The 56,453-nt window shown below is 57.7% G+C and carries 54 protein-coding genes and 1 other annotated feature (1 of these 55 cut by a window edge); of the genes, 24 read left to right on the top strand and 30 right to left on the bottom strand.

Annotated features, from left to right (window positions below):
• From mutS to OCV64_RS05885, 3 genes are all read right to left on the bottom strand, one after another.
• Positions 1–1,544 carry the 5' portion of a DNA mismatch repair protein MutS gene (gene mutS, locus OCV64_RS05875; protein WP_262669542.1) on the bottom strand. Its footprint begins 1,063 nt before the window's first position, so only the first 1,544 of its 2,607 coding nucleotides appear in the window; the start codon lies at positions 1,542–1,544; its stop codon lies off the left edge, out of view.
• A 25-nt stretch (positions 1,545–1,569) separates the two neighbouring features.
• Positions 1,570–2,985 carry a tRNA (N6-isopentenyl adenosine(37)-C2)-methylthiotransferase MiaB gene (gene miaB, locus OCV64_RS05880; protein WP_262669543.1) on the bottom strand — a complete coding sequence of 472 codons (1,416 nt, stop codon included), beginning with the start codon at positions 2,983–2,985 and terminating at the stop codon, positions 1,570–1,572.
• Positions 2,986–3,358: 373 nt separating this feature from the next.
• On the bottom strand, positions 3,359–4,006 hold the full coding sequence (locus OCV64_RS05885) for a GNAT family N-acetyltransferase (RefSeq protein ID WP_186852938.1): 648 nt from the start codon (positions 4,004–4,006) through the stop codon (positions 3,359–3,361).
• Positions 4,007–4,262: 256 nt separating this feature from the next.
• On the opposite strand from OCV64_RS05885, the gene OCV64_RS05890 reads away from it, so the two are divergent.
• From OCV64_RS05890 to argB, 5 genes are all read left to right on the top strand, one after another.
• Entirely contained in the window at positions 4,263–4,718 is a 456-nt protein-coding gene (locus OCV64_RS05890; protein ID WP_186852939.1) for a hypothetical protein, read from the top strand.
• A 212-nt stretch (positions 4,719–4,930) separates the two neighbouring features.
• Complete coding sequence (locus OCV64_RS05895) at positions 4,931–5,998, top strand: alanine racemase (RefSeq protein ID WP_147572491.1); 1,068 nt, start codon at positions 4,931–4,933, stop codon at positions 5,996–5,998.
• A 60-nt stretch (positions 5,999–6,058) separates the two neighbouring features.
• Entirely contained in the window at positions 6,059–7,279 is a 1,221-nt protein-coding gene (locus tag OCV64_RS05900; RefSeq protein ID WP_262669544.1) for a carboxylate--amine ligase, read from the top strand.
• Positions 7,280–7,338: 59 nt separating this feature from the next.
• Entirely contained in the window at positions 7,339–8,055 is a 717-nt protein-coding gene (gene cuyB, locus OCV64_RS05905) for a cysteate racemase (protein WP_147572493.1), read from the top strand.
• Between the two features lie 108 nt (positions 8,056–8,163).
• A complete protein-coding gene (argB, locus tag OCV64_RS05910) occupies positions 8,164–10,527 on the top strand; it encodes an acetylglutamate kinase (RefSeq protein WP_262669545.1) in 2,364 nt (787 codons plus the stop codon).
• 14 nt (positions 10,528–10,541) lie between these two features.
• Here the strand turns inward: argB and OCV64_RS05915 are convergent, their stop codons facing one another.
• On the bottom strand, positions 10,542–10,712 hold the full coding sequence (locus OCV64_RS05915) for a ribbon-helix-helix domain-containing protein (protein ID WP_186852942.1): 171 nt from the start codon (positions 10,710–10,712) through the stop codon (positions 10,542–10,544).
• A gap of 133 nt (positions 10,713–10,845) precedes the next feature.
• Here OCV64_RS05915 and OCV64_RS05920 point away from each other — a divergent pair, with 133 nt between their 5' ends.
• The gene (locus OCV64_RS05920) at positions 10,846–10,998 is read left to right on the top strand and encodes a hypothetical protein (RefSeq protein ID WP_186852943.1); all 153 of its coding nucleotides are present in this window, start codon (positions 10,846–10,848) and stop codon (positions 10,996–10,998) included.
• A gap of 77 nt (positions 10,999–11,075) precedes the next feature.
• On the opposite strand, the gene OCV64_RS05925 is transcribed toward OCV64_RS05920, so the two are convergent.
• Entirely contained in the window at positions 11,076–12,104 is a 1,029-nt protein-coding gene (locus tag OCV64_RS05925) for a glycosyltransferase family 2 protein (RefSeq protein ID WP_186852944.1), read from the bottom strand.
• A gap of 95 nt (positions 12,105–12,199) precedes the next feature.
• Positions 12,200–13,363 carry a UDP-galactopyranose mutase gene (gene glf / locus OCV64_RS05930; RefSeq protein ID WP_186852945.1) on the bottom strand — a complete coding sequence of 388 codons (1,164 nt, stop codon included), beginning with the start codon at positions 13,361–13,363 and terminating at the stop codon, positions 12,200–12,202.
• A 180-nt stretch (positions 13,364–13,543) separates the two neighbouring features.
• Positions 13,544–13,799: a binding site (T-box leader), on the top strand.
• A gap of 316 nt (positions 13,800–14,115) precedes the next feature.
• On the opposite strand from glf, the gene ileS reads away from it, so the two are divergent.
• The 3 genes from ileS to OCV64_RS05945 all read left to right on the top strand — a co-directional run bounded on the left by ileS (position 14,116) and on the right by OCV64_RS05945 (position 19,129).
• The gene (gene ileS, locus OCV64_RS05935) at positions 14,116–16,893 is read left to right on the top strand and encodes an isoleucine--tRNA ligase (protein WP_262669546.1); all 2,778 of its coding nucleotides are present in this window, start codon (positions 14,116–14,118) and stop codon (positions 16,891–16,893) included.
• A gap of 342 nt (positions 16,894–17,235) precedes the next feature.
• Positions 17,236–18,600, top strand: coding sequence for a Na+/H+ antiporter NhaC family protein (locus tag OCV64_RS05940; RefSeq protein ID WP_262669547.1), 1,365 nt, complete (start codon positions 17,236–17,238; stop codon positions 18,598–18,600).
• Positions 18,601–18,616: 16 nt separating this feature from the next.
• The gene (locus tag OCV64_RS05945; protein ID WP_147572501.1) at positions 18,617–19,129 is read left to right on the top strand and encodes a macro domain-containing protein; all 513 of its coding nucleotides are present in this window, start codon (positions 18,617–18,619) and stop codon (positions 19,127–19,129) included.
• Between the two features lie 45 nt (positions 19,130–19,174).
• Here the strand turns inward: OCV64_RS05945 and OCV64_RS05950 are convergent, their stop codons facing one another.
• Positions 19,175–19,327 (bottom strand): ribbon-helix-helix protein, CopG family, encoded by a 153-nt coding sequence (locus OCV64_RS05950; RefSeq protein WP_262669548.1) that lies wholly within the window; start codon positions 19,325–19,327, stop codon positions 19,175–19,177.
• Between the two features lie 377 nt (positions 19,328–19,704).
• Here OCV64_RS05950 and rpsO point away from each other — a divergent pair, with 377 nt between their 5' ends.
• The 3 genes from rpsO to OCV64_RS05965 all read left to right on the top strand — a co-directional run bounded on the left by rpsO (position 19,705) and on the right by OCV64_RS05965 (position 24,469).
• Complete coding sequence (gene rpsO / locus OCV64_RS05955) at positions 19,705–19,971, top strand: 30S ribosomal protein S15 (protein WP_008982127.1); 267 nt, start codon at positions 19,705–19,707, stop codon at positions 19,969–19,971.
• Positions 19,972–20,236: 265 nt separating this feature from the next.
• On the top strand, positions 20,237–22,387 hold the full coding sequence (locus OCV64_RS05960) for a polyribonucleotide nucleotidyltransferase (protein WP_147572503.1): 2,151 nt from the start codon (positions 20,237–20,239) through the stop codon (positions 22,385–22,387).
• A gap of 207 nt (positions 22,388–22,594) precedes the next feature.
• Positions 22,595–24,469 carry an LTA synthase family protein gene (locus tag OCV64_RS05965; RefSeq protein WP_262669549.1) on the top strand — a complete coding sequence of 625 codons (1,875 nt, stop codon included), beginning with the start codon at positions 22,595–22,597 and terminating at the stop codon, positions 24,467–24,469.
• A 39-nt stretch (positions 24,470–24,508) separates the two neighbouring features.
• Here the strand turns inward: OCV64_RS05965 and OCV64_RS05970 are convergent, their stop codons facing one another.
• The 3 genes from OCV64_RS05970 to OCV64_RS05980 form a co-directional block, all read right to left on the bottom strand.
• Complete coding sequence (locus tag OCV64_RS05970; protein WP_186852950.1) at positions 24,509–25,705, bottom strand: vWA domain-containing protein; 1,197 nt, start codon at positions 25,703–25,705, stop codon at positions 24,509–24,511.
• A 3-nt stretch (positions 25,706–25,708) separates the two neighbouring features.
• The gene (locus tag OCV64_RS05975; RefSeq protein WP_147572506.1) at positions 25,709–26,518 is read right to left on the bottom strand and encodes an AAA family ATPase; all 810 of its coding nucleotides are present in this window, start codon (positions 26,516–26,518) and stop codon (positions 25,709–25,711) included.
• A gap of 191 nt (positions 26,519–26,709) precedes the next feature.
• Positions 26,710–26,928 (bottom strand): hypothetical protein, encoded by a 219-nt coding sequence (locus OCV64_RS05980; protein ID WP_262669550.1) that lies wholly within the window; start codon positions 26,926–26,928, stop codon positions 26,710–26,712.
• Between the two features lie 53 nt (positions 26,929–26,981).
• Between OCV64_RS05980 and OCV64_RS05985 the strand changes: the two genes are divergently transcribed.
• Genes OCV64_RS05985 through OCV64_RS05995 form a run of 3 tightly spaced genes read left to right on the top strand, consistent with a single transcriptional unit; the run spans position 26,982 to position 27,730 of the window.
• On the top strand, positions 26,982–27,296 hold the full coding sequence (locus tag OCV64_RS05985) for a DUF6442 family protein (RefSeq protein ID WP_186852952.1): 315 nt from the start codon (positions 26,982–26,984) through the stop codon (positions 27,294–27,296).
• Positions 27,297–27,300: 4 nt separating this feature from the next.
• On the top strand, positions 27,301–27,510 hold the full coding sequence (locus OCV64_RS05990) for a helix-turn-helix transcriptional regulator (protein ID WP_147572509.1): 210 nt from the start codon (positions 27,301–27,303) through the stop codon (positions 27,508–27,510).
• Positions 27,511–27,535: 25 nt separating this feature from the next.
• On the top strand, positions 27,536–27,730 hold the full coding sequence (locus tag OCV64_RS05995) for a hypothetical protein (RefSeq protein ID WP_262669551.1): 195 nt from the start codon (positions 27,536–27,538) through the stop codon (positions 27,728–27,730).
• A gap of 65 nt (positions 27,731–27,795) precedes the next feature.
• Here OCV64_RS05995 and rnhA read toward each other — a convergent pair whose 3' ends face one another.
• The 11 genes from rnhA to dnaA all read right to left on the bottom strand — a co-directional run bounded on the left by rnhA (position 27,796) and on the right by dnaA (position 38,881).
• Positions 27,796–28,233, bottom strand: coding sequence for a ribonuclease HI (gene rnhA, locus OCV64_RS06000; protein WP_147572511.1), 438 nt, complete (start codon positions 28,231–28,233; stop codon positions 27,796–27,798).
• A 37-nt stretch (positions 28,234–28,270) separates the two neighbouring features.
• Positions 28,271–28,654: an SHOCT domain-containing protein gene (locus OCV64_RS06005; RefSeq protein ID WP_147572512.1), complete on the bottom strand. Its 384-nt coding sequence runs from the start codon at positions 28,652–28,654 to the stop codon at positions 28,271–28,273.
• A 112-nt stretch (positions 28,655–28,766) separates the two neighbouring features.
• Positions 28,767–31,277: a DNA gyrase subunit A gene (gene gyrA, locus OCV64_RS06010; protein WP_262669552.1), complete on the bottom strand. Its 2,511-nt coding sequence runs from the start codon at positions 31,275–31,277 to the stop codon at positions 28,767–28,769.
• A gap of 26 nt (positions 31,278–31,303) precedes the next feature.
• Entirely contained in the window at positions 31,304–31,489 is a 186-nt protein-coding gene (locus tag OCV64_RS06015; RefSeq protein ID WP_147572514.1) for a hypothetical protein, read from the bottom strand.
• A 98-nt stretch (positions 31,490–31,587) separates the two neighbouring features.
• Positions 31,588–33,543: a DNA topoisomerase (ATP-hydrolyzing) subunit B gene (gene gyrB, locus OCV64_RS06020; RefSeq protein WP_147572515.1), complete on the bottom strand. Its 1,956-nt coding sequence runs from the start codon at positions 33,541–33,543 to the stop codon at positions 31,588–31,590.
• Positions 33,544–33,646: 103 nt separating this feature from the next.
• Positions 33,647–33,910 (bottom strand): extracellular matrix regulator RemB, encoded by a 264-nt coding sequence (gene remB / locus OCV64_RS06025; protein WP_147572516.1) that lies wholly within the window; start codon positions 33,908–33,910, stop codon positions 33,647–33,649.
• A 10-nt stretch (positions 33,911–33,920) separates the two neighbouring features.
• Positions 33,921–34,265, bottom strand: a complete 345-nt coding sequence (locus tag OCV64_RS06030; protein ID WP_262669553.1) for a hypothetical protein — start codon at positions 34,263–34,265, stop codon at positions 33,921–33,923.
• A gap of 151 nt (positions 34,266–34,416) precedes the next feature.
• Positions 34,417–35,529: a DNA replication/repair protein RecF gene (gene recF / locus OCV64_RS06035; RefSeq protein ID WP_147572518.1), complete on the bottom strand. Its 1,113-nt coding sequence runs from the start codon at positions 35,527–35,529 to the stop codon at positions 34,417–34,419.
• On the bottom strand, positions 35,526–35,741 hold the full coding sequence (locus OCV64_RS06040) for an RNA-binding S4 domain-containing protein (RefSeq protein WP_147572519.1): 216 nt from the start codon (positions 35,739–35,741) through the stop codon (positions 35,526–35,528). Before OCV64_RS06040 ends, recF begins: the two co-directional genes overlap by 4 nt.
• A gap of 437 nt (positions 35,742–36,178) precedes the next feature.
• Entirely contained in the window at positions 36,179–37,285 is a 1,107-nt protein-coding gene (dnaN, locus tag OCV64_RS06045) for a DNA polymerase III subunit beta (protein ID WP_147572521.1), read from the bottom strand.
• Between the two features lie 276 nt (positions 37,286–37,561).
• The gene (gene dnaA / locus OCV64_RS06050) at positions 37,562–38,881 is read right to left on the bottom strand and encodes a chromosomal replication initiator protein DnaA (RefSeq protein ID WP_147572522.1); all 1,320 of its coding nucleotides are present in this window, start codon (positions 38,879–38,881) and stop codon (positions 37,562–37,564) included.
• Between the two features lie 465 nt (positions 38,882–39,346).
• Here dnaA and rpmH point away from each other — a divergent pair, with 465 nt between their 5' ends.
• The 9 genes from rpmH to OCV64_RS06095 all read left to right on the top strand — a co-directional run bounded on the left by rpmH (position 39,347) and on the right by OCV64_RS06095 (position 47,512).
• Positions 39,347–39,481, top strand: a complete 135-nt coding sequence (gene rpmH / locus OCV64_RS06055; protein ID WP_040649988.1) for a 50S ribosomal protein L34 — start codon at positions 39,347–39,349, stop codon at positions 39,479–39,481.
• Between the two features lie 197 nt (positions 39,482–39,678).
• Positions 39,679–40,041, top strand: coding sequence for a ribonuclease P protein component (gene rnpA, locus OCV64_RS06060; RefSeq protein WP_186853222.1), 363 nt, complete (start codon positions 39,679–39,681; stop codon positions 40,039–40,041).
• A complete protein-coding gene (gene yidD / locus OCV64_RS06065; RefSeq protein WP_147572524.1) occupies positions 40,038–40,256 on the top strand; it encodes a membrane protein insertion efficiency factor YidD in 219 nt (72 codons plus the stop codon). The genes rnpA and yidD overlap by 4 nt, the downstream gene beginning before the upstream one ends.
• 45 nt (positions 40,257–40,301) lie before the next feature.
• A complete protein-coding gene (locus tag OCV64_RS06070; RefSeq protein WP_262669554.1) occupies positions 40,302–41,786 on the top strand; it encodes a YidC/Oxa1 family membrane protein insertase in 1,485 nt (494 codons plus the stop codon).
• 2 nt (positions 41,787–41,788) lie between these two features.
• Positions 41,789–42,775: an RNA-binding cell elongation regulator Jag/EloR gene (gene jag, locus OCV64_RS06075; RefSeq protein WP_186853221.1), complete on the top strand. Its 987-nt coding sequence runs from the start codon at positions 41,789–41,791 to the stop codon at positions 42,773–42,775.
• 62 nt (positions 42,776–42,837) lie between these two features.
• Complete coding sequence (locus OCV64_RS06080) at positions 42,838–44,157, top strand: aminotransferase class I/II-fold pyridoxal phosphate-dependent enzyme (RefSeq protein ID WP_186853220.1); 1,320 nt, start codon at positions 42,838–42,840, stop codon at positions 44,155–44,157.
• 30 nt (positions 44,158–44,187) lie between these two features.
• On the top strand, positions 44,188–45,123 hold the full coding sequence (locus OCV64_RS06085) for a DNA polymerase III subunit delta (protein ID WP_262669555.1): 936 nt from the start codon (positions 44,188–44,190) through the stop codon (positions 45,121–45,123).
• An 83-nt stretch (positions 45,124–45,206) separates the two neighbouring features.
• Positions 45,207–46,469 carry a PSP1 domain-containing protein gene (locus tag OCV64_RS16080; RefSeq protein ID WP_147572529.1) on the top strand — a complete coding sequence of 421 codons (1,263 nt, stop codon included), beginning with the start codon at positions 45,207–45,209 and terminating at the stop codon, positions 46,467–46,469.
• Between the two features lie 98 nt (positions 46,470–46,567).
• Positions 46,568–47,512 (top strand): AEC family transporter, encoded by a 945-nt coding sequence (locus OCV64_RS06095; protein ID WP_147572531.1) that lies wholly within the window; start codon positions 46,568–46,570, stop codon positions 47,510–47,512.
• A 151-nt stretch (positions 47,513–47,663) separates the two neighbouring features.
• Here the strand turns inward: OCV64_RS06095 and OCV64_RS06100 are convergent, their stop codons facing one another.
• The 9 genes from OCV64_RS06100 to OCV64_RS06140 form a co-directional block, all read right to left on the bottom strand.
• The gene (locus tag OCV64_RS06100; RefSeq protein ID WP_262669556.1) at positions 47,664–48,842 is read right to left on the bottom strand and encodes a glycoside hydrolase family 3 protein; all 1,179 of its coding nucleotides are present in this window, start codon (positions 48,840–48,842) and stop codon (positions 47,664–47,666) included.
• A gap of 10 nt (positions 48,843–48,852) precedes the next feature.
• Positions 48,853–49,713 (bottom strand): fumarylacetoacetate hydrolase family protein, encoded by an 861-nt coding sequence (locus tag OCV64_RS06105; protein ID WP_262669557.1) that lies wholly within the window; start codon positions 49,711–49,713, stop codon positions 48,853–48,855.
• Between the two features lie 146 nt (positions 49,714–49,859).
• Positions 49,860–50,234: a desulfoferrodoxin family protein gene (locus tag OCV64_RS06110; RefSeq protein WP_262669558.1), complete on the bottom strand. Its 375-nt coding sequence runs from the start codon at positions 50,232–50,234 to the stop codon at positions 49,860–49,862.
• A 228-nt stretch (positions 50,235–50,462) separates the two neighbouring features.
• Positions 50,463–52,262 carry an aspartate--tRNA ligase gene (gene aspS / locus OCV64_RS06115; RefSeq protein WP_262669559.1) on the bottom strand — a complete coding sequence of 600 codons (1,800 nt, stop codon included), beginning with the start codon at positions 52,260–52,262 and terminating at the stop codon, positions 50,463–50,465.
• A gap of 54 nt (positions 52,263–52,316) precedes the next feature.
• Positions 52,317–52,808, bottom strand: a complete 492-nt coding sequence (locus tag OCV64_RS06120) for a hypothetical protein (protein ID WP_147572541.1) — start codon at positions 52,806–52,808, stop codon at positions 52,317–52,319.
• A gap of 49 nt (positions 52,809–52,857) precedes the next feature.
• Positions 52,858–53,286 carry a hypothetical protein gene (locus OCV64_RS06125; protein WP_262669560.1) on the bottom strand — a complete coding sequence of 143 codons (429 nt, stop codon included), beginning with the start codon at positions 53,284–53,286 and terminating at the stop codon, positions 52,858–52,860.
• Positions 53,287–53,337: 51 nt separating this feature from the next.
• Entirely contained in the window at positions 53,338–54,705 is a 1,368-nt protein-coding gene (hisS, locus tag OCV64_RS06130; RefSeq protein WP_262669561.1) for a histidine--tRNA ligase, read from the bottom strand.
• Positions 54,706–55,038: 333 nt separating this feature from the next.
• Positions 55,039–55,455 carry a methylglyoxal synthase gene (locus OCV64_RS06135; protein WP_147572547.1) on the bottom strand — a complete coding sequence of 139 codons (417 nt, stop codon included), beginning with the start codon at positions 55,453–55,455 and terminating at the stop codon, positions 55,039–55,041.
• Positions 55,456–55,628: 173 nt separating this feature from the next.
• Positions 55,629–56,363, bottom strand: coding sequence for a nucleotide-binding protein (locus OCV64_RS06140; RefSeq protein WP_147572549.1), 735 nt, complete (start codon positions 56,361–56,363; stop codon positions 55,629–55,631).
• Positions 56,364–56,453: the final 90 nt, after the last annotated feature.

Consider the following 56,453-nt stretch of genomic DNA (forward strand, 5'->3'; position numbering starts at 1 on the left):
AGCTCCTGGGAGATGTACCGCTCGGCGTTCACCGTAGTCTGCTTCCGGGCCCACTCAGGGGGCACCAGGTCGATCTGGGACTTGGCCACCTCGATGTAATAGCCAAAGACCTTGTTGCTCTTGATCTTCATGTTCTTGATGCCCGTCTGCTCCTTGGTCCGGGCCTCCAGCTGGGCCAGCAGCTCGGCGGAGTGCTCCAGCAGGTTGCGCTGCTCGTCCACCTCCGGATCATAGCCATCCCGGATAAAGCCGCCCTCCCGGACGGAGAAGGGGGGCTCGTCCACCAGGGCCCGGTCCAGCAGGTCCCGGACCTCGGGCAGGTCGTCCAGCTCCTCCCGGAGGGACTGGAGCAGGGCGGAGGGACAGTGGCCCAGCAGTTCCCGAATACGGGGCAGTCGGGCCAGGCCGCCCGACAGGGCCACCAGGTCCCTCCCGCCGGCGGAGCCATAGACCACCCGGCCGATGAGCCGCTCCAGGTCGGTGACTTCCCGCAGGGTGAGGGCCAGCTCCTCCCGGGTGATGATGTCCTCCACCAGGTCGGACACGGCCTGCTGCCGCCGGCCGATCTGGACTGGGGAGAGGAGGGGCCGCTCCATCCAGCCCCGGAGCAGGCGGCCGCCCATAGCGGTCTTTGTCTTGTCCAGCACCCACAGCAGGGAGCCCTTCTTGTCCTTGGACCGGAGGGTGGAGGTGAGCTCCAGGGTCTGCCGGGCGGTCAGGTCCAGCTCCATGAACTGCTCGGCGGTGTAGTAGGTAAAGTTGGCGATGTGGGACAGGTCTGTCTTCTGGGTCTCGTAGAGATAGGTCAGCAGGCCGCCGGCGGCCTGGACCGCCCCCTCGTCCCCCCGAGGCAGGGTGTCCAGCCCGGCCTTAAACTGCTTTTCCACCAGGGGACGGGCGGCGTCCAGGCGGAACCTGGCCTCCCCACCGTTCTCACAGGGGCAGTCCAGCCGCTCCCGCAGGAAGGGGACCAGGCCGTCAAGCTGAAACGCCCCGTCGGACAGCACCGCCTCGGCGGGGTGAAATCTACCCAGCTCGTTCTCCAGGTGGTCCAGGGCCTCCGCTCCGGCGGGGAAAGAGGTGGCGTACACCTCGCCGGTGGAGATGTCGCACAGGCACAGGCCAAAGGCGGCCGAGTCGGCGTAGACGGCGCAGATGTAGTTGTTTTTCCCCTCCTCCAGCATGGAGGAGGCGATGACGGTGCCCGGAGTGATAACCCGGATGATCTCTCGGTCTACCAGGCCCTTGGCCAGAGCCGGGTCCTCGGTCTGCTCGCAGATGGCCACCTTGTAGCCCTTGGCGATGAGCCGGGCGATATAGCTGTCACAGGAGTGATAGGGGACCCCGCACATGGGGGTGCGCTCCTCCGGGGGCTTGTTCCGGTCCCGGGTGGTCAGCGTCAGGTCCAGCTCCTTGGACACCAGCTTGGCGTCCTCGTTGAACATCTCGTAGAAGTCGCCCAGCCGGAAAAACAGGATGGAGTCCGGGTTCTGGGCCTTGATATCCAGGTATTGCTGCATCATGGGGGTGGTTTCTGCCGGCATAGGGGGCACCTACTTTCTTCTCTCTCTACTCAATCAGCTCCCCAAACAGGGACCACTTGTTGGCGTCGGTGATCTTCACATCCCGGAACTGGCCCAGGGCGGATCTGCCGCCCACCACTCGGACCAGGCGGTTTCCGGGGGTGCGGGCGGTAAGGTCGTACCGCTCGTCGTCGGACAGTCCGTCCAGCAGACAGCGCACGGTCCTGCCGACATAGGCCCGGTGCTTCTCCTCGGAGATGGCGTCCTGAAGGGCGGTCAGCCGGTTGAAGTTGACCAGCTTCTCCTCCCGGGGCATGGGATCGTCCATGTTGGCCGCCGGGGTCCCCACCCGGGGGGAAAAAATGAAGGTGAACAGGGCGTCAAAGCGGACCTCCTCCAGCACCTTCAAGGTGTCCTCAAACTCCTCGGTGGTCTCCCCAGGGAAGCCCACGATGATGTCGGAGGTCAGTACGATATCGGGAATCAGGGACTTTAGGTCCCGAATCTTTTCTAAATACTGCTCTCTGGTATGCCTCCGGTTCATCACCTTCAGCACCCGGTCATTTCCCGCCTGGAAGGGCAGGTGGAGGACGGGGGCCACCTTCTCACACCGAGCCATGGTTTCAAACAGCTTGTGGGTGGCGTCCTTGGGGTGAGAGGTCATGAAGCGGATGAGAAACTCCCCAGGGATAGCGTTGACCCGCTCCAGCAGGTCGGCGAAATCCATCGGTTCCTCCAAATCCTTGCCGTAGGAGTTCACATTCTGACCCAGCAGGGTGATGTCCTTATAGCCCTCCCGCGCCAGCTCCTCCACCTCCCGTAGGATATCCTCCGGCCTCCGGGACCGCTCCCGCCCCCTGACATATGGCACAATACAGTAGGAGCAGAAGTTGTTGCACCCGTACATGATGGACACCCATGCCTTCACCTTATCCTGGCGGACTACCGGAATGCCCTCAGCGATGGAACCCGCCTCGTCGGCGTTGGAGAAGATGCGGCCCCGCTGGGTCAGCAGGGTGTATATCATCTCTGGAAACTTCCACAGTGCGTGGGGGCCAAAGACCAGGTCCACATGGCGGTAGGACTGGCGTATCTTTTCAGCCACATGAGGCTCCTGCATCATACAGCCGCACAGGCAGATCAGCTGCTCCGGGTGGCGGCGCTTCACATGGACCAGCGCGCCCACGTTGCCCAGCACCCGCTGCTCGGCGTGTTCCCGGATGGCGCAGGTGTTGATGACGATGATCCGGGCCCGCTCCTCGTCGTCCGTAAAGCCGAAGCCCATCTTTTTCAGATAGCCCCGAATGCGCTCGCTGTCCGCCTCGTTCTGCTGGCAGCCATAGGTGTCCACAAAGGCCAGAGGCCGCTCCGGCCACTGGGCGGTGACGGCGGCGACCTGTTCGCAGTACCAAAGCTGGCGCTCTACGTCGCCCTGGGGGATGATCGTAGTGGTCTTTTCCATGTTGTTCCTCCCGATACAGGGGTATTTGCCGCCCTGTTTCGGGCGCACATACTGAATCATTATATTATAGCATTTATTGAGCGGAAACACAAGAAGGAGGGGGCGCCGATCTGGCGCCCCCTCTCAGGCCTTTCGACAAAGTCAACAGGCCCTCTCCAAAACGCAAACATTTCTTTCGAAGACCTGCAGCCTGCTGCGTCGCACTCGCTGTGCTCGCACACTTGCAGGCTGAGAAGTGTTTTTTCCAGGCGCATATCCTCGGAAAAACAAATTTCATTCTGTCGTCTGCGGACGATGGAACTCCGCGAGGCTCTTACACAAAATTTGGGGTATTTCTACTTTTTCGACGAGCTGCCTGCTTTTTTATATCGGTCTATTCCGGCAGCATCGCGCTGCTTAGGATATAGAACTCCTCTTGGCAGGGCAGTTCCTTTTTCTCCAGGGGCTCCAGGGTGTCGTCATAGGCCAGGGCCTCCTCCTCGCTAAACTCAAAGACGGGACTCTGGCGGTACACCCACTTCCTGCCGTCCAGGGAGCCGGGGACCAGCTCCTTTACCAGCATGGCCGCCGGGAAGGAGCCGTTCTCCAGGCAGACGTTGTACCTCTTGCAGCTCTTAAAGCCCCGGCTCACATAGTTGCCCGGTGCGCCGAAGATTACAATGGTGTCGTAGCCCATCTCCACCGCCTTTTGGAAGGATGCCTCCATCAGCCTCTTTCCGTACCCCATGCGCTGATACTCCGGCAAAACGCATACCGGACCAAAGGTGAGGATCTCCCGCTCCTTCCCACGCTCGTCCACCAAGTGGGCTCTGGTGTACATGATCGCTCCGATGACCTGTCCCTCCAGCTCCAGCACTAGGTCCAGCTCCTGAATAAAGTCCGGGTGGGAGCGCATGATGTGGACTAGGTAGTGCTCCGCGGCTCCGGGAATATACAAGTTATAAAAGGCCCGCCTGACGATCTCCTCTACCCTGGGCCGGTCGTCCTCTGTTTCCCTCCGGATAATAATGTCTTTTCTCATAGATGTTCCTCCGATCCTGCGGGCCGCTGTCTGGCCGTGCCCGTATTGTTTAGTTTACCACGCTTTCTTCCCCCGTACAACAGAGGTCCGCTTCCTTTTTCTCCATAGGGATGTCCCGGTGAGATCCATTATCCCTTTTTCCTTTTGAATGCATGGAGTCTAACTCCATCGATTTTACCAAGCATTGATACAAACAAAACAATGTGATAAATTAAACCAAAAGGACAGATTGGAATATTTTAAGGGGGCATCTCCAATGAGTGTATGTACATTTATCGCTTCAGACTATCCTTTGACTGAAATAGAACCTTCACAGGATTACCCATTGGATATACATATTGATGATGGCACAGTACATGATGGCGGCGCGGATGATAACTATTGCCTGTACACCTTTACAGATGTTGAGGACTATACCGAAAAGAGAAACGCTGTCTATCTGGAATGGAATTATACCGATGGCAGAGCCAAGCAAATAATTGCATATATAAAAAACGCGCTGCAAAATACTGATTCTATAGAGCTCTGGCATGTGTGGCTGATGGACTGCTATGAATTTGAGGACAGCCCTGTAGTTCACAGAAGAACAATATCCATTTCTGATCTTACCACAAAACATATCAAGGACATTGATAGTGCAGATATTTGGAATACCCCGGATAAAATGCATCCAAATAGGCCTTCCTTTTATTGCATGGAAATAAAGCGATAATAACAAGGAAATTCCGGCTTATGTATCAGTTATCAACTGAGAATATGCCTCTCTTCGTCATTTCGACGAACGAATTGTTAGGTAAGCCTAAATCGGTCCAAAGGGGAAAGGGGAGGCGCCATCTATCCGTTGCCTTTTATTTCAAATAGTGGTAAAATGAAGCGTTAATATGGGTAAGATATATCCTGGAGAGATAGAGGGGAGCCATCCATATGCGTAAATTAGTCATCGAAAAGTCGGCGGTCAAAAACAACCTGGCGGTGATCAAGGAGCGGGCCGCCGGGGCGGTGATCTATGGCGTGCTGTCTGGGGACGGAGGGGGCGCCGGCATCGCGGCCCTGGCCCAGCTTCTCCGGGACGAGGGTATCGGCCACTTTGCGGTGTCTGAAGTGTCCGAGGCCCAGGCGCTGCGCGAGGCCGGCTTTGTGGACGAGGAAATCCTGATGCTCCGTTCCACCACTGACCGGGAGGAGCTGGAGCGGCTGGTGGACCTAAACGCGGTGTGCACCATCTCTTCGGTGGACACCGGGATGGCTCTGAACGCGCTGGCGGAGAACCGCTCCACCGTGGTGGAGGCCCACATTCAGGTGGACACCGGGATGGGCTTTGGAGGCTTTCTGGTGGGGGAGCCGGAGAAGATCCTGCTGGCCTATCGCTCTCTCCCCAATGTGGCTCTATCTGGCATCTATACTCAGCTCCACGCCGCCCAGCCCAACGACCCGGAGGCCAAGCAGCAGCTGGAGCAGTTCCACCAGGTGCTGGACACGATCCATGCCGCCGGCTTTGAGACCGGAGTGGTCCATGCCGCCGGCTCCTTCTCTCTGCTCCACGACGACAGCGCCCGGCTGGACGGCGTGCGGGCCGGCTCCGCTATTTTGGGGCGGTGCCGACGGACCCGGGACGACGGATTGCGAACCGTTGGCTATGGGGAAGCCCCTCTGGCCGAGGTCCGCTGGCTGCCCAGGGGCCACACCATCGGGGCGGACAAGCCCCTTGTGCTGAAAAAGCCTACCCGAGTGGCCGTCCTACCCGTGGGCTATCAGAACGGCTTTGGCGTGGAGCGCCCCCGGCAGTCCGGCCTGACCGCCCTGCTGGCCCAGTGGCGCCGGAGCCGGAGACGCACCGTCCGCGTCGGAGAGCAGCGCGCCCGGGTGCTGGGCCCCGTGGGCGCCAGCGAGACTATTCTGGATGTAACCAACATGAAATGCGCCTATGGGGATTTAGCGGTCTTTGAGATGGACCCTCTGTTTGCCAGGGGCTTTGTCATTGAGTACCGCTGACCTGCCTTTTGGCACGCCCCCTCTTTACCCTTTACTCTTGAGAAAAAGGAGTCCTATCAAGTGTCCGATCCTTTACAATTTCAGCCCCTCCTCTTTGGCGGGGACATCAACGTGTACTCCGTGGCCAGGGCCTTTCATGAGGCCTATGGGGTAAGGAGCGTGGCCTATGGCAAATATCCCTCCTTCCCCTGCCACGGCTCCGCCATCCTCGACTACCGGGTGTGCCCCGACAACGAGAGCGAGGCGGCCTTCCGCCGGAACACAGAGGCGGTAGCCAGGGAGTTTCCGGACAAAAAAGTCCTCCTGCTGGGCTGCGGGGACAGCTATGTCCAGCTGGCCGCCCACTGTAAGGACAGCCTGCCGGCCAACGTCATCGCCCCCTACATTGACGGAGACCTGCTGGACACCCTCATCAACAAGGAAAAGTTTTACGCCCTGTGCGACCAGCATGGCATCGATCACCCGGCCACCTTTATCTACGACAAGTCCATGGGCCACGACTTTCAGCTCCCCTGGGGTCCGCCCTACATTGCCAAGCCCGCTGACAGCGTGGCCTACTGGGCCTGTGGGGACCACTCCTTGGCCAAGGTCTACATCTGTCAGAGCTGGGAGGAGCTGCTGGCCGCTCTGGACCATGTATACGCCGCCGGCTACCAGGACCACATGGTCCTTCAGGAGTTCATCCCCGGAGATGACAGCTATATGCGGGTGCTGACCAGCTACTCCGACCGGAACGGCCGGGTGACCACCATGTGCCTGGGCCATGTGCTGCTGGAGGAACACTCCCCCCACGGCATCGGAAACCACGCCGTCATCCTGACTGAGTGCGACGAGGCCCTAGAGCTGAAAATCAAAACTCTCCTGGAGGCCCTTCACTTCACCGGCTTCTCCAACTTTGACATCAAGTACGACAGCCGGGACGGGAAGTACAAGGCCTTTGAGATCAACTGCCGCCAGGGGCGGAGCAACTACTACGTCACCGGGGCGGGCCACAACATCGCCAAGATGGTCGTCCAGGACCGTGTGGAGGGGAAGGACCTGCCCTTTGAGATGACCCGCAACCGCTCCCTGTGGCGCATGGTTCCCCGGAAGGTGGCCTTCAAATTCACCCCAAAGCAGTACCACCAGGAGATGCGGGCCCTCATTAAAGCCGGGGCGGACAGCCACTCCCTGGTTTACGACAAGGATGGCTCTCTCAAGCGGCGGCTCCGGGTGATGAAAAACCACCTGGGGAATATCAAGCGGTTCGACCAGTATAACAAGATACCCGCGGAGGATTGACCGGCACAGGACCTGCGGCTCCTCTTTTTTGCTGTTCTTCTTCCCACCATGGTGATTTTATGGAATATCGTTTAGGCGTTCTGGGGGGAATGGGCCCCCAGGCAACCAATACCTTTTATCAATTTGTCATCGACCGGACGGAGGCCTCCTGTGACCAGGAGCACGTCAACGCCCTGATCCTCTCGGACAGCCAGATGCCCGACCGCACCGAGGCTATTTTAGGCAGCGAGGGGGAACGGGAGGCTGTTTTTCAACGGCTGTTGGCCGACGCGCGCCTGCTGGAGGGAGCGGGCTGTACCGTCATCGCCGTCCCCTGCAACACCTCGCACTTCTTTTTGGACAGGGTGCAGGAGCAGGTAGGGGTGCCCATCCTCCACATGATACGGGAAACCGCCCGTCTGCTGGCCTCCCAGGGGTTAAAGCGCCCTGGCATCCTCGCTACGGATGGTACAATTCAGTCCGGATTATACCAAAAGGAATTTGAGGCTGTGGGGATTCAGGCGACAGTACCCACGCCGCCGGCCCAGAAGCTGGTCATGTCCCTGATCTACGACGATGTGAAGTCCGGTCGGGACGGGGACCCCCAGAAGTTCGCCGCCATCCACCGGGACCTGGAGGAACAGGGCTGCGACTGCGGCGTGCTGGCCTGCACCGAGCTGTCCGTCTTTGCCGACAGGCACCACCTGCCTCCCTTCTACACAGACGCCATGGCCGTCCTGGCCGAGCGGTCGGTCCAGGCCTGCCGCAAGCCCCTGCGGCACATCTTCATCAAATAGCGTGAAGCATAGAGATTTTGTGTCCGGCCCTGCCGGACGCCTTAAAATCGGTTTGCCTGGGACAAACACAATATCTTCCCTCTCAACCCTGAAATCGAGGTGTTCATCATGGCGCACATTCTGAAGGACTACATCGCCCTGCTGGATCGCTCCGGCCTCTTAGCCGCCCCCATTCCCAGGGAAATAGACCAGACCGCCCCGGTGGCTCTGGTGTCTTACGACTCCCGAGAGGTGGTCCCCGGTACCCTGTTTCTTTGCAAGGGAGCCCACTTTAAGCCGGAATTTCTGGAAATGGCCCAGGAGAGAGGGGCGCTGGCCTATGTGAGCCAAGTCCCCTATCCCCAGTGTGACCTGCCCTGCCTTCAAGTCCATGATATGCGCTCGGCCATCGCTCCCCTGGCCGACCTGTTCTACGGTCACCCCTCCGGAAAGCTGAAGGTCATCGGCCTGACGGGCACCAAGGGGAAGTCCTCTACCGCCTACTATTTGAAATATATCCTGGATGAGTATATGGCCGAGCGGGAGAAGCCGGAGAGCGGCATCATCTCCTCCATTGACACCTATGACGGGGTGGAGCGGTTCGAGTCCCACCTCACCACACCCGAACCGCTGGAGCTCCAACGCCACTTTGCCCACGGGGTGGAAGCGGGGATGGAGTATCTCACCATGGAGGTATCCAGCCAGGCCCTGAAATACCACCGGACTCTGTGTACCGAGTTCGCCGCCGCCTGCTTTCTCAACATCGGCCTTGACCACATCTCACCCATTGAGCACCCGGACTTTGAGGACTACTTCTCCTCCAAGCTGAAAATTTTTTCCCAAGGGGCTGTCAACTGCGTCAACCTGGACTGCGACTACGCCGACCGGGTGCTAGAGGCGGCCCGGGCGGCAGGCAGGCCCTTGTTCACCTTTTCTCAGAAGGATCAGGAGGCGGATGTCTACGCCTCCCAGGTCCGCAAGCGGGGGAACGACATTCTGTTCCGGGTCCGCACCAGGCGCTATCTGCGGGAATTTCGGCTGACCATGCCCGGCCTGTTCAACGTGGAGAACGCGCTGGCCGCCATCGCCGTGTGCGAGGCGCTGAACATCCCGGAGCGGTGTGTCTATGTGGGGCTGATGAAGGCCCGGGTCCCCGGCCGGATGGAGATTTACTCTAATGCTGATGAAACGGTCACCGCCATCGTAGACTATGCCCACAACCGAATGAGCTTCGAAACGCTGTTCCGCTCTGTCCAGGCGGAATATCCCGGCCGGCGGATCGTCACTGTCTTTGGCTGTCCGGGGAAAAAGGCCCTGGACCGGCGGAAGGACCTGGGGGAGATTTCGGGCAAATACTCCGATCTGGTGGTCCTCACCGAGGAGGACAGCGGAGAGGAGGACACCCTGGACATCTGCCGGGAGATCGCCTCCTATGTGGCCGGACAGAACTGCGAGTGGTCCATTGAGCCCAACCGGGGGGAGGCTATCCGCCAGGCTGTCCTGGGCTGTCATGTCCCCTCCGTCCTGCTCATCACTGGAAAGGGGGCGGAGACCCGCCAGAAGCGGGGGAATGAGTATGTGGACACCCCCTCTGACGTGGATTATGTCCAGGCTTTCCTGCGGGAGTACGATGTCCAGCATGGTCTGGACGGCATGGAAAAGGTACGCAATCTGCTGTCCATCCTGCCCATTCTGAATCGGCATGAGGGGAAGACCGTAGTGGTCAAGTACGGTGGCTCCGCCATTGGGGCGGAGGCCGCCCTGGACACCACCCTCCAAGATGTGGCCGCCCTTCGGATGGTGGGTATGCGGGTGGTGCTGGTCCACGGGGGCGGAAAGCACATTACTGCCCTGCTGGACAAGCTGCAGGTGCCCACCCGCTTTGAGAACGGCTACCGGGTCACTGACGAGGCCGCCCTGGAGGCGGCGGAGATGGCCCTGTCCGCCCAGGTGAACAAGGCCATCGTCCGGGACCTGGCCCGGTTAGAGGTCTCCGGTGTGGGCATTTCGGGCAAGGACGGCGGGCTCATCACCGCCGTGGTCAAGGACCCGGCTCTGGGGCGGGTGGGAAGCATCACCCGTGTAGACCCCAGAGTGCTGACCACCCTGCTGGATGGGGATTTTGTGCCCGTGGTCTCTCCCATCGCCCTGGGAGAAGACGGCGACGGCCTGAACTGCAACGCTGACGACGCCGCCCGGGCGGTGGCCGAGGCTCTGGGGGCGGAGAGCCTGGTTTTTCTCACCGACGTGGGGGGCATCCTGATCGACAGCCACAACAGCAAGACCGCCGTGGACCACATGGACGTCAAGCGGGCGGAGGAGCTCATCGACACGGGCCTCATCGCCGGGGGCATGGTGCCCAAGGTGCGGGGCTGCGTCCACGCCATTCGGGCCGGAGTGGGCCAGGTGTCCATTTTGGACGGCCGGGTGGAGCACTCCCTGCTGCTCCATATGCTGGGCCAGCGGGCCTCTGGAACGACGATCACAGGATAAACAAAAAGGATGGCCTACTCGGCCATCCTTTTTTCATATTTTTTCAACAAGTCCTCCACAGCCTCGTCAATCAGGCGGGATTTGGGGACCCTTGTCTTTTTAGACAGCTTGTCAAAGGGCTCTACCAGCTCATTGGCAAGGGATGTGATGAGTTTTTTTCGATTGACCAATACTGCTTCTCCCATAATCGCATCACCTATGTACTATATAGTTACTATCTACTGTCATTAGGGTAACAGTAATTTTTTTCACCGTCAAGTAGTGTCCATATATTGACTTCATGGTAACTATATGGTATCGTTTGCTTGAGGTGATACTATGGAACAATCATACAAAACTGTATCCGTCCGAATGTCCCAGGAGCTCTACACCGCCCTGAAGGATCTGGCGGACCGGGACTGCCGCTCTGTCCCCAGCTACATCCGAAAGCTCCTGCGGGAACACATCCGCCGGCTTCCACCAGAGGAGTGAGGCGGGGCGCGGGGGAGAGGACTGCCCCATATTGCCGGCGGGGCCGCCCATGACAGCCATGGGCGGCCCCGCGCTCTTTAATTGAACTTATAAATCTTCCGGGCCAGCCGGTAGAGCCCCACCGACAGCCGCCGCCCCTGGTAGCCGGGGAAGGCGGTAAAGGCGGAGACCGCCCGGTACTTCATCTTGTGGTACACCGCGCTGTCCACCGTCCGCAGGTACTCCCACAACTGGGTCCGCTTACCCAGTGCTTCGGGGGAATTGTCGATAATCAGGAAAATGGAGGAAATAGCCATCATCATGGCCAGGTAGTTGAACATATAGCGGCCCAGCTTCTTGTGCTGGGCGCTGACCTGGCGCAGATCGTGAGAGCCGATCATGTGATAGGTGACCCGCAGCTGCTGGTCCACCCGTGTGACCATCACCTTCTCGTTGACCGACTGGTCCGCCCGACCGATAAAGTAGCGGTACAGGTCCACATCCATGTAGTACATATTCTTCACCGCCGGCAGGGGCTGATAGACAAAGATATTGTCCACATAGAAGGTGTGTTTGGGCAGCTCCAGCCCGCAGTCCCGCAGCAGCTGGGTGCGGTAGATGACGCTGTGCATCAGCAGATACTGGGAGGGACGGAACCGCCCGATCTGCTCCCAGCCAAAGACCCGGCCCACGGGAAATACGTTCCGGTAGTTCACTACCTTTTGGGTGTTGTCCTCCACATGCTCATAGACATAGTTGGCGATCATCATATCGATGGGCTTTTCGTCCCGCTGGAACTGCCGCAGCTTGTCCAGCACCTTTTTCAGCGCGTCCACGTCCACCCAGTCGTCCGAGTCCACTACTTTATAGTAGACGCCCTGGGCGTTTCGGATGCCCTGGTTGACTCCCTCTCCATGACCGCCGTTCTCCTGGTGGATGGCCCGGACAATACCGGGATACCGCTCCTGGTAACGGTCACAGATGGCCGGGGTCTCATCCTTGGTGGAGCCGTCGTCCACCAGGATGATCTCAATATCGTCCCCTCCCTGGAGCAGTGTGTCCACACAGTGCTCCATATAGGCCGCCGAGTTATAGCAGGGGACCGCGAAAGTAATGAGCTTTTCCATGTCTTTCTCTCCCATTGTACGTGGATTTCCTCAGCAGGAACCAAGTTCCCGCCGCGCTTTTAGCCTCTCAGTCGCCCCGCCGGGCTCCGAATTGGCTAGAGTTTTTCTGCCAGCTCCAGTGCTTTCCCGGCAATCGCGTCCATGTTATAGTATTTGTATTCGGCCAGACGGCCCAGCAGATGGAGGTTGGAGAACCGGTCCGCCTCCGCCCTGTATTTCGCGTATAGGGCGTTGTTCTCCGGGTTGATGATCGCATAATAGGGGATCTCGCCCCTCTCCCCGGTATACGCCTTGGAATATTCCTTTACAATCGTAGTCACGCCGGGCGCCGCCTGGCCGGTCAGGTGTTTGAACTCAGTGATGCGGGTAAAGTCCTCGTCCACTGTGTAATTGACTGTGCCGTACCCCTGGAAGTCGTCCTGCTCCAGCGTTTCGAAGGCAAAATCCAGCGTGCGGTAGGGGAGGGGGCCGAACCGGAAGCCAAACAGCTCGTCCGCCTGGCCGGTGTAGATAACCTGGCCGTCAAAGGGGGCGCCGTCTACCTTCAGTGTGTTACCGGACAGGTCCAACCGACCCAAGGCGTCCGTCCCCAGCTCCACGGTGATGCTGGGATGGTCCAGCATCCTTTCAAACATGGGGGTATAGCCCTCCAAAGGCATCCCCTGGTATGTATCCTGAAAATAGCGGTCGTCCCTGGACAGGAACACGGGCACCCGTGCGGTGGTATTTGGGTCAATGTCCTCCGGCCTCTGGCCCCACTGCTTCATGGTGTAGTGGACAAAGACGTGCTCGTACACATAATCCGCCAGGGCGGCGATTGACGGGTCCTGATTTTGCCGCAGTTCCAGAATGGTGACCTTTTTCTCCGCTCCATAGGCGGCGGTCAGCTTATCCCCCAGCCGTCTCCCCTCCTCCGGACCGAAGGCCGTTTCCAGGGAGGTCAGGTTGAAGGGCACCGGATAGGTTATCCGTCCGCCCCGGCCGTCCGGGATATTGGCCACCACCCGGTGCTGGTAGTCCCGCCACCGGGTGAACCGGGAAAGCCAGTCAAAGACCTGTTTGTCATTGGTGTGGAAGATATGGGGGCCGTATTGGTGGATCAGCACCCCCGCCTGGTCCGGACGGTCATAGGCATTGCCGCCAATGTGGTCCCTCCGCTCCAGCACCAGGACCCGTTTCCCCTGATCCGCCAAAGCGCGGGCGGCCACGGCGCCGGCATAGCCCGCTCCCACGGCCAGAACGTCAAATTTCTCCTCCAAGCTCGATCCCACCTCGTTTTCCGGCCTGCTGGCCGTTATAGATGTTCCTTTGTATCATATCACACTTTCCCGGAAAAGGAAATTAAAATTCCTTGAAGATTGGATAAAATAAGCGTAATATGCTGTTCCATCCCCCTTGACATTCCCCGAAAAAGCAGATAAGATATCAACTGCATATAGAAACACGCGATGAAAAGGACGAGTATCCACCCCTGAATGGTACAGAGAGCCGCCGGTCCGGTGCGAGGCGGACAGGAGGGGGAGGGGAAAATCACCTTGGAGCAGAGGGCCGAATCGGGAAGCGCTGTGAGATCAGGCTTCCCTGACAGTAAGCGCCTCCGGACGCCCCCGTTACCAGGCAGGCTTGAGTGGCCGTGGTCTTTTCCCGCGGCAAGAAGAGTGGTACCGCAGAGGATGTTTCGCCTTTGTCTCTTTCGGGGGACAGAGGCGTTTTCTTTTTTGAAAGGAGCGGCTTCTATGAACTGCCCCCAATGTGGACGCCCTATGGAGGAGGGGACGATGCACACCTAAAAATACCCCTTCTGGACTCAACAGGAATTACGGTTTTTCCGCGGTCCGACGGACGTGGTGGAGCTGGGGCCCCACGGTGACGATACCACCAGTATGTTTACCCGGGACCCGTTTCCCCAATTTCCCCATACGATGCTCTGCCGGCACTGCGGCTTAGTCACATTCCCATGTAATCTGATAGAAAAGTCTAAAAAAGACCTGAAATAGGAGGAAGCAAACCAATGGACTACAACAAGACCATCAACCTGCCCAAGACCGATTTCCCCATGCGGGCCGGACTGCCCGCCCGGGAGCCCGGTATGCTGGAGGGCTGGGAGAAGCTGGACCTGTATCACGAGCTGCTGAAGAAGAACGAGGGCAAGCCCCTGTTCTCCCTTCATGACGGCCCTCCCTTCTCCAACGGCAACCTGCATATGGGCCACGCCCTGAACAAGTCCATCAAGGACTTCATGGTCCGGGCCGCGGCCATGCGGGGCCGCTACACCCCCTATATCCCCGGCTGGGACAACCACGGTATGCCCATCGAGTCCGCTATCATCAAGGAGCAGAAACTCAACCGCAAGCAGATGAGCGTCCCCGAATTCCGCACCGCCTGTCACGACTACGCCCAGAAGTATGTGGATATCCAGCGGGAGGGCTTTAAGCGGCTGGGCGTGGTGGGGGACTGGGAGAACCCCTACCTCACAATGGACCCCGGCTTCGAGGCAGAGGAGGTCAAGGTTTTTGGCGAGATGTACAAGAAAGGCTACATCTATAAGGGCCTGAAGCCTGTGTACTGGTGCCCCAAGGATGAGACCGCCCTGGCCGAAGCGGAGATCGAGTATCAGGACGACCCCTGTACCACCGTATATGTCAAATTCCAGGTCAGGGACGATCTGGGCAAGCTCAGTCAGTACGGCGATCTGTCCAAAATGTACTTTGTGATCTGGACCACCACCATCTGGACCCTGCCTGGCAACCTGGCCATCGCTGTTCACCCCCGGGAGAGCTATGTGCTGGTAAAGGCGGACAACGGCGAAATGTATATTATGGCCGAGGCCCTGTGCGCCAAGGTGATGAAGATCGGCGGCTTTGAGAATTATGAGATCGTCAAGCAGTTCAAGGGCGCTGACTTTGAGTATATGCTGGCCCAGCATCCCTTCCTGGACAAGACCAGCCAGCTCTGCACCGCCGAGTATGTCACTATGGACTCAGGCACCGGCTGTGTCCACACCGCCCCCGGCTTTGGCGCAGACGACTACGAGACCTGCAAACGCTACAAAATCGAGATGGTGGTGCCCGTGGACGACCGGGGCCGCCACACCGATTACGCTGGAAAATACGCCGGCATGAAGACCGAGGAGTCCAATCCCGTCATTCTGGCCGATATGAAGGAGAGCGGCGCCCTCTTCGCCAGCGAGGACATCGTCCACTCCTACCCCCACTGCTGGCGCTGCAAGAATCCCATCATTTTCCGGGCTACCCCCCAGTGGTTCTGCTCTGTAGACGCCTTCAAGGAGCAGGCCGTGGCCGCCTGCGACGACGTGCGGTGGATCCCTGGCTGGGGCATTGACCGGATGAAGTCCATGATCCGGGAGCGGGCCGACTGGTGCATCAGCCGCCAGCGCCGCTGGGGTCTGCCCATCCCCGTGTTCTACTGTCAGGACTGCGGCAAGCCCATCTGCAACGACGACACCATCTCCGCCGTGTCCAAGCTCTTTGGTGAGAAGGGCTCTAACGCCTGGTACGAGATGGAGGCCGCTGACATTCTGCCTGCCGGCTTCTCCTGTCCCCACTGTGGGAGCAAAGCAGGCTTTACCAAGGAGGAGGACACTCTGGACGGGTGGTTCGACTCCGGCTCCACCCACTACGCCTCCATGAAGAAGGACCAGGGCTTCTGGCCCGCCACCGTCTATATGGAGGGCCTGGACCAGTACCGGGGATGGTTCCAGTCCAGCCTGCTCACCGCCGTGGGCGCTCTGGGCCAGGGCGCTCCCTTTAAGGAGTGCGTCACCCACGGCTGGACCGTGGATGGCGAGGGTAAGGCCATGCACAAATCTTTGGGCAACGGCGTGGACCCCGCCGACATCTTTAAGAAGTACGGCGCCGACCTGATCCGCCTGTGGGCCGGCTCCGCCGACTACCATGTGGACGTGCGCTGCTCGGACAATATCTTCAAGCAGCTCAGTCAGAATTATCTGAAGTTCCGCAACACCGCCCGCTACTGCCTGGGCAACCTGGATGGGTTTGACCCCAACTGCCTGGTCCAGCCTGGGGAGATGCTGGAGCTGGACCGCTGGGCCGTTACCAAGCTGAACCAGCTCATTGAAAAGTGCTTCGCCGCCTATGATGAGTACGAGTTCCATGTGGTGTCCCACGCCATCAATGACTTCTGCGTGGTGGAGCTGTCCTCCTTCTATCTGGACATCATCAAGGACCGGCTGTACTGCGAGGGCAAGGACAGCCTGGAGCGCCGCTCCGCCCAGACCGCCCTGTTCCTTATCCTGGACACCATGACCAAGCTGTTTGCCCCCATCCTGGCCTTCACCTGCGACGAGATCTGGCTGGCCATGCCCCACCGGGCGGAGGACGACGGCCGGAACGTGCTTCTCAACGAGATGAACAAGCCCTTTGCCGACTATACCCTCACCCAGGAGCAGATGGCCCAGTGGGATAAGATCATTGCCGTCCGGGACGCGGTCAACGTCGCTCTGGAGGCAGCCCGGAACGAGAAGAAGATCGGTAAGAGCCTAGAGGCCGACGTGGCCCTCACCGTCCCGTCCGAGGACGCCTTCCTGGCCGAGATGGACAGCGCCCTCCTGGCCGACCTGTTCATCGTTTCCCAGGTGGAGATCACGGTGGGCGGCGAGCTGGCTGTCTCTGTGTCCGAGGCCGCCGGTCAGAAGTGTGAGCGCTGCTGGAAGCACCATCCCCTGGTGGGTGCCGATATGGCTCATCCCACACTCTGCCCCAGATGCGCAGGCGTCATCGCAAAGTCTACCTCTTTTGAGGCGCTTTAACAGCCACCCCCTCTCGATTCGTTCTCCTGCGCCGAACCTTCAAATAATGATCGCTTCACGCAGGAAGCGCAATGGAACTGGAAAGAAAAAAGTTGCCTGGACGGATGTCCAGGCAACTTTTTTCTTTTGTCCATGAGTCTATTCCGCCCAGGTCGTACTCTCCCCTCAGGAGACCCCAATCATCCACCGCTACGCCATAACACCGGCCGTATCATCTGCCCTAGTCCTTCCCTTCACTCCACAGGCACCTCCTTATTTTATTTTAATGCCTCCGGACAAACTCTTTGCCCTCCTTAATCCCTCTGACACTATACTTGTGCAAAACAGAGGGAGGTACCTCATATGGATCACGGCATCTTGACCCTGCTGCCCATCGTAACAGTGGTGGCTATCGCATTAAAAACCCGACGAACTCTGGAGCCCCTAATCGCGGGCACCCTGGTTGCCTATCTGATCATTGATGGACCCAAATTTATCTTCGGCTGGATGGACGCCTTTTTCCGGGTGGCCACCAGCTATGACCACCAGTGGGTATTTATGGTTTGTCTACTGTTTGGCAGCCTCATTGCCCTCCTGGGGGCCTCCCACGGCACCATGGGCTTTTCCAAAATACTGGACAAGCTGTGCCGTGGGCCAAAAAGCACACTGATTATCACTTGGATTATGGGCATCCTGATTTTTGTAGACGACTATCTCAACATCATGACTCTATCCATCTGCATGAAAAAGGAAACGGACAAACACCGTATCCCCAGGGAGGCCCTCTCCTATGTTATCGACTCCACCGGCGCCCCGGTCTGCGCTCTGCTTCCCTTCTCCACTTGGGCGGTATTCTTTTCCGGTCTTTTCTTTGCTGAGGCCGGCGTCCCAGAGCTGGGCTACGGGAGCGGCATCTCTACCTTTTACCGGGTCATTCCCTTTGTGTTTTATGCTATCGCCGCTGTGGTCATCGTGCCCCTGTTCGCCCTGTCCGTCATCCCACCTATGGGCAAGATGCGGGCGGCCTACCAGCGGGCGGCGAAGACCGGAGCGGTCTACTCCCCAGAGAGCGAACTGATGAACTTGGAGGGCGAGGATGATGCCCCTGATATACAGGGCAATGTATGGAACTTCGTCATTCCCATCGGCGTACTCATCGTCCTGGCTATCGTGGGGGGTGAGCTGTTTCTGGCCGTCATAGCTGCCATCGCTATCTGCCTGCTCCTGTATGTCCCCCAGCGGATCATGTCCCTGTCCAAGGCTTGCGACTTGGCCATGCACGGCTTCTGCAATATGATCCCCACCGTGGCCATCATTTACTTTGCCTTTGTCATGCAGGAGGCCATGAACGAAATCGGCATTGCTCCCTACATTATTAATTTGGTTCAGCCCTTTATGAGCGCAGAATTTTTTCCTTGCATTACCTTCCTGGTGGTAGCCGCCCTCAACTTTTCCACTGGCAGTGTGTGGGGCATCCCCGCTATCGTGGTCCCCGTTATCCTGCCCTTAGCCGTTTCTCTGGACGCCAATCTGCTGGTTGTTATGGGAGCCGTGGTATCTGGAGCAGTATTAGGCAGCCACGCCTGCTTTTACTCCGACGCCACCGTTCTTACCTCCAGTTGCTGTAAAATGGAAAATATGGACCACGCCCTTTCCCAGTTTCCCTATGCCATGCTGGCCGCCGCCATCGCTGCGGCAGGCTATCTGCTGTGCGGATTCTTACTGTGACAGGAGGTCTTACCCTATGAAACTACTCACTGGTGACATTACCAAAATAGAGACAGATGCCATCGTCAATGCCGCCTCCCCCGATCTGCGTCGGTCTCCCGGCATCTGCGATGCCATTTTTGCCGCCGCTGATACCAGGGCCCTTACTGCCGCCTGCAAAAAACTGCGCCGCTGTCCTGTGGGTACGGCAGTAGTCACCCCGTCCTTCGGTCTTCCCTGTAAGTATATCATCCATGTGGCCCTGGGTGAGTGGATGGGGGACCTGCGAACTGGAAAGCGGCTGATGGAGGCTTGCTACCGCCACGCCATGCAGCAAGCCCTGATGTGCCGGTGCAGAACTCTGGCCTTCCCCCTGGTCTTTTCCGGAGCCTTTCATCTACCCAGAATGGAGGCCCTCACAGTAGCAGAAAAAGCGATCCTGAAATTTGAAGCCAAACATCCAGAGTTAGATGTGTCCCTGGTCCTCTACACCCCCCAGATACTGGCCCAAGCTCAGGCTGTGCTGCGCCAGCTTTGTCCAGAGAACTAAAGACAGCGGAAGGGCCAATAAATTGGTCCTTCCGCTGTTTTTAGGCTATTTTTCGCTTCCTCTGTTCTTCAGATACTCCTCCATCACCCGAAGGATTAGAGCGGTGACGCTGCGCCGTTCCCGCTTGGCCTGGGCCGTTAACTCCTCCTTGAGCTTTTTGGACAGCCGTAGGCTGATCTGAGCGTCTGACTTGGCCACAGGATCACCTCCTTTTTTCTATCATACCGAAATGGAGGCTCCGTCGGTCGCATGACTTTGTATTATTTCGCATTATTTTTACGCTTCAACTCTTCGCCTCTGGCGGGCAGCAGGACCACTACATCTTGCGGATCTGGGAAAAGATAAAAAATTTCCTTGGAATACGGGACTTTTTTCTTTACATAGGGGGAAAATTGTGATATATTAACCCAGCATGAGAATGCGTCGGTATGCCCACTGGCTTGGTTCCGGGATATGGCCTGCGCAGGTGCGCGGGGTTCTGCCCGCCCGCTACCCAGCCCTTAGGGTAAAACAACAAGCGGCTTTACCGTTAGACGGGAAAGTAGTATGCCGCAATTAAGAAAGGTGGAAATTTCATGATTCGCAAGGACGAAAAGACGGCCGTTATTGAGGCCAACCGCACCCATCCCACTGACACCGGCTCCCCCGAGGTCCAGATCGCCATTCTAACCGCCCGCATCAACGAGTTGACCGAGCACCTGAAGGTCCACAAGCAGGATAACCACTCCCGCCGCGGTCTGCTGAAAATGGTCGGTAAGCGCCGCAAGATGCTGGACTACCTGATGGCCAAGGACATCGAGCGGTACCGCGCTATTATCGCCAAGCTGGGCATTAGAAAATAAGTTTATGCCGCATAGGGCAGCGCGTTCCGCGTGCTGCCCTATGTTCGCATATAAAACCAAACGAAAACTCCGAATTTCCCGCACTTTTTTAGCAGTTGAATATGAGCCGAAGCGCCGAATTTCCCAGCAGGGGTGCTTAGACCGGGGCGAAGGCGAGAACCCAGGAAAGGAACTTTCTGGCTCGATCCTATCCGTTTCGGCCTGTATTCAAGTGCTAAAGAGTTGTTGGACGTTCGGAAAAATTTGAAACAAAGGAGAATCCGAGATGTCAACTATCATCAAGCACAAACAGTTCCCCAAGTACAGGACCTGGACCATGGACTTGTGCGGCCGGCCTCTGACCATTGAAGTGGGTAAGACCACCGAGCTGGCCTCCGCCGCCGCCTGGGTCAAGTACGGTGACACCACGGTCCATGTGGCGGTCACGGTGTCCCCCCGTCCCCGGGACGGCATCGACTTCTTCCCCCTGTCCGTGGAGTTTGAGGAAAAGTTATACGCCGTGGGCCGCATTCCCGGCAGCTTTATGCGCCGGGAGGGCCGCCCCTCTCTGCCCGCCGTGCTGGCCAGCCGCCTGATCGACCGGCCTATGCGTCCCCTGTTCCCCTATGACTTCCGCAACGACGTGTGCATTCAGTGCACTGTCATGAGTGTGGACTACGACTGCTCCCCCGAGGTGGCCGCCATGATCGGCGCCTCCGCCTGCGTCAGCTATTCTGAGATCCCCTTCGCCGGCCCCATCGGCTGTCTGGAGGTGGGCTACTGTGACGGCCAGATTGTCCTGAACCCCAATCAGGAGCAGCGCAAGACCAGCCGCATGGACGTCACTGTGGCCGCCACACGGGAAAAGGTGGTCATGATCGAGGCCGGCGCCGACGAGATCCCCGACGAGATCATGTACGCCGGCATCGTGAAGGCCCACGAGGAGATCCGCAAGCAGATCGACTTTATTGACCAGATCGTCTCCGAGATCGGCAAGCCCAAGATGGAGTATGACCACGCCCAGTTCAACCAGGAGCTGTTCGACAAGATCGTGGACGAGTTCATGGACGAGGCCAAGGAGGCCATGGACACCGACGACAAGAATGTCCGGGAGACCCGCTGGAACGCCATGATCGACAAGTGGCACGAGAAGTATCTGGAGGAGTATCCGGATATGGACCAGTACCTGGAAGAGTTCACCTATAAGTTCCAGAAGAAGATCGTCAAGGCCTGGCTGCTGGAGGGCCACCGTGTGGACGGCCGCGCCAAAAACGAGATCCGTCCCCTGGCCGCCGAGGTGGGCGTCCTGCCCCGGGTCCACGGCTCCGGCCTGTTTACCCGGGGCCAGACCCAGGTGCTGTCCGTGTGTACCCTGAACACCCTGGCCGCCAGCCAGAAGCTGGACACCATCTGGGAAGAGGAAGAGAAGCGGTATATGCACCACTACAACTTCCCCCCCTACTCCGTGGGCGAGGCCCGTGCCCCCCGCTCCACCAACCGCCGGGAGTACGGCCACGGCGCCTTGGCCGAGCGGGCCCTGGTGCCTGTGCTCCCCTCTGTGGAGGAGTTCCCCTACGCCATCCGTGTAGTGTCCGAGGTGCTGTCCTCCAACGGCTCCACCTCCCAGGGCTCCATCTGCGGCTCCACTCTGGCTCTGATGGACGCCGGCGTACCCATCAAGGCCCCTGTGGCCGGCATCTCCTGCGGTCTGATCCAGGACGACAACGGCGGCTTTACTACCTTCATCGACATCCAGGGCGTAGAGGACTTCCACGGCGAGATGGACTTTAAGGTGGCCGGTACAAAGGCCGGCATCACCGCCATCCAGATGGACCTAAAGAACGACGGTCTGACCCATGAGATCATTAAGGAGGCACTGGATATCACCCGTGACGCCCGGTTCGCCATCCTGGACGAGATCATGCTGCCCTGCATCTCCGCCCCCCGGGCCGAGGTGAGCAAGTACGCCCCCAAGATGATCACCGTCAAGATCGATCCCGACAAGATCCGTGAGGTCATCGGCAAGGGCGGCTCCGTCATCCAGAAGATCACCGCCGAGTCTGGCGCCCAGATCGACATTGAGGATGACGGCACCATCCACATCGCCTCCCCCAACGCCGAGGCCTGCGACGCCGCCAAGAAGATGATCGAGACCATCGTCTTTGTCCCCCAGGTGGGTGAGTTGTACTACGGCAAGGTGGTCCGCATCCTCCAGTTCGGCGCCTTTGTGGAGCTGGCCCCTGGTAAGGACGGCATGGTCCACATCTCCAAGCTGGCCGAGCACCGGGTGGACAAGGTGGAAGACGTGGTCAACATCGGCGATATGATCTGGGTCAAGGTCACTGAAATTGACGACAAGGGCCGGGTCAACCTGTCCTATAAGGACGCCCTGCGTGAGATCCGTGCCAGAAAAGAATCCGGCGAGCCCATCAAATAAATCTGTTCTTACCATTTAAACGAGGTGGACAGCAAAGCTGTCCACCTCGTTGCTTTTCCCTCAAAGCACAGAGGGAGTTTTCTTTTACTTTTCCAAAATATGTGCTATAATATCAACAATTCCCACACGGAGTGTCATTTGGGGACCAAAATCACGGCCGTTCTCTCCCACCCGGCCTTTTCTCCCCATAGTAAGAGGTGCCTCCCAATGAAAACGCTGCTTACCATCATGCGACTGCCCGACGGCTCCCAGGAGCACTGCGGCCGGGCTCACACCATCTGGCTGGCCCTGGCCCTGACGGGAATGGGGTGCTGCGTCGGCGGCCTTTCCCTGTTTTTTTCCGCTACCGCCTATGTCAGTCTGAACTCCTGGCATCTGCTGGGCGCCTATCTTTCCAGCCCCTTGCTCATGTTCTTGAATCTTCTGCCTCCTGTCCTGCTGATCTGGCTGTTCTACTTCCTGTTCCGCCGGAGCTGGGCCGCCTTTATCTGTACTTTTCTGCCCGTTTTGGCCATCGCTCTGGCCAACTACTTCAAGATCCGGCTCCGGTCGGACCCCCTGCTGGCCTCTGACTTGTTGTTGGCGGCAGAGGCCGGGGGTATCGTGGGCAACTACACACTGGACCTGACCTGGCTGGTGTGGTTTGCCCTGTTCTGCTTTGTGGCCGGACTGCTCTTTACCATCTTCCTTATGCCCCATGGCATTCAGGGCTGGCGGGAGCGGACCTTCGGCGCCTTGTCCTGTCTGGCCTTGATTGGCATCGCCTTTGTGTCCCTCTACCTCAACCCCACTGTCTATGACCAGACTCCCACCCAGGCCATCCGTTACGCCTGGTCCGATGTGGAGGTCTATCTGTCCAAGGGTGGACTGTACCCCTTTCTCCACTCCTTCCGGGATATGCTTCCAACCCCACCGGAAAACTACGACAAAGAGGAGGCCGACAGCCTGCTTCAGCAGTACGAGGACCAGAGCATCCCGGAGGGTCAGAAGGTATCGGTCATGGGAATCATGCTGGAGGCCTTCTGTGACCTCACCGACTTCGACGCCCTGGCCGGGCAGGAGGGGGTGACCCAGGTCTATGCCCCCTGGCACCAGCTGGAGGCCCAGTCCATCTCCGGCGACCTGCTGACCAACATCTTTGCCGGGGGCACGGTGGACAGCGAGTGGGCCTTCCTCACCGGCTACTCCACCCATGATGAGTTTTGGAAGGACACCGACTCCTATGTGTGGTATTTGAAGGACCAGGGCTATCAGACCTTTGGCAGCCACCCCGGCTTCGGCTGGTTTTACAACCGCCAGAACGTGAACCAGTACCTGGGCTTTGAGGAATACTGGTTCACAGAGAACCACTATGGGGAGCTGGTGGACCCGGTATTCGCCCAGTGGCACTCCGACCCCCTGTTGGTCCAGGAGCTGCTGGCCCAGATGAAGGAGCGCGTCCAGAGCGGCCCCTGCTTCTCCTTCTCTGTATCCTACCAGAACCACGGCCCATACAGCACCGAGCTGCCCTCCGGGCCCCGGCACCTCACCCCAGAGGGCTCCGGTCTAAGTCAGGAGAGCTGTAATATTTGGAACAATTATCTCAACGGCGTGGCCGAGACCCTTCAGGCCCTCACCACTCTCGTCCAGGGGCTGGAGGAGATGGAGGAGCCGGTGGTGCTGGTCCTGTTCGGCGACCACAAGCCCTGGGGCGGCAACGGCAACTCCGCCTATATTGAGATGGGGGCCACCTTTGATTTGTCCACCCTGGACGGCTTCTATGACTACTATGCCACCCCCTATGTGATTTGGGCCAACTCTGCCGCCAAGGAGACCCTGGGCCGGGACTTTGTGGGGGACGGGGGAGACTTCTCCCCCTGCTTCCTGATGACAGAGCTCTTTGACCAGTGCGGCTGGACTGGCCCCGGCTTTATGGAGCTGTCCAGGCAGGTCCGGGCCGTCACCCCCCTGGTCCACACTCAGGGGCTCTATCTGGTGGACGGCCAGCTCACTGATACACTAGCGCCTGAGGATCAGGCTTTGCTGGACCAGTTTCTGTCCGCCGAATATTTCAGAGAGAACCAGCTCCTCCCCGTTGAATAGACAAGGCCCCCGCCTGATATCAGGCGGGGGCCTTTTTGATTACCGAACAAGGAGTTTCTTCATGGCCTCCTCCAGGCCGTCCACTGTCAAGGGGAACATGGGGAACTCCTGGGAAATGGCATCATAAGTCTGGCACCAGTACTGGCCCCACCCCGGCCGCTCACTGGGATTGAGCCATACCGTATGGCCAAAGCGTCCCTTCAGCAGCCGCAGCCAGTCCATGCCACACTTTGGCCCGTCCTCCCGACTGCCGCCGTAGTAGCCGCCCAGCAGCTCATGGGGAGCCATCTGGGCATCCCCCACCAGAATCAGCTTATAGTCGCTGGGGATATTGGACAGCACCCAATCTGTCTGCACTGAGTTTCGGCTCATGAGCATGGGGTCCTGATACAGTCGAGAATAGACGCAGTTGTGAAAATAGTACACCTTCAGATCCTTGAAATGGCCCGACTTGGACACCGCCTGAAACAGAGCTGAACAGAGCTGACTGTAATAGTCCATAGACCCCCCGGAGTCCATCAAAAGAAGCACCTTCACCGTGTTTTCCCTGGGCCGCTTGTATCGCACCTTCAGCACGCCGCCATTGTCGGCGGTGTCTTTGATGGTGTTGTCCACGTCGAACTCCGTGGGGGGGAGGTCCACCAGTCCGGAGAACTGCCGCAGCTTCCGTAGGGCCACCTGGAACTGCCGGGTATCCAGGGTGTTATCCCGGCGGAAATCCCGAAACTTCCGCTCCCCGGCCACCCGGAAGGCCCGTCGGTACATGCTCTGGCCCCCTACTCGAATGCCCTTGGGGGACAGTCCAGAGTTTCCAAAGGTGGACATCCCGTGGGTTCCTACCCAGTAACGCCCCCCGTTGTGCTCCTCGGTCTGCTCCTCCATACGCTCCTTCAGCATCCGCTCGATCTCCTCCTCGGAGAAGCCCAGGTTTTTCAGCGCCTGTTCCTCATCCCAGCTGGCGTAGTCGGACAACACCTCGGGCCTGTTCAGCCAGTCCAGCAGCTCCTGAGACACCTCCTGCTGGAAGGGCACGTCCTTAAAATACTCCAGAAAGCAGCGGTCGAAGGTGTCAAAGTCCGCCTCGCTTTTCACCAGAAGACAGCGGCACAGGTGGTAAAAGCCCGTGAAACTGGAGCTGTGGAGCCCCTTGTCCATGGCTTCCACCAGGGCCATCCACTCAGTGAGGGACACCTTTAGGCCGTTCTTCCGCAGGAGATACAGAAAATCCTCAAACATGGCTCACCGCCACTGCCGCCGAAGCGTATCGATGTCCTCGTTTTTCTTCAGCAGCACCCCCAGATAGGGGACCTCCTTGACGATTTTATCCACATTGACGCCACCGTGCTGAAGGGCCTGAATCCAGTCGATAATCTCACTGGTGGAGGGCTTCTTCTTAATGGTGGGCAGGGAGCGGATCTTGTAAAATGCCTCCAACACCTGGGTAAGCAGCTTGTTGTCGATGTCCGGGAAGTGGACCCGGACGATATCTGCCATCAGCTCCTTGTCGGGGAACTCGATATAGTGGAACACACACCGGCGCAGAAAGGCGTCGGGCAGCTCCTTCTCCGCGTTGGAGGTGATAATAACCACCGGCCGGTGATTGGCCTTGACCGTTCGCCCTGTCTCCGGGATATAAAACTCCATCCGGTCCAGCTCCCACAGCAGGTCATTGGGGAACTCCAGGTCCGCCTTGTCGATCTCGTCGATGAGGAGGATGACCTGTTCCTCGTCAGTAAACGCCTCGCCCAGCTTGCCCAGCTTGACATACTTCTCGATATCGTCCACGCCCTGTCCACCAAACTGGCTGTCGTAGAGCCGCTGGACTACGTCGTAGACATACAGGCCGTCCTGGGCCTTGGTGGTGGACTTGATGTTCCAGATGATGAGCTTTTTCCCCAGCGCCTGGGAGATGGCCTCGGCCAACATAGTTTTTCCGGTACCTGGCTCCCCCTTAATGAGCAGGGGCTTCTGGAGCACCATGGCGATATTGGCCGCCCGGAGCAGCTCCTCCGAGGCCACATAATTCTGACTTCCTCTAAATTCCTTCATTCCAAATATCCTTCCCGGCCCGGGGATTCGGGCCTGTGTAGTCTATGCTCCGAATTTTATAGTCTTTTGCAGAGAAAAGCAACCCCTTTCCCTGAAATTACCTAGAATCACCTGACCTCCCCAAAACTGCACCTATTTCTTGCCAAAAAAATGGTCAGAAATTAAAATAAATTCCCCCTGTGGAGAAATTTTTATTCTGCTGCTCTGACCTTGCAAACGGCGCCGCGTTCCCTCTCTAGGGCTGTAAGGGCAATCCGGGACAGATATCCTTTTGGGAATACCAGCTGCCTCTGTAAGTTGTCAATCTCCCTAACCAGTAGAGGATGACCCCACTCCATTTTGACAAGTTTTATTATTTTTTTGATAAGTATACTTGACACAAAAATTTCTATGTGATATGCTTTCTCCATAAGCCGGGGCCTCAAATCAGAAAACGTCCCACAGGGGAGATGGAGGAACTGTTATGGACAAAGAGAAAATTTTAGAAAAAAGCAGGAAGGAAAACATGCGCCAAGATGAGATGGAACGCACCGTCCAAGTGGAAGGGGAGTCCTTCTCTCTGATTTTCGTCTTTCTGGTTGGGCTGGTCATTCTCATCTATAATCGGCTCCACGACCTGCCTAGCAGCCAGGTGTTAGCCATGTTTTGGGCCAGTTGTGTGGGCAGCCGAGTGTACCGGCTGACCAAGCGAAAAAACATTTCTGATATCATCACTGGGCTTATTTCTCTTGCATTTCTGGTATTCTGTCTGGTAAGATATTTTACACAGGGGCGGTGATAAAATGGATGACCAGCTGATCTTAAAGAACCGGCTGAAGATAGCCCGTGCGGAAAAAAATCTGTCCCAGGGAGAACTGGCCAAGCTGGTGGGTGTATCCCGCCAGACCATTAGCTCTATCGAAACGGGGCAGTTCAACCCTACGGCCAAGCTGGCTCTGGTCCTGAGCATCGCCTTAGACAAAAAATTTGAGGACCTTTTTTACTTTGACTGACGGCTTTGAGGAGGGTGCGACTTCTATGGAATATTTTGCTGTAGCCCTGTTTTCCATCGGGGTCATTGGTATCCCCATCGCGGTCCTGTTGTACAATGACTATGGGAAAAAGCGGGGGTGCGGCCGGGGATGCGCCACCTGTGGAAATCGTTTTCTCTGCCATCCGGACCAGTATTCTGACAAACCGGAGCAAATCGACAAAAAAGAGATGTCTGGATAAGCAGACGTCTCTTTTTATTGGTGCTTCCATCACTTGTCTGATCGTTTTTTACCAAGGAGCCTTCCTTACCTGTACTTTTGACTTTCCGCTACCGCCATTTCATCACAGCGGTTGTTATATTGATTTTCCGCATGTCCCTTGACCCAATGGAGGTGGACGGTGTGGTAGTCGCACAGATCTAGCAGGCGGCCCCAGAGGTCTGGATTCAAGGCGGGCTTTTTGTCACTCTTTATCCAGCCCCGGGCCCGCCAGCCTTTAGCCCAGCCTTTGTCCAGGCCATCGATAACGTATTTAGAGTCAGACCACAGCTCCACAACACAGGGTTCCTTGAGAGCCTCCAAGGCAGTGATAACCCCAGTGAGCTCCATACGGTTATTGGTGGTATGGGCCTCGCCCCCGGACATCTCCTTTTTGTGGGGGCCGTACATCAGGATTGCCCCCCAGCCCCCCGGTCCTGGATTGCCGGAGCAGGCTCCGTCCGTGTAGATGGTAACAGTTTTCATAGTTCTCCTATCGCTGCCTTCCCCTGTGGGAAGGCTTTTATAGCTCCTCCACGATCTCCCGGCGCTTCTGGTCGTACTCCTGCTGGGTGATGAGCCCGGCCTCCCGCAAGGTCTTGAGCTGCTCCAGCCGCTCCCTAGCGTTCAGGGCGGTGGACTGGATATGGTCGTGGGACTCGTCAGAGGGAACGGGTTCTCCTTCTTTGTCCTCTTCAATGCGGATCTCGGGGCCCACATACTTTTTTCCAAACGCGTGAAGGGCGTTTATCACAGTGATTCCCAAAGCGCCCAGCGTCCATATTATTCCAAACGGTCCAAAGGTGGGGATTACCACAAACAGCCCGATCAGGACGAAGATGCCTCCCCATATCGTTCCAAAGGCTCCCTGTGCCTTGCCCGGGCGGTAAGTTACCCGTTTTCTCATGTTTCCTTAGCCTCCTGTCCCGCGGATCCTTTCCAGACGATAAAGGCTGTTATAGCCCACTGGAAAGTTCATCCTCTCCTGTCGGTTTGTGGCCTCCTTACGACTGGAGCTTTTACTCCTGATTGACGGGGGACTGCTCATTCTCGTCCGCCTGCTCCTCCCGCTCGGTGAGGGCCAGGGAGATGACCTGATCCCCCTCCTCCTTGAAGCGCATGACGATGACGCCCTGGGTAGCCCGGCCGGCGGTGCGGATGGCATCCACATGAGTACGGATCAGGATGCCGCTCTGGGTGACCAGCAGCAGGTCCTCTGAGCCGTCCACTACCTTGACGCCCACCACAGGCCCGGTCTTTTCGGTAACCATATAATTTTTGATGCCGATGCCGCCTCGGTTCGTGATCCGGTACTCCTCCACCGGGGTCCGCTTGCCATAGCCCTTTTCTGTAATGGATAGAAGGCACTTGCCCTCGGCAGCACGGGCGGCCCCTACCACATAGTCCCCATCCCGAAGGCGGATGCCCCGGACGCCCACAGCGTCCCGGCCCATAGCTCGAACGTCGTTCTCGTCAAAGCACACGGCCATACCGTCATGGGTGGCGATGAGGATATTCTGCTTCCCGTCGGTCTCTCGGACGGAGATCAACTCATCCCCCTCGTCCAGCCGGAGGGCCCGGATGCCACTGGCCCGAATATTTTTCAGCGCGGAGGCAGCCAGACGCTTTACTGTGCCGTTCCGGGTGACCATAAACAGGTATACCTCGTCCTCGGTGAAGTCCCGGAAGTGGACCATGGTCTGAATCCGCTCTCCCTGCTCCACCTGGAGGATATTGACGATATTGGTCCCCTTGGCGGTCTTGCCGCTCTCTGGAATCTGGTAACCCTTCTTTCGGTAGACCTTGCCCGTGTCGGTAAAGAACAGGATATAGTCATGGGTGGAGGCGGTAAACACATCCACCACATAGTCCTCCTCCCGTGTGGTGATCCCCTTCTTTCCCATTCCGCCCTTGGACTGGGCGGCGTACTCGCTGACCGGGGTGCGCTTGATATAGCCCGCCTGGGTCAGGGTAAAGACACACTGCTCCTCCTCGATCAGGTCCTCAATGTCGATCTCGTCCTCTACATCCTGAATCTCAGTGTACCGCTCGTCTCCGTACTTGTCCCGGATGGCGGTCAGCTCGTCCTTGAGCACGCCCCGGAGCATCTCCTCGCTGGCCAGCAGGCGGTTGAAGTAGTCGATGCGCTTCTCAAGCTCCTCATATTCGTTTTGAAGCTTCTCCCGGTCCAAACCCTGCAGGGCCTTCAGCCGCATATCCAAAATGGCCTGGGCCTGAACATCGTCCAGGGAGAATCGGGTCATCAAGGCTTCTTTGGCGTCGTCATAGCGGGAGCGGATGATTTGGATGACCTCGTCAATGTTATCCTGGGCCACCAGCAGGCCCTCCAGCAGATGGGCCCGCTCCTGGGCTTTTTTCAGGTCGAAGCGGGTGCGGCGGATAATGACCTGCTCCTGATAGGAGATGTACTCGTCCAAAATATGGCGCAGAGAGAGGATGCGGGGCTGGAGCTTGCCGTTGACCTCCACCAGGGCCAGCATATTGATAGCAAAGGTAGTCTGGAGTTGGGTCTGGGCAAACAGGCGGTTGAGCACCACCTGGGGGTTGGCATCCCGCTTTAGTTCAATGACAATACGCATCCCGTTCCGGTCGGATTCGTCCCGGATGTCGGAGATGCCTTCCAGCCGCTTGTCCTCCACCTGATCGGCCATGTTCTTGATCAGCATCCGCTTGTTGACCTGATAGGGGATCTCGGTGATGATGATGCGGGTGCGGTCCTTGCCAAACTCCTCAAACTCATGGCGGGCCCGGACCACCACCCGGCCCCGGCCGGTGGCATAGGCCGCCCGAATGCCGGACCGACCCATGATGATGCCGTGGGTGGGGAAGTCGGGGCCCTTGATGTGCTCCATCAAATCGGAGAGGGTACACTCCGGGTCGTCCAGCACCCGAATGGTGGCGTCGATGACCTCCTTCAGGTTGTGGGGAGGGATGTTGGTGGCCATGCCCACGGCAATGCCGGAGGAACCGTTGACCAGCAGGTTGGGGAAGCGGGAGGGGAGCACCTTGGGCTCCTTCCGGCTCTCGTCAAAGTTGGGGTCCCAGTCCACCGTGTCCTTTTCAATATCCCTCAGCATTTCGTCGGACAGCTTGGACATCCGGGCCTCGGTGTAACGGTAGGCAGCCGGGGGATCACCGTCGATGGAGCCGAAGTTACCGTGGCCGTCCACCAGCATATAGCGCATGGAGAAGTCCTGAGCTAGACGGACCAGGGCGTCGTACACGGACTGGTCACCGTGGGGGTGGTACCGGCCCAGCACATCGCCCACGCAGGTGGCGGACTTCTTAAAGGGTTTATCCGCCGTCAAGTTATCCTCATACATGGCGTAGAGGATGCGGCGGTGGACGGGCTTCAGGCCGTCACGGACATCGGGCAGGGCCCGGCCCACGATGACGGACATGGCGTATTCGATATAGGACTGTTCCATCTCCGGTACCAGGGGGGAGGTAACAATATGCTGGTCCGGGTAGCGGATCTCCTCGGGATCGTATTGTGGTTTTTTGCTCATGAATTTATTTCCTCCTTGTTAGAGGCTCATTTTCTCCTTCTGAGCCAGCCGCAGGCCACACCCGCCAGGGAACCCAGCAGGCAGGCCAGAGCGCAGAACAGGGCAAATCCTGTCTCATAGGGATGGTACAGGTTGATGACGCACAGCAGGAACACCAGGCACAGCCAAAGCCGCCTCACCCGAACCCACAGCAGGGTCTTAGAGTACGGCAAAGGTAAGGAACAGGACCAGCGCCAGGGAGGCGCCGTTGGGCGGTGTGACGGACTCCGTGCCGGGCAGGGGAGCTCCCAGCAAAATGATATGCTCCATATCAATAGTCCAAATTGACGGCATATCTGGCGTTGCGCTCGATGAACTCCTTCCGGGGCTCCACCTTCTCACCCATCAGAATAGTAAAGGTCTCGTCGGCCTTAACGGCATCGTCCAGCTCGATGCGGCGCAGAGTGCGCTTCTCCGGGTCCATGGTGGTCTCCCACAGCTCGTGGGGGTTCATCTCGCCCAAACCCTTGAAGCGGCTGATATCAATCTTTACATTGGGATTACCCCCCCGCATCTCGGCAGAGATGGCATCCCGCTCCTCATCGGAGAAGGCCACACGGGTGGTCTTGCCCCGTGTCAGCTTGTACAGGGGAGGGACGGCGGAGTAGACATACCCGTGCTCGATGAGGGGCCGCATGAAGCGGAAGAAGAAGGTGAGCAGCAGGGTGCGGATATGGGCGCCGTCCACGTCGGCATCGGCCATAATGATGACCTTGTGGTAGCGCAGCTTGCTCAAATCGAACTCCTCTCCGATGCCGGCACCCAGAGCGGTGATTACCGGGGTGAGCTTGTCGTTACCATATACCTTGTCCGCCCGGGCCTTCTCCACATTGAGCATCTTGCCCCATAGAGGGAGGATCGCCTGGAAGCGGCTGTCCCGGCCCTGGGTGGCGGAGCCGCCGGCGGAGTCGCCCTCGACGATATAGATCTCGGTGAGCTCCGGGTTGGCCTCGTTGCAGTCCCGCAGCTTGTCCGGCATGGCCGCCCCGCCCAGGGCGGTCTTTCGGCGGATGGATTCTCTGGCCTTACGGGCGGCCTCTCTGGCCCGATTGGCAGTGAGGGCCTTATCCAGAATAGCCCGGCCCACAGCGGGGTTCTCCTCCAGATAGGTCTCCAGCTTTTCGGTGACAATGGCGTTGACCAGAGTACGCATCTCGCTGTTGCCCAGCTTTGCCTTGGTCTGACCCTCAAACTGGGCCTCGGTCAGCTTGACGGAGATAACCACGGTCAAGCCCTCCCGGCAGTCCTCGCCGGACACCTTGTCATCGTCCTTCAGCACCTTGATTTTCTTTCCGTAGGCGTTGAGCACGTTTGTCAGAGCGCGGCGGAAGCCCTCCTCATGCATACCGCCCTCAGGGGTATGGACGTTGTTGGCGAAGGACACCATCACCTCGCTGTACCCGTCGTTATACTGCATGGCCACTTCGGCCATGCTGTCCTCCCGGGCTCCAGACATATAGATGACGTCGTTGTGAAGGGGGTCCTTATTTTTATTCAGGAAGGTAACAAACTCCCGAATGCCGCCCTCGTAGCACATGTCGTCCTCTTGCTCCTGGCCAGGCCGCAGGTCCACGGTCTGGATGCGCAGGCCGGCGTTGAGGAATGCCTCCTCCCGCATACGGGTGTGCAGGGTCTCATAGTTATACTCCAGGGTGTCAAACATCTCCGGGTCGGGCTTGAAGGTGACGGTAGTGCCGGTGTGATCAGTCCTGCCCACTACCTTCATACTCTGGGTAATCTTACCCCGGGAAAACTTCATCTCATAGATCTGCCCGTCCTTGTGGACCTGGACCTCCAGCCACTCGGACAGAGCGTTGACCACTGAAGCGCCCACGCCATGGAGGCCGCCAGACACCTTATACCCGCCGCCGCCGAATTTTCCGCCAGCGTGGAGGATGGTAAAGACTACCTCTAGGGCGGGCCGGCCGGTCTGGGGCTGAATATCTACCGGGATGCCCCGGCCGTTGTCAGTGACGGTAATGGTATTGCCAGGATTGATGGTCACTGTGATATCCGTGCAGTAGCCCGCCAGAGCCTCGTCAATGGAGTTGTCCACAATCTCGTAGACCAGGTGGTGCAGGCCAGACTCGCTGGTAGAGCCGATATACATACCGGGGCGCTTGCGGACCGCCTCCAGACCCTCCAGCACCTGGATCTCAGAGCCACCATATTCGTGGTTGGTCTGGGTGGTGTTCAGCTCATTCAGTTCGTTTCGTTCTTCAGACATAATTTACCTCCGGTTTCATATGGTGGAAGGGTCAAGACGGGAGGGGCAAGAGGCGCTCTCTTTCCTCTCCTCTCTTGACTCTTCGTAATAAAAAAAGAAAATATCACTCAAAGGAATTTCGCTCTGCCCGGCTGACCAGGGCAGAGGGGGACAGAGAAGATAGATAGACCGTGGGAGGGGACTTACCGTCCCCCGCTAAAATAAAGGACCTGGGAAGGTCATCGGTAAGCCAGACAGACCGACCCTCCCGTTCTGCCCGCTCTAAAAATTCCCGGGTCTTATAGGCCCAGCTGGCGTTGTCCAAATCGAAAATGGCCAAAATTTCCCGGTGAGGAAGTACCACGGACTGGCCTAAATACAAGTACATAACAAACTCCCTATTTTCTCCTTGACCACAAAAATGCTGGCAGTTCATAAAATACACAGCCAACCATCCAAAAAAATGCAATAGCCGGAATGACGATCAGCTTTGCCCTCATATCTGCCCCTATGGGCAGATACCATGTAATCCAGCAAATCAAAAAAATAGCCCCGCTAACCAATAGAGATAATTTCTTCCCTTTTTTTCGGCCCCTTACAGACAACCAAAATTGAAGGGAATAGGAGAGCGCCGCCGGCCAGGCTACCAGTCCTAGGGCTACCAGTCCCCCATGTCCAAAGAGAGCTCCGCCGAACCAGGGGCTGGATAATTCCTGCCAATACGAAATAAGATTCCGCAGCACAGTACCTTCCTCCATGCAGCACATGATGAACTTTCTTATGAATCAAGCCCTGTCGGAGCCCTTTTAAATTAAAATCCCCGAACAAATTAAATTTTCTCTCTGGAAATTTTCCGCCGCCGCGATTTTGATTTGACGGCGCAAATACGCCGTTTTAGATATTCGTTACAATAGAGCCGTCTCGAATATGAAACACCCGACCACCCTCCAGCCCCTCCAGTTTTTCCTCCTCACAGCAGGTAATAAATACCTGGCCGCCACGGATACGGTTAAGAACAAAGGCCTGCCGTTTCGAGTCCAGCTCAGACAGCACGTCGTCCAACAGCAGGACTGGCCATTCTCCTGTCTCCTCTTGAAAGATCTCCCGCTGGGCCAGCTTCAGGGATAGGACCGCTGTTCTGGTCTGGCCCTGGGAGGCGTAGGTTTTAGCCAGCTGCCCACCGATGGATACCACCAGATCATCCTTATGGGGACCGGACAAGCACTGGCGGGCGTCCAGCTCCGCCTGGCGGTGGCTCTCCTGGTGGGCCAGTAGCTGGGGAAGGATCTCTCTGGGCTGTGCCATGGGGTCAGTTACCGTGGACACTGTTTCATAGGATAGTTCCAGCCGCTCCCTTCCGCCGGAAAAATCGGCGTGGATGGCCGGGGCGTGTTTCTCCATCCGGCGGATAAAATGGGCCCGGTAGTGGATCAGGATGGCCCCGGTCTGAGCTAGGCGCAGATTAAAGTCATCCAGGGTCTGAAGCAGAGATGGGTTCTCCGGCCAGTCTCGCAGAATGCGGGTCTTGTGGTCATAAAGGCGGTTATATTCTGCCAATGCCTGACTGTATCGAGGGCGGAGCTGGCAGATGGCCCCATCCAGAAACCGGCGCCGGGCGGAGCTCCCCTCCCGGATAAGATACAAGTCCTCCGGGCAGAACAACACCGTGGTCAGGATCCCGGCCAGCTCCCCGGCTGTCTTAAGGCGTACGCCGTTGGAAAAAAGCTGTCTGCCTCGGCCCCGGAACAGCTTGGCCTCCAAAGTGAACACCCGGTCCCGACTGGCCACCTCCCCTTTGAGAAAAGCGGAGTCTATCCCCATCATGATCATCTCTCTGTCATAGCGGGCCCGATGGGACCGGGCGGCGGAGAGGTAGGCGACTGCCTCCAGCAGATTGGTCTTTCCCTGGGCGTTGTCCCCATATATCAGGTTGACCCGCGGGTCAAAGGAGGCCTCCAGATGGGTATAATTTCGAAAAAAATCCAGCTCTAAGGCGTTTACGATCATGTAACCACCAATTCAAGGGCGTGGTCGATGGCCGCCCGGTCCCCGGGGCGGAGCTTTTTGCCCCGCATTTCGCACACCTCGCCGTTGACTGTCACCCGTCCCTCCTGGATGATAAGCTTGGCGTCGCCTCCGGTCTCCACCGCCCCGGCAAACTTCAGTAAATCCTGGAGCTTGATAAATTCAGTTTTTATTTTGACCTCATGAGATTCCATAGCGGCCTCAACTTTCTAAGGTTATTGTTTTGGCTTCCATACCGCAATTCCAGCAGCGATACAAGGCAGCAAAAAGATGGGGAGAGCAGCGTGTCCTGTCACATATCGATAAAAGCTCCAATGTTCTCTGGAATAAACATGCCCCAAGGTCTGATATACCAGAAAAAAGCCAGCAATCGCTACGATACAGACCAGGACCGTAATACCTGTCACAAGGCCCTGCTTTCCCTCTTTTTTACATAGATAGCTGGCTGAAATAAGAAGGATACAGGCAACATAGTGCCAAAATATCCAAAACACCAAGGGAATCCAGAATGAAAAGAGAACGAAAAATCCCACAAATCCCAATACATTGATGAAATAGGATTTATGCCTCTGCCAGAGCTCTGTTCAGCGGTTCTGTTTCATAGTGTCCTTCCTTTTGTTTTTTCGGGTCTTTAATTGGCCTTCAAACGGACGGGCAGCACCATATAAATAAACTTCTCCTCCCCCTCGGCGGGCAGGATGACACAGGGGGCCACACCGGAGGTAAACTCCATCCGGAGCTTGTCAGCGGGGGCGGCCTTCAGAGCGTCCATCAGATACTTGTTGTTAAATCCAATCTCCAGCCCGCCGCCGTTGCCGCTAATAGGGCACCGATCGGCGGTGTCGCCCAGGGCGGTCTTTGTCGTAATATCTACCACCCCATCCCCAAAAAGGCAGCGAAGGGGAGATTTCAGCTTCTCGCTGATGATAAGGGACACCCGGTCAATGGAGGACAAGAGTGCTTTAGCTTCCACTTCCACTTGAATCGTGTTATTTCGAGGAATGGCGTTCTTATAGGGCAGAAACTCTCCCTCCAGCCTGCGGCAGACCAGAAGGATATCCCCGGTCTGGAACAGGATATGCCGGGCTCCCTGGATAATGGTCACCTTTTCTTCCCCGGAGCAGATCTTTTCCACCTCGTTAAGAGCGGAGCCGGGGACCACAAAGGAGAACGCCTCGGCCCCGGTTTTTTCCTCTACATCTTCCCGGCGGAGTGCCAGACGATAACCGTCCACAGACACCACAGTGAGGCGGCTGCCCTCCACATCAAAGAGGGAGCCAGTATGGATCGGGCGGCTCTCGTTGTCGCTGACGGCAAAGAGAGTCTGGGCAATCATGGACCGGAGCACAGGCTGGCTCAACACCAGAGAGTTCTGCTGGTCCACTGAGGGCAGTTCTGGAAACTCCTCGGCATCGGTGCCCAGGATGTTGATTTCATACATCCCGCATTTGATATTGACCGAGTAACCCTGTGAGGAAAATACCACCACATCATCTGGCATTTTCCGGCAGGCCTCCCCCAGCAGGCGGGCGGAGAGAACCAGGGAACCCCCCTCCTTGATCTCCGCCGGTACCGTAGCCTGGATGCCAGTTTCCAGATTATAACCAGTCAGCTTCAGTTGTGCTCCGGCCTCGATGAGAATGCCCTCCATGGCGGGGATAGAGCTCTTAGCCGCCACTGCCCGAGAGGCCACGGTAACAGCGGAAGACAGCAGGGCCTTTTCACAGGAAAATTTCATATGGATTCCTCCGATCTCTTTCTCTCTCCCGGAAGGGGAGAGGACAGGATATATTTCGTAGTAGTTAGCCGTAGGAGAAAAAATTGTGGAAAGATGGCTGAAAGCTCTGGGGGAGTAAGAAAATAGCTTCCACAGGGGATGTGGATAGAGAAAAGCTCTTTTCCACAGAGAAAAAATTATCCACATTGGTCAACAGATAATCCACAAAAAAAGGTGGATAACTTATGTGTTCTCTGATTTTTTCAAGATCTCCTATGGGTCTATCTTCGCGCTTCTTTATTCGTACCGGCTGTTGATGTTGGCAGTGATGTCCTTGACGATCTCCGCCTTTTCCGAGTCGCTTTTGATGGACTCCTCGATTTGACGGATGGAGTGGATGACTGTACTGTGATCCCGGCCGCTGAACTCCTGGCCGATCTCGTCCAGAGAGAGGTTGGTCATCCTTCGGATCTGATACATAGCGATCTGGCGGGCCAACACGATGTCCTTGGACCGGCCTTGGCCCCGTAGAATGGTAGGTTCTATGTTGTAGAACTTGCATACCTCGTCAATGATAACATCCGCTGTGGGCAGGATATCCGACTTTTCCTTGAACATATCTTTTACCGCCCGGACCACGGTGTCCTTGTCCACAGTGGCGCCCATCAGATCCCGGTAAGCCATGATCTTGTTGATGGTCCCTTCGATCTGCCGCACGTTGGCGGTAATGTTCTCGGCGATGAGTTGGAGCAGAAATTCGGGCAGGTCCAGCCCCATACGGACAGCCTTAGTTTTAATGATGGCCATTCTGGTCTCATAGTCGGGAGGCTTGATATCGGCGGGCAGGCCCTGCTCGAATCGGGTCTGAAGTCGCTGGTCCAGCCGAAGCAATTCCTTTGGGGGGCGGTCAGAGGTGAATACGATCTGGTGCCCGGCCTCGTACAAGGTGTTGAAGGTGTGGAACATCTCCTCCTGGGTGGACTCCCGGCCGGCGATGAACTGAACGTCGTCCATCAGAAAGACATCCGCCTCCCGGTATTTCTCCCGAAACTGCTGATTGCGGCCCTCTCGGATGGCGGCTACCAGCTCGTTGGTAAAGGTGTCCCCCTTGATGTAGACGATCTTATAGTCTGGATGGTTGGCGTGGATGGTGTGGGCGATGGCGTAGAGTAGATGGGTCTTGCCCAGTCCGGATTCGCCGTAGATAAACAGCGGGTTGTAGCCCGCCCGGCCCGGAATATCGGCCACCGCCCGGGCGGCGGAGTAGGCGTATCGGTTGGAGGAGCCTACCACAAATCGCTCGAAGGTATAATCGCTGGTGCCGGGAAACAGGATATCCTGTTTGGCCGCGCTGGTATTCTCCAGCTCTTTTTCCGTCAGGACCACCACCTTCAGGTCCATAGAAAACAGTTCTTTCAGGGCTGCCTCGATCTTCGGAATATAGAGGGATTTAATCACGCTCTGAGTATAGTCGTTTGGGGTCGATATGGTAAAACTGTCCTCAGTGAGGGATACGGCTTTCGCGTCGTCAAACCATGTTTTGATGGTGGTAGGGCTCAGGCCTTGCTGCTTCATCAGTTCGATGACCTTTGCCCAGATATCGTCGGCAGGGTTCATTGGAGTCCTCCTTAAAACAGTCTGAAAACTTGGAAAGCGCCTTCCCCTGCACAGAGAAGGCGGCTGGTCGGTTTCATCGGGATGTTCCTGAAAATAGGATTTTCCATACTGAACATTATACCAAAATTGGGGCTGGACCGCAAGGATTTCCCTTTATTTTTATTTATAATGTAAGGGAAAAAAATAGTCCAATTTGTGTATAGGAAAGATATCTGACACAAGATGTAGAGATATGAGGAAAAAGAGAGAAAAAAGTTGACTCAGATGATAAAAAAGATGGTTGACATCAGGTCCCATCATCGTCTATAATGAGTAACGCTTTCCTGCAAAGGGGCTATTGTACCCATTTTTGCGGAAATACCGGCCGGGGTCTATCCGGCGCCGGAAAGAGCAGACCGCAGTTTCTTTGGAAACTGTTGTTGGGCCGGGAAAGCCGGCTTGAGATCAAATGAGGAGGTGTCCCCCATGCTTCGTACCTATCAGCCCAAGAAGCGCCAGCGTTCCAAGGAGCACGGCTTCCGCAAGCGTATGGCCACCCGCAATGGCCGCAAGGTGCTGGCTCGCCGCCGCGCCAAGGGCCGCGCCCGCCTGACCCACTGATGAGACTGGCGGGACCAGAGTCGTCCCGCAAAACCATCCTGGGATGAGCGGAAGACCGGATCTGATGCAGATGCGGTGAGAGGACACGATTTTATAGATCGGGCAGAAGGGGCGTGGGATCTGATCCCCCGCCCCAAACGCACATACGGAGATTCCTGTAAACCAATGGAGATGCCCTGGACAGAGGGAGGCGTATCATGAAGCACACCGTTTCATTGAAACAGAATCATGAATTCCGCCGCCTGTACAACAAAGGAAAAAGTGCGGTGTCCCCCTATTTTGTGGTATATTGCCGCAAAACAGGCCGGGACCAGAGCCGGCTGGGCATTACCACTGGCGTGAAGCTGGGCAACGCTGTGAAGCGCAACTTTGTCCGCCGCCGTATCCGGGAGCTGTACCGTACCAATGAGGAGAAGTTCCTCCCAGGTTTCGACATCGTGGTAGTGGCCCGGACGCGGGCCATCTTTGGCCGGTACAGGGAACTGGAGCGCAGTTTTCTCCAGCAGATGAAGAAGTTGGGACTTATGGCCCAGTCCGACAAAAAGGAGGACAGGCCATGAAATGGCTGCTCCTGAAGCTCATCCGGTCCTACCAGCGCAATATCTCGCCCCTGCGCCCCCCTTGCTGCCGCTTTATCCCCACCTGCTCTGCCTACGCCCTGGAGGCAGTGGAGAAATACGGCGCTCTCAAGGGAGGCTGGCTGGCCCTGCGCCGCATCCTTCGGTGCCACCCCTTCCACCGGCAGAGATCGATCCAATATGATCCTGTCCCGTAACGAGACCGGGCCCGCCGCCCCAACCTGATTTGTGGAGGTAACATTGTGGGTATCATACTAAAACCCTTTGCCTGGCTGCTGCTGACCTTTTATAATATCTTTAACAGCTACGGCCTGGCCCTGATCCTGTTCGCCATTGTGATTAAGCTCATTCTCTTCCCTGTTTCTCTGAAGAGCAAGAAGAGCATGATCCAGATGAATTTGCTCTCCGGCAAGATGCAGCAGCTGCAAAAGCAGTACGGCAAAGATCGGGAGCGCTATAACCTTGAGGTACAGAAACTTTACGAGCGGGAGAAGGTCAACCCCATGGGCGGCTGCCTGTGGTCCCTGATCCCTATGATTGTGCTCATCGCGCTGTATGGCATTATCCGCGAGCCGATCACCTACTTCATGAACCTGTCTATGGACCAGATTAAGGAAGTGGCCCAGCTGCTAAACTGGGATACCGTAGCGGTCACCCAGGGCTGGGTGACCCAAGCCATGATGGACAAGGCCGGCGGCGTCTTTGAGAACGGCGCCTATAATCAGCTGTATCTGCTGTCCCTGATCAATGACTCCAATCTGGCTTCGCTCCAGGCTGCCCTGGGTGAGGCCGGCAGCGGCTTATTTGTTATGAACTTCCAGTTCCTGGGTCTGGACCTGTCCCTCATCCCCACTTGGAAATTCTGGACCGGCGGCCTGAAATGGAGCTCGATCGGCCTGTTTCTCCTGCCCTTGGTGTCCACCGGAGTCTCCTTCCTATCCATGAAGGTGTCCATGGCCACCAACAAGATGAATACCAAGACTCAGAATGCCCAGATGGATCAGACGAATAAAATAATGATGTGGATGATGCCGCTGATGTCTCTGTGGATCGGCTTTACCGTTCCTGCCGGCCTGTCTGTCTACTGGGTGGCCCAGTATTTCGTCACCATGGCCCAGGAGGTCATCTGCGGCAGGATGCTGAAGAAGGACTATGAGGCTGCCCGGCTGGCCGCTGAAGAGCGGGAGCGCCAGGAGAAGGAAGAGGAAAAGCGCCGTAAGGAGGAGGCTCGTCTGGAGCGGGCCCGCCGCATCGAGGAAGAGAAGCAGAACAAGGGCAAGAAAAAGTCTGGTCAGAAGAAGAAAAAAGATGAGGAACCCGATCAGGAGGGCGTCAACAAGGAGGACAGCCGGGAGGGCATCCGAGCCTACGCCAGGGGCAGGGCTTATATACCCAGCCGATTTGGCGGCGTCACACCCTATCAGGATCCCAATATCCTGATCCGTGCCCAGATGGAGGCTCAGGCCGCCGCCAAGGGAAAAAAGAAGGGTCAGCCGGCCCCTGAGTCCCAGGCGGAACAGCCTGCCGCTCCCGTTCAGACGGAGCAGCCGGCGGCTGAAGCCCCAGCTCAGGAGGAGTTAGATGTCCAGTCCGCCCAGGCTGTGGAGGAGCATATGCCCTCTGCCGCTGAAGTGACCGAGGAAGCCGAGACTCAGGAAATCGAGGTCGAGGTAGAGGAGATCGAGGTCGAAGTGCCGGATGAGGACGAGAAGAAGGAGGGTATCTGACTATGATCAAGTGGATTGAGACCACCGGACGCTCTGAGGAGGATGCCATCTCCGCCGCCCTGTTCCAGCTGGGCCTGGACCGGGACGATGTGTCTGTTGAAGTGATTGAGCGGGCAAAATCCGGATTTCTGGGTTTTGGCAGCAACCCCGCCAAGGTCCGTGTGAGCTATGAGGTGGAGGATGGCTCTCCCAAGCCTATGATGGAGGACCTGCTGGAGGAGATTTCTGTCCGCCAGGAGGAGCCCAGACAGGTGGAGAAAAAGCCTCAGCCCAGGGAGGAGCGTGTGCTGTCTGCCGCTCCTGTCCAGGAGAAGGAAGAGGAACAACCCGCCGCCCCTGTGGAAGAGGAGACTATTTTGTCCGCTAAACCTGGCTGGAAGAGCCAGCAGCCCCGCCGGGACCGCCGGAATGAGGGTAAGCGCCGTCCCGCGCCTGGCCAGCTCCAGGAGGGAGATGAGGTGCTTATCAGCAGCAGGGAGCACAAACCCCTGCGGACAGAAACGCCCGCGGTCCCCGTATCTGAGGACGATGAGAAGGCCCAGAAGATTGCCACATTCCTCACCGGTCTGATGGAGCACCTGAATGTGCAGGCCGCTCCTGAAATTTTTGTCACCGAGGAGGGCAACTATAAGGTGCGTCTCCAGGGGCAGGATCTTGGGGCTATCATCGGCCGCCGGGGAGAAACGCTGGACGCTATTCAGCAGCTGACAAACTACGCCATCAATCATGGTCAGTCTAAGCGGGTCCGTATCCACGTGGACGCTGAAGGTTATCGCTCCAAGCGGGAGGAGGCCCTTCAGCGCCTGGCGGTGAAGGTAGCCGGCAAGGTGGTCAAGTACCGGAAGAATATGACTTTGGAGCCCATGAACGCCTATGAGCGCCATGTGATTCACACTGCTCTTCAGGACTATCCCAATGTTACCACCTACTCCACCGGTGTGGAGCCCAACCGCCGCACTGTGGTGGCCTATGCTCCCGGTCAGAAATAAGAGAATGCACGGGCGGCGGGAGAAATTTTCTCCCGCCGCTTTTTTTCAGTTGGAGGTGTCCCATGCCTACGCCTTTATATGACGCGGTGAAAAAGTACGCGGACCAAGAGCCTTTCCGATTCCATATGCCGGGGCACAAGGGAGGGCCTGTTCCCCTGATGGCGGAGCTGAAGTGGATGACCCCCATTGACCTCACCGAGCTGCCCCCTACCGGGAACCTGTACGAAGGGGGTGAGCCCTTTGCTTCCGCCCAGGCTCTATGGGCAAAGGAGTTTGGCTTTGAATACTGCCAATTTCTCACCGGCGGCTCTACCCAGGGCATCCACACCGGACTGGCCCTGTGTTGTCCGCCGGGGAGTAAAGTGCTAGTGGACCGAAACTGCCACCGGGCGGTGTTTAACGCCATGGCTCTGCTGGATCTGGAGCCCATCTATCTGGAGCGCCCTTGGCTGGGAGAGGAAAGCCTGATCGGTCCGATTTCCCCGGAAACTGTGGAAAATATGCTGTGCCAATGTCCTAAAATAAAAACAGTTTGTATTACTTCTCCAACATATGCCGGAGTGTTATCAGATGTTGGCGCAATTTCTCGTCTCGTTCACGCCCATGGTGGAAAACTTTTTGTAGACGGCGCCCACGGCGCCCATCTGCCCTTCCTAGGTCAGGCTCCCTTCTGGGAAGCGGATGGAGTTGTAGTGTCTGCCCACAAGACCCTTCCCACCCTGGGACAAGGAGCCCTGCTCTTTACCAATGGGATGGACCCGGACCGGGTGCGGCAGTTGGCCTCGGTCTTTGGCACCTCCAGTCCCTCCTATCCCATTATGGCCAGCATGGACACGGCCCGAGAGTGGATGGTCAAATGGGGACATCACGACTACCGCCGGACCGCTCTCCGGGTGGCACAGCTGCGGGAGCAATTCCCCTCCCTGAGAGAAAAAAAACTGTCACTGGACCCCACCCGCTTTGTTCTCAGCGTCCAGAACGGTCCCGCTTTTACCCGCGCGCTGGAGAAGCGCGGCGTTTATCCAGAGATGGAGGACGGGGGCCATGTGGTCTTTATCTGTACCCCCTTTGATAACAGCTTTTCCCTGAGTGCGCTGGAGAGGCGGCTGGAGGAGCTGCGGGAGCAGATGGGACCCTGTCCGCCCATTCCAGCTCCGCCTCTGCCGGAGCAGGCCATGTCTCCCCGGCAGGCTCTCTTTGCCCCCAGCCGGGTCTGGCCGCTGGAGGACTGTGAGGGGGAGGTGGCCGCCTGTCAGATTGCGCCTTACCCTCCGGGAGTACCAGTAGTGGCTCCCGGGGAGGTAATCTCAAAAAAATCGCTGGCCTATTTGAAACAAATAGGATATAATATAAAATCAGAGGTGCGGATTGCCGCCCTCTAATGGAGAATGTTCCCACAAGTGAGGAAGGTTATGGAATTTTCGGCCTTGGCTGGCAACGACAGGTTGAAGGAGCAGCTCTCCCAGCAGGAGAGCGGCCGCGGCCTGGCCCACGCCTACATTATTTCAGGTCCAACCGGCTCCGGCCGGCATACTTTGGCCCGGCTGCTGGCCGCCGCTATGGTATGCACGTCCGATAGCGGCGGCAGGCCCTGTGGAAAATGCTCCCCATGCAAAAAGATAATCGCTGGAATCCATCCAGATTTTGAGATTATTTCCGGCCCGGAGGAGGGCAAACCTATCACCGTGGATCAGATCCGAGCCCTCCGAAGCGACGCATATATACGTCCTAACGAGGGGGATCGGAAAATCTATCTGCTGGAAGGGGCAGACCAGATGAATGCCTCCGCCCAGAATGCCATGTTGAAGCTGTTGGAGGAGGGCCCTGGATATGCCGTCTTTCTGCTGTTGGCGGAGAACGGGGGGGGACTGCTTCAGACAGTGCGCTCCCGGTGCGAGGAACTGGTGCTGTCCCCTGTTTCTGTGGTCCAGTGCCAGAGCTGGCTGAAGGACCGCTTTCCCCAAAAAAGCTTGGAGGAGATCCAGGCAGCCGCCCTGGATTGTCAGGGTGTTCTGGGCCGGGCGGTGGACCGGCTGTCTGGGACCGACGAGAAAACCAGGACCAGAGAGGAGCAGGCGGACCGGCTGGCCCAGGCCGTGGAGGAAGGTACGGAGCTGCAGCTCTTTGAGGCGGCCATGGTTTTGGATAGGATGGACCGGGAGGAGCTGAACCGACTGCTGGACAGTCTGGAGGCGGCTCTAGGTGCCCGAATTGGTAGGAGCGGCGACCGCCGTAGATCCCTCCGGGGAGTAGAGCTGGTCCATCAGCTGAGGAGGGCCTCACAGCTCAACGCCAATTCCGGTCAGATGGCTGGCTGGTTATGTGCCGGGATGTTCATAAAGGAGTGAGAACTCCGGGAGCGGAGCAGGGAAAAGGCGGCACAGCCGCCGGCCCCGCGTATCCACTCTGGAGAGAAGAAGGAGAATCCCCTATGGTAGAGATCATCAGCGTCCGCTTTCAAAGCGGCGGAAAGCAATATTATTTCAACCCCGATGGACGGCAGTTCCAGATAGGGGACGGGGTCATCGTGGAGACCTCCAGGGGTACGGAGTACGGTGAGTGTGTACAAGCAAACTCTATGATCGATGAAATCGAGCTCACCGCCCCCCTGCGCCCGGTGATCCGGGTGGCCACGGAGGAGGATCGGCAGACAGTAGAGGCCAACCGAGAGAAGGAGAAGAAAGCCTTTTCCATCTGCCAGCAGAAGATTGCCGAGCATGGCCTGGATATGAAGCTGGTCAAGGCGGAGTACAGCTTTGATGGCAGCAAGGTGTTGTTCTTTTTTACCTCCGAAGGGCGGGTGGACTTCCGGGCGCTGGTCAAGGACCTGGCCGGGGCCATCCACGCCCGTATCGAACTGCGCCAGATCGGCGTGCGGGACGAGGCCAAGATGCTGGGTGGATTAGGCATCTGTGGAAAGCCCTTCTGCTGCTCCCAATTTTTGGATGAATTCCAGCCTGTGTCTATTAAAATGGCAAAGACGCAGAACCTGTCCCTGAATCCCACCAAGATATCGGGTACCTGTGGCAGATTGATGTGCTGCTTGAAGTACGAGCAGGAGGCATATGAGGACCTGGTGAAGCACGCCCCGAAGCAGGAGTCTTTTGTGGAAACTCCAGACGGAGCGGGCACTGTGTCCAGCGTCAACCTGCTCCGTCAAACAGTCCAAGTTCGGCTGGAGTCGGCACCGGAGACCCCCAAATGCTACCATAACTGTGAACTGTGTGTGATCCGAAATGGGAAGGGAAAGCGGCCGGAGGGCTATGTGGAGCCACCTTTGGAGCAGTTGGCCCAGCTGCGCCGTAAAGTAGAGGACGCCCCGGAGGAGAAGCGGGAGTTCAGCGGTGAGGGCTCCTCTCTGGCCGCCGCGCTGGAGGAGGTCTTCAGCCGCCGAGAGGAGAGCCAGACCCCACCCCCGCCCGCTGTGGAGCAGGAGGGGGGCGAGGAGCGCCGGGAACGCCGTCGTCGCCGCCGACCCAGAGGGGAGCGGCGTACCGCTGGAGAGCAGGAGGGCCGTACTACGGAGGACCGCCCCCGCCAGGAGCGGAAGGAGCAGCGGCCCCAGGAGATTCAGAGCGGCGAGGGGCAGCCCAAGTCCGCCGGGACCGAGGGGAGCGAGAAACGGAACAGCCGTCGCCGCCGCCGCCGACCTAGAGGGGGCAGCGGCCCCAGGAGTGAACAGCCCCAGGAGTGAGCTCTGCTCCCATCGCACTGTGGCAGAGAGATAGGGACCCGGTCTATTCGCGGAGAGGGCCGGGTCCTTGCTTTTGATTTGAGAAGAGGTGGAAAGGGATGGATGGCTTCCTCCATGCGCTGTCCGCTGTGTCAGTGCTGCTGATGCTCATGTCTGTGGGCTACTTTATGGGAGTCAAGGGCTGGATGACCACTAGGGAGAAGCGGTTTGTCAGCCGGTACATCGTTAACATCGCAGTACCATGCAACTGTGTGGTGGGACTGCTGGATAATCTGAGCCATAATGATTTGGCCCAGGCTGGACTTCTAGTGGCGTCTGGAGTCCTGGGAGTGGGGGTCACACTGCTGATATCTACCGCTGCCGCAGCCCTGCTCCATCTGCCGCGGAAGCGGTGGGGCGTCTTTGTGGCTATGGCCGGGTTGTCCAATACCCTGTTTATTGGCATCCCGGTCTGTACTCAGTTGTTTGGTCAGGTATGTATGCCTTATGTGATGCTATATTATCTGGCCAACACCATTTTTGTACAGTCGGTTGGGATCTTGCTTATTGAACGGTCGGGAGACAGACCGGCCTCTAGAGGCGGAGTGACCGGCTTTTTTTGGGACTTGGTGACAAAGCCGCCTATTCTTGCCCTTCTATTGTCCTTACTGCTCCTAGTAGCGGATCTGAAATTGCCGGAGCCGGTGATGCGGTTCGCGGAGTACATCGGGGATTCAGTTTCCCCTCTCGCGTTAATTTACTGCGGGTTTATTCTCTATGAATTGGGGCTGAAAAATTTGAGACTGATGCCCGGACTGCCTGTTATGCTGGTGATACGTCTGGGGCTTTCCCCGGTGATCTGCTGGCTATTCTGTATGCTGTTCGGTGTCAGTGGGCTGGCCCGGGATGTCTTTGTGGTGGAGAGCGCTCTGCCGGTGGTCAGCCAAGTTCCTGTGCTGGCTGGAGCCTATGGCGCAGACGAGGAGTACGCTGCTGCTGGAGCTTGCTTGTCCGTGCTAGTCTGTCTAGTGACGGTCCCCTTTTTAATGCTGGGTCTGGGATGAGGAGTGGACCCAGGACCAGTTCGGCACCAAATTGGTTGGCACTGAGTTTGAAAAATGGGTGGAATAAAAAGCCGGCGAGTATAATTACTCGTCGGCTTTCCTATTCTGGTTTAACACAGGCAGCGAATGGAGGGCCGACGGCCTAGGCTGCTTACAGCAGGCCCAGATTGTATTTCCAGCCCAGTACCCGCTCCACGGCCCGGTCCAACAGCTCCTGGGGGATGACATCGTCCTCCAGTGCCTGGAGGATCTGGGGGATCTGTTCCTGAAAGTCAGTGGTGACCAGCATATCGTTGCCAGCCAGCAGGGCCAGAACAGCGGCGGAGCCGTCAGCGGCATACTGATCAATGGCGTCCATGGCCAGGTCGTCAGTGAGCGCCACTCCCTCAAAGCCCAAGCCCTGCCGCAGCAGTTGGTGGACCGCTGGGGAGAGGGAGGCGGGGAGGTCCGGGTCCAGAGCCGCCATGATATTGTGGGATACCAGCACGGCGGTCATCCCATGGTTGGAGGAGGCCTGGATGCCGGCCTGGAAGGGGAGGAGATCCCGCTCCCAAAACAGCTCCAGCGGCCGTTGGTCCAGGGCGATGCCGGTGTGGGTGTCCACATTGTCTCCATAACCTGGGAAATGCTTTAGCACAGAGCCCATGGTATCCACTGACATCTGCTCTACCACCTGGGCGATGTAATCGCCGGTTTCCTCTACGCCCTGACCCAGCGTGCGGTCGTAAATAAAGTCATTGGGATCCGTGGACAGATCGGCCACCGGGGCAAAATTCACATTGATGCCAAGAGAGCGGAGCAGCTCGTCCTTTTCCTGTGTGTCAGCCAGGATAGCTTCTATCCCGCCCTGTTCATACAACGCCTGGGGGGACTGGAACCGTTGGGGCCGTAGTTTTGGGTTGGAGCTGACCCTGACCACAGTGCCCCCCTCCTCGTCCACGCCGATTAGCATAGGGATTTCCACAGCCGACTGGTAGGAGGCAATATCCTCCTTGACCTGCTCCGCGGTCTTGTCCTTAAAATCCCGGCCGAACAGAATATATCCCCCCAGATGGTACTGGCTGGCCAGAGCGGCTCCATCTTCCTGTGGGCAGCGGGCAAAGAAGATCTGCCCCACTTTTTCCTCCAATGTCATGGAGGAGAGGAGGCGGTCAATGGTCTCCCGCCGGGGGTCGGGGACTTCCTCTGGGGAGGTAGAGGGTTCGGTGGTTGAGATAGAGGGCCCCGCCGGGACGGCTGGCTCGTCAGGGCCTTCAGAGGAGGTCTCAGGCGCGGAGGTACAGCCTGTCAGCAGAAAAAAGAGTAGGAGCAGGGAGAGACATCGTTTCATGGTATGCTCCTTAACAGAATGTGGTACGCAGAGTGCCGATGCCCTGGATGGTCACCTCCACCCAGTCGCCCGGCTTTAACCAGCTCTTTTGGTCAGCGGGATAGCCGTGCATCACACCTTGGGGGGTGCCGGTGAAGATCAGATCTCCGGGCATCAGAGTAAAGTGATGGGACAGGTCAGCGATGATCTGGGCCAGGGGGAAGATCATGTCCGAGGTATTGGAGTTCTGCCGCACCTCCCCGTTGACCGTGCTGGAGATGTCCAGATGGTTGGGGTCCAATTCTCCGGCAGGGACCAGGCATGGGCCCACGGGGGCAAAACCGTCGAAGGTTTTGGACAGCACCCACTGGCCGCCCCGGGCAAACTGCAGGTCCCTGGTGGACAGGTCGTTGCCGCAGGTGTAGCCAAAAACATAGTCCAGGGCATCCTCCTCGGACACGTTCCGGGCGGGTTTTCCGATTACAGATACTAATTCTGCCTCATAATCATACTCTTTGTAATCTGGAATCAGCTTGACACAGTCCCCATGGGCAGCCAAAGCGTTGGAAAACTTGTTGAACAGCACCGGGGCAGGGGGGATGGGCAGATCACACTCCTTGGCGTGCTGACGGTAGTTCAGACCGATGCAAAAGATACGGTCTGTGCCAGTGACCACCGGGGCCAGGGGAGCGCCGGTAAAACACTGAGGGTCCTGGAGCAGGGGGGTCAGCAGCCGCTCCAGCTCGCCAGCGGGGAGGGCAATGGCGGCGGCCATATCATCTGGGACCGTGATGCCCAGGCGGGTGGCCTCGGCAGCCGCGTCTACCACCCCTCTTTCGGTCTGGAGTCCCAGGGCGGGCCTTCCATTGCGCCAAAATTGCACCAGTTTCATAAACGATCTCTCCTTTTGTATCAAATCAGGGGCAGTCCCGCGAAGGGCTGGCATCGGTGGCGGGACAGGGTTCCGGTACCACTATGGTAGCATATCTGCCGGGGAACGGCAAGGAGAACCGTAGAAAAGGCAGGTGGCCATCCATTCTACCGCTGAGAGGCCCAGAATCCGTGTATATTGCAGTAGGCGTAAGCAGCTTCCACCTGGTCACCGTCGGTTAGCAGAAACGTAGCCTTGGGCTCCTGACCGGGGACCAAAAAGCGGCACTGCCTACTGTTAGCACACTCCAGCACGATCCACTGAATATAGTGGACAGATAGCATGGGGTGGGGCTGAGTGCCCACATGGACAGTGACCTCGTTCCCGTTGATAGACAAGATGGGGACGTGGACCTCTGGAGAACCTCCACCAGAGCCGGAGGCCAGAGGCCGCATCCGCCGCCCGCAGGAGGAGATGGGGGCACCAAAGTTATTCAGAAAGGTGACGACCTCGCTGTGAGGGGAAACGGCGTAAAAATTCATTGTAAAAGGCTCCTTTCCCGTAATACTGAGATATTCTATGCGGTGGACCTGGCAGTGACCATAAAAAAACCGGAGTCCAATGTACCATGGGACTCCGGTGGATGCCAGGGGAGAGGCGATTTCTCCCCGGCGGTTTTTTCCATGTGGATAACAGCGACGGCTAGGGCACCTAATTGTTTGGCGTTTCTCTCTGCAAAATAGAATTTTGTGGATGACAGGACAGGAGAATCAGGCTTCCGGATCATCCTGTTCCCTGCGGGTGACAGCAATGCTCAAATCGTCCAGCTGCTTGTCATCCACAAAGTCCGGACAGGCCATCATTAGGTCAGAGGCGTTCTGCACCTTGGGGAAGGCGATGACGTCCCGGATGGAGGGAGCGCCGGCCATCAGCATACACAGCCGGTCCAGACCATAGGCCAGGCCGCCGTGAGGGGGAGCGCCGAACTTGAAGGCGTTGACCAGATGGCCAAAGCGCTCCTGAATGTCCTCCTCGCTGATACCCAGAGCCTGGAACGCCTTTTCCTGCATCTCCGGGGTGTTGATACGGATAGAGCCGCCACCCAGCTCGGTCCCGTTGAGGACGATATCATAGGCCCGGGCCCGGCAGTGGGCCTTGTCAGTCAGGATTTTGTCCTCGTCCTCCACCATGGGGGCGGTGAAGGGGTGGTGCATGGCCTGGTAGCGGCCCTCCTCCTCAGACCACTCGAACATGGGGAACTGGGTCACCCACAGGAAGCGGAAGTCCTTGGGGTCCAGGATATTCAGCTGGCGGGCCACCTCACAGCGCAGGGCGCCCAGGGCGGCCCATACCACGTCGTTTTTCTCGTCGCCTACGATGAGAATCAGGTCGCCGTCCCTGGCGCCGGCCCGGTCCAGAATGGCCTTGTTCTCCTCTTCAGTGAGGAACTTGGCGTAGGAGGAGGTCACTTGGCCGTCCACCATCCTTGTCCAAGCCAAGCCCTTGGCCTTATAGGTCTTGACGAAGTCCACCAGCTTGTCGATTTTCTTCCGGGGGAAGTCGGCAGCGTGACCGTTGACGTTGATCAGCCGGACGGAGCCGCCGCCTGCCACTGGACCGGAGAACACGCCGAAGCCGCAGTCCTTTACAATGTCGCTGATATCGGTAAGCTCAAAGCCGAAGCGCAGGTCGGGCTTGTCAGAGCCGAAGCGGTCCATGGCCTCCTGCCAGGGCATACGCTGGAAGGGGGTCTGAACATCCACGTCTAGGATCTCCTTGAACACCCGCTTCAAAAAGCCCTCCTGGATGGACATGATATCGTCCTCGTTGACAAAGGACATCTCCAGGTCAATCTGGGTAAACTCAGGCTGGCGGTCGGCCCGCAGGTCCTCGTCCCGGAAGCACCGGGCGATCTGGAAGTAGCGGTCAAAGCCGGACAGCATCAGCAGCTGCTTGTACTGCTGGGGGGACTGGGGCAGGGCGTAGAACTTGCCAGGGTGTACCCGGGATGGGACCAGATAGTCCCGTGCGCCCTCGGGGGTGGACTTGGTGAGGACGGGAGTCTCAATCTCCAAAAAGCCCTGCTCGTCAAAGTAGTCCCGGCAAATCTTGGTGATCTTGTGGCGGGTGGCGATGGCCGCCTGCATCTCCGGGCGGCGCAGGTCCAGATAGCGGTACTTCAGCCGCAGCATATCATTGGCCTTGGAGTGCTCCACAATCTCAAAGGGAGGGGTCTCGGACTTGGCCAGCAGGCGCAGCTGGGTGACATAGACCTCGATATCTCCGGTGGCGATCTTGTTGGTCTTGGACTCACGCTCCCGCACCAGTCCGGTGGCGGCCACCACAAACTCCGCCCGGAGAGAGGCGGCCTTTTCAAAGATGGCCTTGTCGGTGCTGTCGTCGAAAGACAGCTGGACCAGCCCGGTGCGGTCCCGCAGGTCCACGAAGATCAGGCCGCCCAGGTCCCGCTGGCGCTGGACCCAGCCGCAGAGGGAAACCGTCTTGCCGACATCGGACAGGCGCAGGTCCCCGCAGTAGTTGGTGCGGTGAAAGTTCTGAAGGTTATCCATAAAAATCAACTCCAATTTGTATTATTCAAAATTAAAATTGCAAAAAGTATATCATCAAGCGCCGTTTTGGCAGCTTTCCAGAAAGGCGATGACCTCCTGTTGAAATTCCTGGTTGCCATCGGGGAGATAAGTCCTGGATTTGCCAGGGAAAGCCAGGGGGTTGACTAAGATCAGGTTGCCGGGGAGGATGAGTTCCATGTGGCGGCCGCCGGAGTGGAAAAAGACCCGCGCATGAGGGTCCAGGGTGATTTGAACGGTGTCCTCCGGGATCCCGATATTTTTTCCGGGGACTTGATAAGTCGTACTGGAGAGCAGGTCCAGCAGTTCATGGAACTGCCCGGTGGTCAAATCAAAGCAGAGTGCGTTTTCCCGGTCGGAATAGTCCATCTGTACGTCGCAGGCCTCAATGTCCTCTGGGGAGAGAGGAAGGATATCAGCCAGAGTCTGGGGCCGATAGTACCAGCTGCGCCATCCAAAGAAAAGGGCGGCCAGAACGGCCAGCACAGCCCCGGCGATGAGAAATTGCTTCAACTGGTTTTTCATCATGGCAGCACTCCTCTCTGTGATTCGTGATGGATAGGGGAACGGCTGCGTTCTATGGGGTTTGGCCGGCGCTGATCTTCTCCAGCTGTTCCCCCAGCGAGTGGGGCGGAAGGGGAAGAAAGCGGTTCCACCTCCCTGGCGCTGAGGCCGGCAGCCAGAGAAAGGTGCCGTCCCAGTAGGCCATGCACTCCGGGGTACAGCTGGAAAGATAGTAAACTGCAATCCCGCCGTCCGGGGCCCCGGGCAGGGAGGGGAAGGGGAGATAGTTCTGTCCCTCATCAAAGGTGACAGGGGTATCGCTGAAACCGGGGAAAGTACCCTGGCGAACCACAGTGAAAGAATCTGTCGGTATTGCGGGCGGCTCTATATCATAGCCCTGAAAAGCATTGTCAAAGGTAGTCTGCCCCATCACACAATATAGCGTTCCGGCAGCCATGACAAGTACCAGGATGACCAAAGAAAAAATGGCTTTTTTCTTCATCTTCTTACTCCTTTCGTATCTCCAGGAGTGGAAGGAGCAGGGGAGGAGAGGTCACTCCCCTTTGTCCCGGATGGGCGTGCCCTGGGTCAGAGCTTCCAACCCACTTTGGATATGGGCCACGGCCTCAACGGAGGGCAGCTTCACCTGCTCGCCGGTACGCAGATCCTTGACAGCGGCCACGCCGGCGCGGATCTCGTCCTCTCCCAGAAAGACGACATAGGGGATAGCCAGCTTATCGGCATAGGAAATCTTCTGCTTGAATTTTTTCTGTTCCCCGTGGATTTGGGTACGGATACCGGCATCCCGCATGGTGGTGGCCAAAGAGATGGCGGGGGAGAGGTCCTCGGTCATGGGCAGGATGAGCACGTCGGCGGGGGCGGTGTTCAGATCCTGATTCAGATAGCCCTGATCCTCCAGAACGAAGAACAGGCGGGTCAGGCCGATGGAAATTCCAACTCCGGGGAGTTGTTTATCGGTATAATATTCCGCCAAGTTATCATATCGGCCGCCGGAACAGATGGAACCGATTTCCGGATGGTCCAGCATGGTGGTCTCGTAGACGGTTCCGGTGTAGTAATCCAGCCCACGGGCGATGGTCAGGTCCACGGCAAAGTGGCTCTCCGGCACGCCAAAGGCGGCCAGGTACTTTGTGACGGTCCGCAGTTCGTCCAGTCCAGTGTCAAAGAGCGCGTGACGGCCCCGATAGCCCTCCAGAGCGGCAAGGACTTCTCCGTTACAGCCCTTGATGGCGATGAATTTCAGGATCTCATCGGCCTGGTCCTGGGTGAGGCCGATGTCCTCCCCAGTGAGGAGGGCGGCTACCTTCTCCCCGCCGATCTTGTCCAGCTTGTCCACGGTACGCATGATGTCTCCGGACTTGTCTGTCAACCCCAGCATGGCGTAAAAGCCATTGAGGATCTTCCGGTTATTCACCCGGATCTGGAAGCGCCGCAGGCCCATTTTGGAAAAGGCCTGATAGATGATGGCGGGGATCTCCGCCTCGTTGGAGATGTCCAGTTTGCCATCGCCAATAACGTCGATGTCCGCCTGATAGAACTCCCGGAATCGGCCCCGCTGGGCCCGCTCTCCCCGATAGACCTTGCCAATCTGGAAGCGGCGGAAGGGAAAGGTGAGCTGGCCATAGTTTTGGGCTACATACTTGGCCAGGGGAACGGTCAGGTCAAAGCGGAGGGACAGATCCGTGTCCCCCTTCATAAAGCGGTAGATCTGTTTTTCTGTCTCTCCTCCTCCCTTGGCCAGCAGCACCTCGCTAGACTCGATGAGTGGGGTATCCAAGGGGGTGAAGCCATAGAGAGAGTAAGTTTCGCGCAGAATGGCCGCCATCCGCTCAAACTGGGCTTGCTGCGGAGGCAGCAGCTCCATAAAGCCGGACAGGGTGCGGGGCTGTACTTTGCTCATGGTATCAAGATCCTTTCTTTGGTGGAAATGAAGTAATGGGATTGGCTGGTTAGAATAAAAAACACGCTCTCCTCCCATGATTGGGACGAGAGCGCGGAACGCTTCGTGGTGCCACCCAATTTCAGACGCCTCCGGCATCCCTCTGACCTTCTGTTGCGGGAAGGGGACCGCACCCGTCTCCGGGCCCGCTGGTGGCACTGTCTTCTCCGGAGCCGGACCCTAGGGCCCTCTCAACCAAGGGGCCCCTCTCTGTTGGGCGACATACCGAATACTAATGAGCCGTCATCACGGTGATTTATCGATCTTACCCCAGCGGGGAAGAAAAGTCAAGCCTTATAGGGCAAAGGGGACCCGATTGGGATTCATGCCCTCCCGCCAGTCCAGGTCGCCCCGGGCCAGCCCGTGAATGAGCAGCTCGGCGGTGGCCACGTTGGTGGCCATGGGCACGGAGTGCTGGTCACACAGCCGGGAGATGTAGAGGACGCTCTGATCCATCTCGTTATCCAGAGGCGAGTTGAAGAACAGCACCAGGTCAATCTCATTATAAATGATGCGCTGGCCAATCTGCTCGATCCCACCATGCTCATGGGATAAAAACAGGTTGACGGGCAGGCCGGTGGCCTCCATAACCATGCGGCCGGTGGCGTTGGTGGCGCATACCGTATGCTTGGACAGGATGCCGCAGTAGGCGGTGCAGAACTGGACCATCAGATCCTGCTTTTTGGTATGGCTCATGATCGCGATATTCATAAGGCGTTACCTCCTTCTCCGGCGGAGACTTTGCCGCCAGGCTTTGTGGGGCCAACGTAAAATACTGATCTATTTTTCCGTAGGCCGCCCTGTGGAAACGGACCCCTGTAGGCGGGGTATTTCCATTATACTTCTTATTTTTCCTGGCCAGGGGCGCGTCTTGGCCAGGGGGGTTACCGGATGCGCATGATGGGAACCTGATTGCCGTCCAGACGGAGGGCAATGTTCCAGCAGGCCAGGGCGGCGCCCCGTCGCCCCTGGGCGGTCAAGGGCTGGCCCAGGTTGGCGGCCAGCATGACCTGATCGTCCTCCGGCACCACCCCAATCAGAGGCAGGCCGGCGGTGTTCATGGCGTCGTCGATAGTGGCCCGCAGCTTCCGGAGGAGCTTGGGCTGGATACGATTCATGATCAGGTGGACCTGGCGGATACTCTCCAGCTCGCAGACTGTACGCTGGGCGTCCCGCAAAGAGGAGGCATCATTGGTAGCGATGACCAGAGCTCGGTCGGCTCCGCAGATGGCCAGCCGAAAGCCGGCCCCCAGTCCAGCGGGGGAGTCAATGAGGATGTAGTCATATTGCCCCCGGGCGGTATCCAGCATGGCCCGGACCTTGTCGATGGTCAGACTGGGGGACAGGGACATAGGGGCAGTGAGTAGGGACAGCCCCTTCACATCGGGGTGGTCCACAGCCCCTCTCGCCAGGGGACAGCGGCCCAGCGCCACGTCAGAAAAGTCCATCAGGGCCCGGTCACTGAGACCAAGGGTGATGTCCAGATTACGCAGGCCGATGTCCATGTCGATACATAGTACCGTGTGGCCCATCAGAGCAAGGGAGGCGGCTACGCCGCCGGTGATGGAGGTCTTTCCAGTCCCTCCCTTCCCGGAGGTGACGGCAATGACAGTTCCCATAAAAACCTCCTAACTCACCAAATCAAGTGTACCCACAATTTGGGATTTCGTCAACTATTTCACAAAAAATTTTCGTCTAAAACCTGTTTT

Origin of the sequence: Muriventricola aceti, assembly GCF_025567565.1 — a bacterium.
GTDB lineage: Bacteria > Bacillota > Clostridia > Oscillospirales > Oscillospiraceae > Lawsonibacter > Lawsonibacter aceti.

What these genes read in the sequence shown, in the direction of transcription:
- OCV64_RS06005 (WP_147572512.1), bottom strand. Translation starts at nt 28,654, where the DNA reads ATGAGAAAACGGGTAACTTACCGCCCGGGCAAGGCACAGGGAGCCTTT.
- ileS (WP_262669546.1), top strand. Translation starts at nt 14,116, where the DNA reads ATGGACTACAACAAGACCATCAACCTGCCCAAGACCGATTTCCCCATG.
- argB (WP_262669545.1), top strand. Translation starts at nt 8,164, where the DNA reads ATGGCGCACATTCTGAAGGACTACATCGCCCTGCTGGATCGCTCCGGC.
- OCV64_RS05995 (WP_262669551.1), top strand. Translation starts at nt 27,536, where the DNA reads ATGGAATATTTTGCTGTAGCCCTGTTTTCCATCGGGGTCATTGGTATC.
- miaB (WP_262669543.1), bottom strand. Translation starts at nt 2,985, where the DNA reads ATGGAAAAGACCACTACGATCATCCCCCAGGGCGACGTAGAGCGCCAG.
- hisS (WP_262669561.1), bottom strand. Translation starts at nt 54,705, where the DNA reads ATGAGCAAAGTACAGCCCCGCACCCTGTCCGGCTTTATGGAGCTGCTG.
- OCV64_RS05980 (WP_262669550.1), bottom strand. Translation starts at nt 26,928, where the DNA reads ATGGAGAAAGCATATCACATAGAAATTTTTGTGTCAAGTATACTTATC.
- rnpA (WP_186853222.1), top strand. Translation starts at nt 39,679, where the DNA reads ATGAAGCACACCGTTTCATTGAAACAGAATCATGAATTCCGCCGCCTG.
- dnaA (WP_147572522.1), bottom strand. Translation starts at nt 38,881, where the DNA reads ATGAACCCTGCCGACGATATCTGGGCAAAGGTCATCGAACTGATGAAG.
- OCV64_RS06120 (WP_147572541.1), bottom strand. Translation starts at nt 52,808, where the DNA reads ATGATGAAAAACCAGTTGAAGCAATTTCTCATCGCCGGGGCTGTGCTG.
- OCV64_RS06125 (WP_262669560.1), bottom strand. Translation starts at nt 53,286, where the DNA reads ATGAAGAAAAAAGCCATTTTTTCTTTGGTCATCCTGGTACTTGTCATG.
- aspS (WP_262669559.1), bottom strand. Translation starts at nt 52,262, where the DNA reads ATGGATAACCTTCAGAACTTTCACCGCACCAACTACTGCGGGGACCTG.
- OCV64_RS16080 (WP_147572529.1), top strand. Translation starts at nt 45,207, where the DNA reads ATGGTAGAGATCATCAGCGTCCGCTTTCAAAGCGGCGGAAAGCAATAT.
- OCV64_RS05975 (WP_147572506.1), bottom strand. Translation starts at nt 26,518, where the DNA reads ATGAAGGAATTTAGAGGAAGTCAGAATTATGTGGCCTCGGAGGAGCTG.
- OCV64_RS06080 (WP_186853220.1), top strand. Translation starts at nt 42,838, where the DNA reads ATGCCTACGCCTTTATATGACGCGGTGAAAAAGTACGCGGACCAAGAG.
- recF (WP_147572518.1), bottom strand. Translation starts at nt 35,529, where the DNA reads ATGATCGTAAACGCCTTAGAGCTGGATTTTTTTCGAAATTATACCCAT.
- rnhA (WP_147572511.1), bottom strand. Translation starts at nt 28,233, where the DNA reads ATGAAAACTGTTACCATCTACACGGACGGAGCCTGCTCCGGCAATCCA.
- OCV64_RS05960 (WP_147572503.1), top strand. Translation starts at nt 20,237, where the DNA reads ATGTCAACTATCATCAAGCACAAACAGTTCCCCAAGTACAGGACCTGG.
- OCV64_RS06095 (WP_147572531.1), top strand. Translation starts at nt 46,568, where the DNA reads ATGGATGGCTTCCTCCATGCGCTGTCCGCTGTGTCAGTGCTGCTGATG.
- yidD (WP_147572524.1), top strand. Translation starts at nt 40,038, where the DNA reads ATGAAATGGCTGCTCCTGAAGCTCATCCGGTCCTACCAGCGCAATATC.
- OCV64_RS05885 (WP_186852938.1), bottom strand. Translation starts at nt 4,006, where the DNA reads ATGAGAAAAGACATTATTATCCGGAGGGAAACAGAGGACGACCGGCCC.
- gyrB (WP_147572515.1), bottom strand. Translation starts at nt 33,543, where the DNA reads ATGTCTGAAGAACGAAACGAACTGAATGAGCTGAACACCACCCAGACC.
- OCV64_RS06040 (WP_147572519.1), bottom strand. Translation starts at nt 35,741, where the DNA reads ATGGAATCTCATGAGGTCAAAATAAAAACTGAATTTATCAAGCTCCAG.
- OCV64_RS06135 (WP_147572547.1), bottom strand. Translation starts at nt 55,455, where the DNA reads ATGAATATCGCGATCATGAGCCATACCAAAAAGCAGGATCTGATGGTC.
- OCV64_RS05990 (WP_147572509.1), top strand. Translation starts at nt 27,301, where the DNA reads ATGGATGACCAGCTGATCTTAAAGAACCGGCTGAAGATAGCCCGTGCG.
- OCV64_RS06105 (WP_262669557.1), bottom strand. Translation starts at nt 49,713, where the DNA reads ATGAAACTGGTGCAATTTTGGCGCAATGGAAGGCCCGCCCTGGGACTC.
- rpmH (WP_040649988.1), top strand. Translation starts at nt 39,347, where the DNA reads ATGCTTCGTACCTATCAGCCCAAGAAGCGCCAGCGTTCCAAGGAGCAC.
- dnaN (WP_147572521.1), bottom strand. Translation starts at nt 37,285, where the DNA reads ATGAAATTTTCCTGTGAAAAGGCCCTGCTGTCTTCCGCTGTTACCGTG.
- OCV64_RS05920 (WP_186852943.1), top strand. Translation starts at nt 10,846, where the DNA reads ATGGAACAATCATACAAAACTGTATCCGTCCGAATGTCCCAGGAGCTC.
- OCV64_RS06110 (WP_262669558.1), bottom strand. Translation starts at nt 50,234, where the DNA reads ATGAATTTTTACGCCGTTTCCCCTCACAGCGAGGTCGTCACCTTTCTG.
- OCV64_RS06085 (WP_262669555.1), top strand. Translation starts at nt 44,188, where the DNA reads ATGGAATTTTCGGCCTTGGCTGGCAACGACAGGTTGAAGGAGCAGCTC.
- remB (WP_147572516.1), bottom strand. Translation starts at nt 33,910, where the DNA reads ATGTACTTGTATTTAGGCCAGTCCGTGGTACTTCCTCACCGGGAAATT.
- gyrA (WP_262669552.1), bottom strand. Translation starts at nt 31,277, where the DNA reads ATGAGCAAAAAACCACAATACGATCCCGAGGAGATCCGCTACCCGGAC.
- OCV64_RS05925 (WP_186852944.1), bottom strand. Translation starts at nt 12,104, where the DNA reads ATGGAAAAGCTCATTACTTTCGCGGTCCCCTGCTATAACTCGGCGGCC.
- jag (WP_186853221.1), top strand. Translation starts at nt 41,789, where the DNA reads ATGATCAAGTGGATTGAGACCACCGGACGCTCTGAGGAGGATGCCATC.
- OCV64_RS05970 (WP_186852950.1), bottom strand. Translation starts at nt 25,705, where the DNA reads ATGTTTGAGGATTTTCTGTATCTCCTGCGGAAGAACGGCCTAAAGGTG.
- OCV64_RS05915 (WP_186852942.1), bottom strand. Translation starts at nt 10,712, where the DNA reads ATGGGAGAAGCAGTATTGGTCAATCGAAAAAAACTCATCACATCCCTT.
- OCV64_RS05965 (WP_262669549.1), top strand. Translation starts at nt 22,595, where the DNA reads ATGAAAACGCTGCTTACCATCATGCGACTGCCCGACGGCTCCCAGGAG.
- OCV64_RS05890 (WP_186852939.1), top strand. Translation starts at nt 4,263, where the DNA reads ATGAGTGTATGTACATTTATCGCTTCAGACTATCCTTTGACTGAAATA.
- OCV64_RS05940 (WP_262669547.1), top strand. Translation starts at nt 17,236, where the DNA reads ATGGATCACGGCATCTTGACCCTGCTGCCCATCGTAACAGTGGTGGCT.
- OCV64_RS06140 (WP_147572549.1), bottom strand. Translation starts at nt 56,363, where the DNA reads ATGGGAACTGTCATTGCCGTCACCTCCGGGAAGGGAGGGACTGGAAAG.
- cuyB (WP_147572493.1), top strand. Translation starts at nt 7,339, where the DNA reads ATGGAATATCGTTTAGGCGTTCTGGGGGGAATGGGCCCCCAGGCAACC.
- OCV64_RS05945 (WP_147572501.1), top strand. Translation starts at nt 18,617, where the DNA reads ATGAAACTACTCACTGGTGACATTACCAAAATAGAGACAGATGCCATC.
- OCV64_RS05895 (WP_147572491.1), top strand. Translation starts at nt 4,931, where the DNA reads ATGCGTAAATTAGTCATCGAAAAGTCGGCGGTCAAAAACAACCTGGCG.
- OCV64_RS05985 (WP_186852952.1), top strand. Translation starts at nt 26,982, where the DNA reads ATGGACAAAGAGAAAATTTTAGAAAAAAGCAGGAAGGAAAACATGCGC.
- OCV64_RS06100 (WP_262669556.1), bottom strand. Translation starts at nt 48,842, where the DNA reads ATGAAACGATGTCTCTCCCTGCTCCTACTCTTTTTTCTGCTGACAGGC.
- rpsO (WP_008982127.1), top strand. Translation starts at nt 19,705, where the DNA reads ATGATTCGCAAGGACGAAAAGACGGCCGTTATTGAGGCCAACCGCACC.